This is a genomic window from Streptomyces sp. NPDC059037 (assembly GCF_042740015.1).
Lineage (GTDB): Bacteria > Actinomycetota > Actinomycetes > Streptomycetales > Streptomycetaceae > Streptomyces.
The window spans coordinates 1-57,663 of the sequence record NZ_JBHYIG010000018.1 but is presented as its reverse complement, the minus strand read 5'-3'; the positions used below and the strand labels follow the sequence as shown (position 1 = coordinate 57,663).

The 57,663-nt window shown below is 69.2% G+C and carries 49 protein-coding genes, 2 pseudogenes and 1 riboswitch; of the genes and pseudogenes, 22 read left to right on the top strand and 29 right to left on the bottom strand.

Annotated elements, in window-relative coordinates; all coding sequences use genetic code 11:
- Positions 1-153: 153 nt before the first annotated feature.
- The 4 genes from ACFWY6_RS06560 (at position 154) to ACFWY6_RS06545 (ending at position 3,855) form a co-directional block, all read left to right on the top strand.
- Positions 154-969, top strand: a complete 816-nt coding sequence (locus ACFWY6_RS06560) for an ABC transporter ATP-binding protein (protein ID WP_384687024.1) — start codon at positions 154-156, stop codon at positions 967-969.
- Complete coding sequence (locus ACFWY6_RS06555) at positions 951-2,120, top strand: hypothetical protein (protein WP_384687022.1); 1,170 nt, start codon at positions 951-953, stop codon at positions 2,118-2,120. Before ACFWY6_RS06560 ends, ACFWY6_RS06555 begins: the two co-directional genes overlap by 19 nt.
- A 129-nt stretch (positions 2,121-2,249) precedes the next feature.
- Positions 2,250-2,654 (top strand): VOC family protein, encoded by a 405-nt coding sequence (locus tag ACFWY6_RS06550; protein WP_384687020.1) that lies wholly within the window; start codon positions 2,250-2,252, stop codon positions 2,652-2,654.
- 37 nt (positions 2,655-2,691) lie between these two features.
- Positions 2,692-3,855: an LOG family protein gene (locus tag ACFWY6_RS06545; protein ID WP_384687018.1), complete on the top strand. Its 1,164-nt coding sequence runs from the start codon at positions 2,692-2,694 to the stop codon at positions 3,853-3,855.
- A gap of 230 nt (positions 3,856-4,085) precedes the next feature.
- Here ACFWY6_RS06545 and ACFWY6_RS06540 read toward each other — a convergent pair whose 3' ends face one another.
- The 10 genes from ACFWY6_RS06540 to ACFWY6_RS06495 form a co-directional block, all read right to left on the bottom strand.
- On the bottom strand, positions 4,086-4,877 hold the full coding sequence (locus tag ACFWY6_RS06540; protein WP_384687016.1) for a maleylpyruvate isomerase family mycothiol-dependent enzyme: 792 nt from the start codon (positions 4,875-4,877) through the stop codon (positions 4,086-4,088).
- A 66-nt stretch (positions 4,878-4,943) separates the two neighbouring features.
- Positions 4,944-5,996: an ABC transporter ATP-binding protein gene (locus ACFWY6_RS06535; RefSeq protein WP_384687014.1), complete on the bottom strand. Its 1,053-nt coding sequence runs from the start codon at positions 5,994-5,996 to the stop codon at positions 4,944-4,946.
- Positions 5,996-7,684, bottom strand: coding sequence for an ABC transporter permease (locus tag ACFWY6_RS06530; RefSeq protein ID WP_384687012.1), 1,689 nt, complete (start codon positions 7,682-7,684; stop codon positions 5,996-5,998). The genes ACFWY6_RS06535 and ACFWY6_RS06530 overlap by 1 nt, the downstream gene beginning before the upstream one ends.
- Positions 7,660-8,748 carry a thiamine ABC transporter substrate binding subunit gene (locus tag ACFWY6_RS06525; protein WP_384687010.1) on the bottom strand — a complete coding sequence of 363 codons (1,089 nt, stop codon included), beginning with the start codon at positions 8,746-8,748 and terminating at the stop codon, positions 7,660-7,662. The genes ACFWY6_RS06530 and ACFWY6_RS06525 overlap by 25 nt, the downstream gene beginning before the upstream one ends.
- Positions 8,749-8,831: 83 nt before the next feature.
- Positions 8,832-8,949: riboswitch (TPP riboswitch) on the bottom strand.
- Positions 8,950-8,988: 39 nt separating this feature from the next.
- Positions 8,989-10,095, bottom strand: coding sequence for a 23S rRNA (adenine(2503)-C(2))-methyltransferase RlmN (rlmN, locus tag ACFWY6_RS06520; protein ID WP_360773309.1), 1,107 nt, complete (start codon positions 10,093-10,095; stop codon positions 8,989-8,991).
- A gap of 1,389 nt (positions 10,096-11,484) precedes the next feature.
- Complete coding sequence (locus tag ACFWY6_RS06515; protein WP_384687008.1) at positions 11,485-12,606, bottom strand: hypothetical protein; 1,122 nt, start codon at positions 12,604-12,606, stop codon at positions 11,485-11,487.
- Positions 12,607-13,114: 508 nt separating this feature from the next.
- On the bottom strand, positions 13,115-13,447 hold the full coding sequence (locus ACFWY6_RS06510; RefSeq protein ID WP_384687006.1) for a YdcF family protein: 333 nt from the start codon (positions 13,445-13,447) through the stop codon (positions 13,115-13,117).
- A gap of 49 nt (positions 13,448-13,496) precedes the next feature.
- Positions 13,497-13,622: a hypothetical protein gene (locus tag ACFWY6_RS06505; protein ID WP_384687004.1), complete on the bottom strand. Its 126-nt coding sequence runs from the start codon at positions 13,620-13,622 to the stop codon at positions 13,497-13,499.
- Positions 13,623-13,884: 262 nt separating this feature from the next.
- Entirely contained in the window at positions 13,885-14,091 is a 207-nt protein-coding gene (locus ACFWY6_RS06500; protein ID WP_384687002.1) for a LexA family protein, read from the bottom strand.
- Between the two features lie 420 nt (positions 14,092-14,511).
- The gene (locus ACFWY6_RS06495) at positions 14,512-15,012 is read right to left on the bottom strand and encodes a hypothetical protein (protein ID WP_384687000.1); all 501 of its coding nucleotides are present in this window, start codon (positions 15,010-15,012) and stop codon (positions 14,512-14,514) included.
- 86 nt (positions 15,013-15,098) lie between these two features.
- On the opposite strand from ACFWY6_RS06495, the gene ACFWY6_RS06490 reads away from it, so the two are divergent.
- The 5 genes from ACFWY6_RS06490 to ACFWY6_RS06470 all read left to right on the top strand — a co-directional run bounded on the left by ACFWY6_RS06490 (position 15,099) and on the right by ACFWY6_RS06470 (position 16,935).
- Positions 15,099-15,725, top strand: coding sequence for a hypothetical protein (locus ACFWY6_RS06490; RefSeq protein WP_384686998.1), 627 nt, complete (start codon positions 15,099-15,101; stop codon positions 15,723-15,725).
- 167 nt (positions 15,726-15,892) lie between these two features.
- Positions 15,893-16,108 (top strand): helix-turn-helix domain-containing protein, encoded by a 216-nt coding sequence (locus ACFWY6_RS06485; protein WP_384687036.1) that lies wholly within the window; start codon positions 15,893-15,895, stop codon positions 16,106-16,108.
- Between the two features lie 81 nt (positions 16,109-16,189).
- Complete coding sequence (locus tag ACFWY6_RS06480) at positions 16,190-16,408, top strand: winged helix-turn-helix domain-containing protein (protein ID WP_384687034.1); 219 nt, start codon at positions 16,190-16,192, stop codon at positions 16,406-16,408.
- A gap of 48 nt (positions 16,409-16,456) precedes the next feature.
- Positions 16,457-16,654: a transposase gene (locus ACFWY6_RS06475; RefSeq protein ID WP_384686996.1), complete on the top strand. Its 198-nt coding sequence runs from the start codon at positions 16,457-16,459 to the stop codon at positions 16,652-16,654.
- Positions 16,655-16,692: 38 nt separating this feature from the next.
- Entirely contained in the window at positions 16,693-16,935 is a 243-nt protein-coding gene (locus ACFWY6_RS06470) for a transposase (RefSeq protein ID WP_384686994.1), read from the top strand.
- Between the two features lie 18 nt (positions 16,936-16,953).
- Here the strand turns inward: ACFWY6_RS06470 and ACFWY6_RS06465 are convergent, their stop codons facing one another.
- Positions 16,954-17,790: a hypothetical protein gene (locus tag ACFWY6_RS06465; protein ID WP_384686992.1), complete on the bottom strand. Its 837-nt coding sequence runs from the start codon at positions 17,788-17,790 to the stop codon at positions 16,954-16,956.
- Between the two features lie 136 nt (positions 17,791-17,926).
- On the opposite strand from ACFWY6_RS06465, the gene ACFWY6_RS06460 reads away from it, so the two are divergent.
- The gene (locus ACFWY6_RS06460; protein ID WP_249590271.1) at positions 17,927-18,130 is read left to right on the top strand and encodes a toxin-antitoxin system HicB family antitoxin; all 204 of its coding nucleotides are present in this window, start codon (positions 17,927-17,929) and stop codon (positions 18,128-18,130) included.
- The gene (locus ACFWY6_RS06455; RefSeq protein WP_384686989.1) at positions 18,127-18,432 is read left to right on the top strand and encodes a type II toxin-antitoxin system PemK/MazF family toxin; all 306 of its coding nucleotides are present in this window, start codon (positions 18,127-18,129) and stop codon (positions 18,430-18,432) included. Before ACFWY6_RS06460 ends, ACFWY6_RS06455 begins: the two co-directional genes overlap by 4 nt.
- A 45-nt stretch (positions 18,433-18,477) precedes the next feature.
- Here the strand turns inward: ACFWY6_RS06455 and ACFWY6_RS06450 are convergent, their stop codons facing one another.
- From ACFWY6_RS06450 to ACFWY6_RS06440, 3 genes are all read right to left on the bottom strand, one after another.
- Positions 18,478-18,927: an NUDIX domain-containing protein gene (locus ACFWY6_RS06450; RefSeq protein WP_384687032.1), complete on the bottom strand. Its 450-nt coding sequence runs from the start codon at positions 18,925-18,927 to the stop codon at positions 18,478-18,480.
- Positions 18,928-18,979: 52 nt separating this feature from the next.
- Positions 18,980-20,194: a helix-turn-helix domain-containing protein gene (locus ACFWY6_RS06445; protein ID WP_384686987.1), complete on the bottom strand. Its 1,215-nt coding sequence runs from the start codon at positions 20,192-20,194 to the stop codon at positions 18,980-18,982.
- A 241-nt stretch (positions 20,195-20,435) separates the two neighbouring features.
- A complete protein-coding gene (locus ACFWY6_RS06440) occupies positions 20,436-20,801 on the bottom strand; it encodes a GntR family transcriptional regulator (RefSeq protein WP_384686985.1) in 366 nt (121 codons plus the stop codon).
- Between the two features lie 1,237 nt (positions 20,802-22,038).
- On the opposite strand from ACFWY6_RS06440, the gene ACFWY6_RS06435 reads away from it, so the two are divergent.
- Together ACFWY6_RS06435 and ACFWY6_RS06430 are read left to right on the top strand one after the other, a co-directional pair.
- A complete protein-coding gene (locus ACFWY6_RS06435) occupies positions 22,039-22,812 on the top strand; it encodes a DUF4097 family beta strand repeat-containing protein (protein WP_384686984.1) in 774 nt (257 codons plus the stop codon).
- A 71-nt stretch (positions 22,813-22,883) separates the two neighbouring features.
- A pseudogene (locus ACFWY6_RS06430) lies at positions 22,884-24,224 on the top strand (heavy metal translocating P-type ATPase); the annotation flags it as partial.
- Between the two features lie 435 nt (positions 24,225-24,659).
- On the opposite strand, the gene ACFWY6_RS06425 reads toward ACFWY6_RS06430, so the two are convergent.
- From ACFWY6_RS06425 to ACFWY6_RS06405, 5 genes are all read right to left on the bottom strand, one after another.
- Entirely contained in the window at positions 24,660-26,006 is a 1,347-nt protein-coding gene (locus ACFWY6_RS06425) for a citrate synthase (protein WP_384686982.1), read from the bottom strand.
- A 124-nt stretch (positions 26,007-26,130) separates the two neighbouring features.
- Complete coding sequence (locus ACFWY6_RS06420) at positions 26,131-28,452, bottom strand: ATP-dependent RecD-like DNA helicase (RefSeq protein WP_384686980.1); 2,322 nt, start codon at positions 28,450-28,452, stop codon at positions 26,131-26,133.
- Positions 28,453-29,160: 708 nt separating this feature from the next.
- Positions 29,161-30,009 (bottom strand): sugar phosphate isomerase/epimerase family protein, encoded by an 849-nt coding sequence (locus ACFWY6_RS06415; RefSeq protein WP_384686978.1) that lies wholly within the window; start codon positions 30,007-30,009, stop codon positions 29,161-29,163.
- Positions 30,000-31,163: a dihydrodipicolinate synthase family protein gene (locus ACFWY6_RS06410; protein ID WP_384686976.1), complete on the bottom strand. Its 1,164-nt coding sequence runs from the start codon at positions 31,161-31,163 to the stop codon at positions 30,000-30,002. Before ACFWY6_RS06410 ends, ACFWY6_RS06415 begins: the two co-directional genes overlap by 10 nt.
- Positions 31,160-32,335: a Gfo/Idh/MocA family protein gene (locus tag ACFWY6_RS06405; protein ID WP_384686974.1), complete on the bottom strand. Its 1,176-nt coding sequence runs from the start codon at positions 32,333-32,335 to the stop codon at positions 31,160-31,162. Before ACFWY6_RS06405 ends, ACFWY6_RS06410 begins: the two co-directional genes overlap by 4 nt.
- 121 nt (positions 32,336-32,456) lie before the next feature.
- Here ACFWY6_RS06405 and ACFWY6_RS06400 point away from each other — a divergent pair, with 121 nt between their 5' ends.
- From ACFWY6_RS06400 to ACFWY6_RS06385, 4 genes and pseudogenes are all read left to right on the top strand, one after another.
- Entirely contained in the window at positions 32,457-33,515 is a 1,059-nt protein-coding gene (locus ACFWY6_RS06400; RefSeq protein WP_384686972.1) for a LacI family DNA-binding transcriptional regulator, read from the top strand.
- A gap of 205 nt (positions 33,516-33,720) precedes the next feature.
- A complete protein-coding gene (locus ACFWY6_RS06395; RefSeq protein WP_384686970.1) occupies positions 33,721-34,563 on the top strand; it encodes an SAM-dependent methyltransferase in 843 nt (280 codons plus the stop codon).
- A gap of 88 nt (positions 34,564-34,651) precedes the next feature.
- Positions 34,652-35,614 carry a GNAT family N-acetyltransferase gene (locus tag ACFWY6_RS06390; RefSeq protein WP_384686968.1) on the top strand — a complete coding sequence of 321 codons (963 nt, stop codon included), beginning with the start codon at positions 34,652-34,654 and terminating at the stop codon, positions 35,612-35,614.
- A pseudogene (locus ACFWY6_RS06385) lies at positions 35,611-36,327 on the top strand (sugar phosphate isomerase/epimerase family protein); the annotation flags it as partial. The gene ACFWY6_RS06390 and the pseudogene ACFWY6_RS06385, both read left to right, overlap by 4 nt.
- On the opposite strand, the gene ACFWY6_RS06380 reads toward ACFWY6_RS06385, so the two are convergent.
- The gene (locus ACFWY6_RS06380; protein WP_384686966.1) at positions 36,281-37,318 is read right to left on the bottom strand and encodes an EamA family transporter; all 1,038 of its coding nucleotides are present in this window, start codon (positions 37,316-37,318) and stop codon (positions 36,281-36,283) included. The pseudogene ACFWY6_RS06385 and the gene ACFWY6_RS06380 overlap by 47 nt on opposite strands.
- Positions 37,319-37,430: 112 nt before the next feature.
- Between ACFWY6_RS06380 and ACFWY6_RS06375 the strand changes: the two genes are divergently transcribed.
- From ACFWY6_RS06375 to ACFWY6_RS06365, 3 genes are all read left to right on the top strand, one after another.
- A complete protein-coding gene (locus ACFWY6_RS06375; RefSeq protein ID WP_384687030.1) occupies positions 37,431-38,384 on the top strand; it encodes a LysR family transcriptional regulator in 954 nt (317 codons plus the stop codon).
- 324 nt (positions 38,385-38,708) lie between these two features.
- Positions 38,709-40,547, top strand: a complete 1,839-nt coding sequence (locus tag ACFWY6_RS06370; protein ID WP_384686964.1) for a glycoside hydrolase family 3 protein — start codon at positions 38,709-38,711, stop codon at positions 40,545-40,547.
- 121 nt (positions 40,548-40,668) lie between these two features.
- Entirely contained in the window at positions 40,669-41,322 is a 654-nt protein-coding gene (locus ACFWY6_RS06365; protein WP_384687028.1) for a hypothetical protein, read from the top strand.
- A gap of 250 nt (positions 41,323-41,572) precedes the next feature.
- Here ACFWY6_RS06365 and ACFWY6_RS06360 read toward each other — a convergent pair whose 3' ends face one another.
- From ACFWY6_RS06360 to ACFWY6_RS06330, 7 genes are all read right to left on the bottom strand, one after another.
- The gene (locus tag ACFWY6_RS06360; protein WP_384686962.1) at positions 41,573-43,015 is read right to left on the bottom strand and encodes a S28 family serine protease; all 1,443 of its coding nucleotides are present in this window, start codon (positions 43,013-43,015) and stop codon (positions 41,573-41,575) included.
- A 140-nt stretch (positions 43,016-43,155) separates the two neighbouring features.
- Complete coding sequence (locus ACFWY6_RS06355; protein WP_384686960.1) at positions 43,156-43,551, bottom strand: hypothetical protein; 396 nt, start codon at positions 43,549-43,551, stop codon at positions 43,156-43,158.
- Positions 43,552-43,647: 96 nt separating this feature from the next.
- A complete protein-coding gene (locus tag ACFWY6_RS06350) occupies positions 43,648-47,385 on the bottom strand; it encodes an ABC transporter ATP-binding protein (protein ID WP_384686958.1) in 3,738 nt (1,245 codons plus the stop codon).
- A gap of 90 nt (positions 47,386-47,475) precedes the next feature.
- Positions 47,476-48,414 (bottom strand): serine hydrolase, encoded by a 939-nt coding sequence (locus ACFWY6_RS06345; protein ID WP_384686956.1) that lies wholly within the window; start codon positions 48,412-48,414, stop codon positions 47,476-47,478.
- 242 nt (positions 48,415-48,656) lie between these two features.
- Positions 48,657-50,342: a thiamine pyrophosphate-binding protein gene (locus tag ACFWY6_RS06340; protein ID WP_384686954.1), complete on the bottom strand. Its 1,686-nt coding sequence runs from the start codon at positions 50,340-50,342 to the stop codon at positions 48,657-48,659.
- A gap of 110 nt (positions 50,343-50,452) precedes the next feature.
- Positions 50,453-51,451 (bottom strand): agmatinase, encoded by a 999-nt coding sequence (speB, locus tag ACFWY6_RS06335; RefSeq protein ID WP_384686952.1) that lies wholly within the window; start codon positions 51,449-51,451, stop codon positions 50,453-50,455.
- A gap of 107 nt (positions 51,452-51,558) precedes the next feature.
- Positions 51,559-53,028, bottom strand: a complete 1,470-nt coding sequence (locus ACFWY6_RS06330) for a sodium:solute symporter (protein ID WP_384686950.1) — start codon at positions 53,026-53,028, stop codon at positions 51,559-51,561.
- A 212-nt stretch (positions 53,029-53,240) separates the two neighbouring features.
- Between ACFWY6_RS06330 and ACFWY6_RS06325 the strand changes: the two genes are divergently transcribed.
- Complete coding sequence (locus tag ACFWY6_RS06325) at positions 53,241-54,719, top strand: PucR family transcriptional regulator (protein ID WP_384686948.1); 1,479 nt, start codon at positions 53,241-53,243, stop codon at positions 54,717-54,719.
- A 197-nt stretch (positions 54,720-54,916) separates the two neighbouring features.
- Positions 54,917-55,705, top strand: coding sequence for a phosphatase (locus ACFWY6_RS06320; RefSeq protein ID WP_360765815.1), 789 nt, complete (start codon positions 54,917-54,919; stop codon positions 55,703-55,705).
- Between the two features lie 21 nt (positions 55,706-55,726).
- Here ACFWY6_RS06320 and ACFWY6_RS06315 read toward each other — a convergent pair whose 3' ends face one another.
- Together ACFWY6_RS06315 and ACFWY6_RS06310 are read right to left on the bottom strand one after the other, a co-directional pair.
- Complete coding sequence (locus ACFWY6_RS06315) at positions 55,727-56,695, bottom strand: cation diffusion facilitator family transporter (RefSeq protein WP_384686945.1); 969 nt, start codon at positions 56,693-56,695, stop codon at positions 55,727-55,729.
- Between the two features lie 60 nt (positions 56,696-56,755).
- Positions 56,756-57,586, bottom strand: coding sequence for an acyl-CoA thioesterase (locus tag ACFWY6_RS06310; RefSeq protein ID WP_384687026.1), 831 nt, complete (start codon positions 57,584-57,586; stop codon positions 56,756-56,758).
- Positions 57,587-57,663: the final 77 nt, after the last annotated feature.

Sequence of the window (57,663 nt, the reverse complement as noted above, 5' to 3'; positions counted from 1 at the left end):
TCGTGGGCTGGGAGTTGTGTATAAGAGACAGCCCCCGGGCCCGTCGTTTCCAGGCAGCGCGGCCTGGATCCCTAGCGTGCCCAGTGACCGATCGGCCCCGCCTTCGTTCCCCCGTACGGGGGAGGCAAACTGATCTGAACCGAGGTGTACGTGATGGTGGCCCCGCCGGACAACGACGTGCTGTGGGCACGCGCTCTACACGTCACACACAACGGCTCGCCCGCGCTCACCGGCGTATCGATCGGTGTCCGCGAGGGCGAGATCCTCGCCGTCAGCGGCCCGCGCGGCAGCGGCAAAACGACTCTCCTGCGCTGCCTCTCCGGCCAGCTCCTGCCCGAGCGGGGCGAGGTCTGGTTCAACAGCACGCCGGTGCACACGATGGGCCCCGTGGTCCGCGAGCGACTGCGCCGCGACCGCTTCGGCTGGATCGACCCGGAGCCGCACCTGGTGCCCGAGCTCACCGCCTGGGAGAACGTCGCGCTGCCGCTGATGCTGCGCGGCACGTCGAACCGCGGCTCCCGGACCGTCGCCCAGGAGTGGATGGAACGCCTCGACATCGGCGACTGCACCCGCAAGCGTCCGCACGCCCTGCTCCAGTCCCAGCGCCAGCGCGTCGTCATCGCCCGCGCCCTGGTCACCATGCCGTCGGTGATCTTCGCCGACGAGCCGACCGCGCCCCTGCACCGCGCCGACCGCGCACACGTCCTTCGTACGCTGACGACCGCGGCCCGCTCGCACGGCATCACGGTGGTCCTTGCCACGCACGACGCGGAGGTCGCGGCCCTCGCCGACCGCACGGTCCCGCTGCTGGACGGGCGGCGCGTGAACACGGTGCATCTGCCGGACGCGGCGGGTGATGCCGCCCCGGCCACCAGGGCGGACGCGGACGCCGGCGAGGGCTCGGGTGAGGGCTCCGTCGCGGGCGACGCCGACGCGGAAGGCCGGGCCGCGTGCTCGCTCTCCGTCTAGCCCGCGGCGCCCGTCCCCTGGTCCAGCTGCGCCGCCTGCTCGTCGCCGCCGCTTCGGCGGGCACCGGCTTCCTGCTGCTGTGCACGCTGGGGTACGCGATGGGCCACCCGGAAGCGTCCGGCGGGGCCGCCCTCCGGCTCGCCTGGTGCGTGGCGCCGATCGCCGCCACCGTGTACTTCGCCGTCACCGTCGCCCGCACCGATCCGGCGACGCGGCCGCGCTCCGGACTCTCCGCCGTGGGGCTCGGCCCGGCCCGGCTCACGGTGCTCGCCGCGATCTCCACGGCCGTGGCCTGCTCGCTCGGCTCGATGGTGGCGCTGCTGTTCTTCCTGCACCTGCGGGGCGATCTGACGGGGCTCCCGTTCGACGGCGCGGCGGCCGAACTGCTCGCCGCCGACACACCGTTGCCGCTCGCCGCCGCCCTGACCCTGCTCACCCTGGTGCCGCTGACCGCCTCGGTGGCCAGCGCCCTCGTGCTCCGGCCGCGCCCCGCGAAGCCCGGCGCCGAGCGGGAGCAGGACGACCCGGAACGGCCGGACGCCCCCGCTGCCGCGCCGAGCGGGCTGCCCTGGGGTGTCTCGCTGCTCGCCGCGGGTCTCGCCGTCGAGACGTACGCGAGCCGGGCGGGCGGGGACTCGGGCCTCGCCATGCCGGGCGGCCTCACCGGCGGCTCCGGGGGTGTGCTCGCCGGATGGGGGCTCACGGCGCTCGGCCTTGCGGTCGCGGGCCCCGGCCTCACCTACCTCTGCGGACGGATCCTGCAGTCGGTACGGCCCGGCGCGATGCGGCTGCTCGCGGGGCGCGCGCTCCAGGAGGAGGCCCGGCGGATCGGCCGGCCGCTCGGGGTGCTGTGCGCGGTGGCGTCGGGCGGGTACGCGGCGCTCATGCTGCACTCCGGCAACGGCCCCGGCATCGGTCCGCTGACCACGCTCGGCTCGCTGCTCGTCGTGGGCTGCGCGGTCCTCACCCTGGCCACGGCCGCGATCGAGGCGAAGAACGCGCGCTCGGACACGACGGCCGCGCTGCTGCAGCTGGGGGCGCCGGTGACGATGCTGCGCGGCTCGGCGGCGCTGCGCGCGGGCGCCCTCGCGGCCGTGTTCGGCCCGCTGACGTGGTTGGTGGCGGAGCTGGCGGCACTGCCTCTCGTCTGAGGCCGCCGCTCGTCCGGGCCCGGAGAAAAAAGTTCGCGCCCTCCGATGAGTTCCGCGTCGAACGGACGTCTACCCCTCCGTACGGCACACGACGCACCAACCACACAGAGCTCAACGGGAGAGACACTCATGTACCAGCAGATGATCTTCGTCAACCTCGCCGTGAACGACGTCGACAGCACGAAGAAGTTCTTCACGGAGCTCGGCTACACGATCAACCCGCAGTTCACCACGGACGACTGCGCCTGCGTCGTGATCAGCGACACCATCGTCGCGATGATGCTCGGCAAGAAGCGCTACCAGGACTTCACGGACAAGCAGATCGCGGACTCGAAGAGCACGAGCGAGGCGCTGCTCTGTCTGAGCGCCGAGAGCCGCGAGAAGGTCGACGAGCTGGTCGACAAGGCCGTGGCGGCCGGCGCCATCGAGGGCCGTACGCAGGACTACGGCATGATGTACGGCCGCAGCTTCGACGACCTGGACGGCCACACGTGGGAGATCATGTGGATGGACCCAACCGCCGTCGAGGGCTGAGCGCGACGGCCCGGCGGTGCCTGCTTAGCATGGGCGGATGCAGTCGACTCCCGAACCCGCATCCGCCCACGCGTCAGCGCCCGCCCAACTCCCGGGCGGTGACCGTGAGATCGAGACCCTCGCCGAGTTCGACGAGGTCGCCGCGCGGGGCTCGCTGGCGGGAGTCCGCGTCCAGGGCATAGATCTGACGGAGCGTACGCAGGCGCTGCGGTCCTGCGACGCCAAGGGCGCCGTCTTCCTCGGCTGCCCGATGGAAGAGGGCGCGGCCGACGCGGTGCGGGCCGCGGGGGCGCTGGTGTTCCCGCCGGTGCCGGGTCTGCCGTTCGACCCGTACCGAGGCCTTCTCTACACACCCGACGAGTTGTTCGCCGGGCTCGCCGAGGGCGGGTACGACGCGACGCCGGACGCCCGCGCGTACACCTGGTTCCAGGAGACCAAGGCGGACGGGGACATCTTCTCCTCGATGCTCCGCGCGATCCACGACGACGCGATCTCCGACGCCCTCGACGAACTGCTCGTCGGCGCACGGGTGGTGGGCGTCATGGGCGGCCACGCGATGGCTCGTGGCACGGACGCGTACGAGGGTGCGGCGCGGCTCGGCCGTTCGCTCGCCCGCGCGGGTTTCGTGGTCGCGACGGGCGGCGGCCCGGGTGCCATGGAGGCGGCGAACCTGGGTGCGTACGCGTCGGTGTTCCGCGACGAGATGCTGGACGAGGCGCTCGAACTCCTCTCCAAGGCACCGTCGTTCATGCCGTCGATCACCGAGTGGGCGCGGGCGGCCTTCGACGTCCGCGAGCGCTGGCCGGACGGCGGCGCCTCGGTGGGCATCCCCACCTGGTTCTACGGCCACGAGCCGCCGAACGCCTTCGCCACCCACCTGGCCAAGTACTTCGCCAACGCCACCCGGGAGGACGGCCTGCTCGCCCGTTCGAACGCGGGCGTCGTCTTCCTGCCCGGCGCGGCGGGCACGGTCCAGGAGATCTTCGACGCGGCGACCCCCAACTACTACGAGTCCCGGGGCGAGCCGGCCCCGATGGTCCTGGTCAACCGCACGCACTGGACACAGACACTCCCGGCCTGGCCCCTGCTGCAGGCGCTGGCACAGGGCCGCTCGATGGAGCCGACGATCGCCTTGGTGGACGGGGTGGATGAGGTCCCGGACGCGCTGTCATCCCTCCCGCCCGGCGAACCTTCCAGCTGATCCGGCGGGCCTTCCAGCTGATCCGGCGGGCCTTCCAGCTGATCCGGTGAACCTTCCGTCCGATCCGGCGGGCCTTCCAACCGATCCGGCGAACCTTCCAACCCGCCCGCCGAACCTTCCAGCCCGTCCGGCGTTTGAGGACGAACTCGCCGAAGGCGGTGATCTACGGCCACCTCGTGGCCGGCGCAGCCGGAAGTGATTCGGGTAGGGGCGGGGTTGGGGAAGGAGAATCACCCGAACGAGGCCCGCTCCAGCCAGAACTCCAGCAACTCCCGCTCCCCCAGCACCTCCACAGTGCCGCCATCCAGCGACCGCCGCCGATAGAAGGCCAACAACACCTCGGTAAGCGGCCCCCGCAGAGCAACGGTCGCCTTCTCATGCCCCCGCCGCCAGCTGAACCCGTCCTCACCGAACTCAATGACCCACTCGGCATTCAGCCCCGCCGGCGCATCAGTCGCGTGCAGATGGATGCTGCGCCCCGCACCCCGCAGCTCAGCAGCGCTGTCATCCGGCTGGGACCGCTGCACGTACTGCACGATCTCCAGCCACTCGTCGATCGCATCGGCAGCGACATCAGCCGCGACCTCATACGGAACCCCCGCGGCGATCGCCGCGTCCGCCCGGTGAATAGCAACTTCATGCGTCATCCGCCGCGCCCAGAACCCGGCGTTCCGCGGCTCGGCCCAGGTCCACACCGGGGTATCGGCGCTCACGGCGGGCAGCGTCTTCAAGGCCAGCTCGGCGGTCTCGGCCAACCAGGCATCGAGGGCGGCGGGGTCGTCGCCCTCAGGACCACGGATGCCCGGGACCTTCTCCTCCGGGATGTCGTCTGTGGCCCGGGTGGCGACCAGCTGTTCGGCCCAGCGCACGGCACCGCCGATGTGGCGGGCGAGGTACCCCAGGGACCACTCAGGGCAGGTCGGCACCGTGGCCGCAAGGTCGGCTCCGGCCAGGGTGGCCCGCAACTGGCCCAGCTGACCCGCGATTTCGGCGCAGTGGCGGTCGTAATCCAAAGACGTCATGAGGCGCACCCTAGATCGGCCGCGCCGCCCGGGCACCCGAGTTTCGCCCCATCCCCGCAGGCCACCTCAGCCCAGAACCACGACATCCCCCACGTCAAAGACGACCCCCACCGTCTCTCCCACCCCAGGCGCATCCCGCAGCGCACAGGCCGCCTCAAGCCTCGGCCCCGCCCCGGGCTCCAGGTGTACGGCGACATGCGTGCCCCGGAAGGTCCGCGCCGTCACCATGCAGGGCAGCCCCTCGTCGGCGGGCACGAGCCGCACCCCGGCGGGCCGCACCAGGAGCCGGCAGCGGCCGTCCCGTACACCCGGAGGCACCGGGATCTTGCCCCAGGCGGTGTCCGCCACGTCACCGGCCACCGTCGCGTCGACGACGTTGTCGAAGCCGAGGAACCGCGCGACGAACTCGTCCGCCGGGTTCCGCCACACCTCAAGTGGCGTACCGGACTGGGCGATCCGCCCCTCGCGCATCACGACGACCCGGTCCGCGAGCGCGAACGCCTCGCCCTGGTCGTGCGTGACCGCGAGCACCGTCGTACCCAACTCGTCGAAGAGTTCCCGCAGTTCGACCACGAGCCGTTCCCGCAGCGAACGGTCGAGCTGCCCGAGCGGCTCGTCCAGCATGAGCAGCCGGGGCCTCGGCGCAAGCGCACGCGCGAGGGCGACGCGCTGCTGCTCGCCGCCGGAGAGCGCGGCGACGGCCCGCCGCTGCGCACCCGGAAGCCCCACGAGGTCGAGCAACTCGGCCACCCGGTGGGCCTGTTCGCCCCGCGCCACGCCGTGCATCCGCAGCCCGAAGGCGACATTGCCCGCCACGTCGCGCTGCGGGAAGAGCTGATGGTCCTGGAACATCAGGCCGACGCCCCGCTTGTGCGCGGGCACCCCCCGCTGGTCCCGGCCGTCGAGCAGCACCTGCCCGCCGTCCAGCTCCTGCAGCCCCGCGACCGCCCGCAGCAGCGTCGACTTGCCGCTGCCGCTCGGCCCGAGGACGCACACGATCTCGTGCTCGGCGACCTCTAGGTCGACGCGGTCGAGCACGGCCCGCGCCCCGAACCGCACCGTCGCGTCCGCCAGCGTCAGCAGCCCCACGCCCGCACCCGCTCCCGTGGCCACACCCATCAGAACTCCCCAGTCGTGCGGTCGGTACGGAGCCGTTCGAGCAGCAGCAGCGACACCGCGCACACCACCATCAAGATCGTCGAAAGGGCCATCGCCTGCCCGTAGTTGAGCTCCCCGGCCCGCCCGAGGAGCCGGGCCACGGCGACCGGCAGCGTCGGATTGTCCGGCCGCGCGATGAACACGGTCGCGCCGAACTCGCCCAGGGACACCGCGAAGGCGAACCCGGCCGCGATCAGCAGCGCCCGCCGCACCATCGGCAGGTCGACCTCGCGCCACGCCCGCAGCGGCGACGCCCCGAGCACGGCCGCCGCCTCGCGCAGCCGTCCGTCGACCGCGCGCAGGACGGGAAGCATGGTGCGTACGACGAAGGGCACGCCGACCAGGGCCTGCGCCAGCGGCACCAGGATCCAGGTGGAGCGCAGGTCGAGCGGCGGCTCGTCCAGCGTGATCAGGAACCCGAAGCCGACCGTCACCGCGGACACCCCGAGCGGCAGCATGAGCAGCGCGTCGAAGCCGCGCACCAGGCGACCGGCCTTCCGGGTGAGCGCCGCCGCGGCGAGACCGCCGATCACCAGGGCGATGGCGGTGGCGGCGAGCGCGTACTGGAGGGAATTCCAGACCGCGTCGATCGGCGGGACCAGGAAGGCGCCGCCCTCCGCCGATGTCAGCTCCTGGTAGTAGGTGAAGCCATAGCCGTCGGGGCCGCTCAGCGACCGCTCGATCAGCACGCCGAGCGGCAGCAGGATCAGCACGGCGATCGTCAGCATGACCCCGCCGAGCAGCGCCCACTGCCCCACGCCGCGCGGCCGCCGGGCGACCGTCGAGGCGTCGACCAGCTTCAGGGCGGTCTCCCGCCTGCGCACGGTCCACGCGTGCACGGCGAGGATCAGACCGACCGCCACGAACTGCACGATCGTCAGGACGGCGGCCGTCGACAGGTCGAGGAGCTGGGCGGTCTGCCGGTAGATCTCGACTTCGAGCGTCGAGTACGCGGGTCCGCCGAGGATCTGTACGACGCCGAAGGAGGTGAAGGTGAACAGGAAGACCATCAGCGCGGCCGCCGCGACCGCGGGGCCGAGCGCGGGCAGCGTCACCGTCCGCCAGGCCCTCCAGCGCGAGGCGCCGAGCATCCGCGCGGCCTCCTCCTGGCGCGGATCGAGCTGCGACCAGAGCCCGCCGACGGTCCGTACGACGACGGCGTAATTGAAGAAGACGTGCGCGAGCAGAATCGCCCACACCGTCGTGTCGAGCCGCAGGCCCCACATCTCGTCGAACAGCCCCCCGCGCCCGACCAGGGCGAGGAACGCGGTCCCGACGACGACCGTCGGCAGCACGAACGGCACGGTGACGGCGGCCCGGAGCACCTGCTTGCCCCTGAACTCGAAGCGCGCGAAGACATACGCGCCGGGGAGCGCGATCAGCAGCGTGAGCGCGGTCGACGCGAGCGCCTGCCAGGTGGTGAACCACAGCACGTGCCGCACGTCGGACTGCCCGATGACCTCCGCGATCCGCCCGAACTGCCACTGCCCGTCCACCTTCAGGCCGCGCGCGACGATCGCGGCGACCGGATAGGCGAAGAAGACCGCGAAGAACGCGACGGGCACGGCCATGAGACCGAGCCGCGCCGCGCTCCCGCGCGTGAACCCCTTACGAGCGGGGGCCTTTACTTCAGTACGAGCGAGGTCCACGACTTGACCCACTGATCACGGTTGTCGGCGATCTTCTTCGGGGCCATGGTCTCCGGCTCGTCGACCTTCACGCCGTGCTTGACGAACAGCTCGGGCAGCTCGACGCCCTCCCGCACCGGGTTCACGAACATGTTCAGCGGCATGTCCTGCTGGAACTCGGTACTGATCAGGAAGTCGAGCAGCGCCTTGCCGCCCTTCTCGTTCTTGGCGTTGCCGAGCAGACCCGCGTACTCGACCTGCCGGAAGCAGGTGCCGGTCGCGACGCCGGTCGGCGCCTCCTTGGGCTGCGGCTTCGCGTAGAGCACCTCGACGGGCGGCGACGAGGCGTAGGAGACGACGAGCGGCCGGTCGCCCTTGGCCTTCTTGCCGCCCGTGGAGCCGGAGAACTCCTCGCTGTAGGCCTGCTCCCAGCCGTCGACGACCTTGACGCCGTTGGCCTTGAGCTTCTTCCAGTAGCCCTGCCAGCCGTCGTCGCCGTACTGGGCGGCGGTGCCGAGCAGGAAGCCGAGCCCGGGCGACGAGGTCGACGCGTTCTCGGTCACGAGGAGGTTCTTGTAGGCAGGCTTGACCAGATCGTCGAAGGACTTCGGCGGCGCCAGCTTCTTGTCGGCGAAGTACTTCTTGTCGTAGTTGACGCAGATGTCGCCGCTGTCGACGGGCGTCACCCGGTGCTTGTCCTGATCGACGCGGAACTGCGAGGCGATCCGGTCCGAGCCCTTGGCCTCGTACGACTGGAAGAGGCCGTTGTCGAGCGCCCGCGACAGCAGCGTGTTGTCGACGCCGAAGAAGACATCGCCCTGCGGGTTGTCCTTGGAGAGGATCGCCTTGTTCACGGCGGCGCCCGCGTCTCCGTCCTTGAGGACGTTGACCTTGTAGCCGGACCGCTTCTCGAACTCCTTCAGTACGTCCTTGGAGACGCTGAAGGAGTCATGGCTGACCAGCGTGACGCTCTTGGAGTCTGCGGCGTTGTCGCCGCTGCCGTCGGAGCTGCCGCAAGCGGAGAGCGCGACGAGCCCGAGGGTCACCGCGACCGCGGTGACCGTGACCTTCTTGGTGGTGCTCACTGAATTCAATCCTCCTGGGGGTGACCAGGAAGAGACGCGGCCCTGCCCACGGACCGGAAGGGTCCGCGGGCAGGGCGCAACAGCTTGAGTGATGTCCGAACTTCCTACCCGGAATGACCCGGGCAAGGTTCAGAGGGTCTGCGGCCAACCTGTCCTTGGCTGCCGCACTCTCAGCGCTGTGGCGCTCCCCTGTCGGAATATGAAGATGTGTTCCGGCTGTGAAGTTGTGTTTCGGCCAGCCTAACGCTCCGCCGCGGCGAGCTGACCGCACGCCCCGTCGATCTCCTGGCCACGGGTGTCACGAACCGTGACAGGCACCCCATGGGCGGCGATGGCGTCCACGAAGGCCTTCTCGTCCTCCGGCCGCGATGCCGTCCACTTCGAGCCCGGCGTCGGGTTCAGCGGGATCAGGTTCACGTGCACGGGCTTGTTCTTGAGCAGCCGCCCGAGCCGGTCACCGCGCCACGCGTGGTCGTTGATGTCCCTGATCAGCGCGTACTCGATGGAAAGCCGGCGCCCGGACTTGGCCGCGTACTCCCAGCCGGCATCCAGCACCTCCCGCACGTTCCACCGCGTATTGACGGGTACGAGGGTGTCGCGCAGCTCGTCGTCGGGCGCGTGCAGGGAGATCGCGAGGCGGCACTTGAAGCCCTCGTCGGCGAACCGGTGGATGGCGGGCACGAGCCCGACGGTCGACACGGTGATGCCGCGCTGCGAGAGCCCGACACCGTCCGGCTCGGGATCGGTCAGCCTGCGGATCGCCCCGATCACCCGGTTGTAGTTGGCGAGCGGCTCGCCCATCCCCATGAAGACGATGTTGCTCAGCCGCGCGGGCCCACCGGGGATCTCCCCATCCCTCAGCGCACGCATCCCGTCCACGATCTGGTGCACGATCTCGGCGGTCGACAGATTCCGGTCGAGACCGGCCTGCCCCGTCGCACAGAACGGGCAGTTCATCCCGCATCCGGCCTGCGACGAGATGCACATCGTCACCCGGTCCGGATAGCGCATGAGCACGGACTCGACGAGCGTCCCGTCGAAGAGCCGCCACAGCGTCTTACGGGTGGTGTCGTCGTCACAGCTGATGTGCCGCACCACGGACATCAACTCGGGAAGCAGCGCCTCCTGGAGCTTGCCGCGGGACCCGGCGGGAATGTCGGTCCACTGCTCCGGATCGTGCGCGTACCGCGCGAAGTAGTGCTGCGAGAGCTGCTTGGCGCGAAACGGTTTCTCGCCGGCGGCGGCGACGGCTTCCTTGCGCTCGGCGGGCGTGAGGTCGGCGAGATGCCGCGGCGGCTTCTTGGCTCCGCGGGGCGCGACGAAGGTGAGTTCTCCGGGTACAGGCATGGTGAATCCAGTGTCTCAGACGGTTGAAGCCTGGCCAGGTCACCGCCTACGGGTGGGGGCCGTCGTTGGTCGTCATTGGTCGCTGTAGGCCCCCCTTGGACGGCCCACAGACGGCCCGGCGGATCCCCGGCTGACCTGCGACAAGGGATCCAGCCGCTTCGGGCCGAGCCCCGCCGTTTGTCCTGCAGGCCAACCTCGGGCACGCGCCACCGACATTTTTGACCAGGACAGCGAGGCGCGTGGCCCCGGCTAAAGGGTGCAGACCACTCCCGGCTACTTAGGATCGTGCCTAGCGGCTCTGCCTGACGGGCCCCACGCACATAGGTCCTCTGGGTTGGACTGAAACGACCTTGTCTAGTCCGTTATCTACGAAAGTCGTGCGGCTACGTGCTGCCAGGCGGATACTGCATTTATGCCTCGACGCCATAGATTCTCGGGACTCGCTTATTTTCCGTGGCCCATCCCGGTGGGTGCATCCGCTTTGGGCCTGATCGAGCGGGTGAATATCGGAGGCCACATAGTGACGTTGAAATTTCCTTCTCTTGATGAGAACAGTTCACTGAACGTATCAGTAGATTACCGCGGGGCGCCCCTGCCTAAGCAGATCGCGGAGGCATCCAAAGGAAGGTGGGGATACCGAAGCTCGAATGAGCTCTTCTACGTGGCTCAGGCATCTGCGTCCGTCCTGCTACACCGACAGGAGCAGATGGCTACCTCTTCAGAGTTCAATGCATTGCGTGAGGGGTATTTGGGCTGGTTCAGAATCATGCAAGAGTGGGCATCGGCCTGGAGCCGGGAACCGTTGGGTAATTTCGACAACTCACATGAAGCAGCACTGCATATCCCTACTAAGGGTGGGTACCTGACTGGAAGCCCGGTTCAGATGCGAACGGTATTCGTCGGTGCACGCCCCCTAAGTCGATCCGAGTTGCTTCGAGTACTTCAGCATGCCTCACGTGGAGAGAAGTTTCCGATCGAACACCGAATGTTGCTGTCTGCCAATGATGCACAGTTCGGTGGCGATCTACGCAGAGCGGTCATTGATTCCGCCACAGCCGCAGAGGTAGCTCTCGGGTCCTTTATAGCCGACTATCTTAGGAGCAAGGGGTGCGCTGGAAAATTTGTTGATCAAGTGATCGTAGATGTCAACGGAATCGCGAACTTGCACAGGCTGTGTACCCATTTGGGCGGAGAACCGAAGGTTTCCCGGAGTAAGGTCATAAATGAGCTTGCTAACGTCAGGAACAGCGCTGCACATGGGGGAGTTTCCCCCACACCAGAACAAGCTACTAATGCGCGCAAGCATGCTCAAGCAATCGTTCACGCGCTTAGGCCATTGCCTCGTTAATGACAGTAGCCTGGCAAATGCCCTGACGGTAGCGCAGGGCGCTAGGATTTGGGCTGTGCTGGCAGAGCTTTACTGAGGGCACTTTCGACTGTGGACCGCGCGGAGGTCGAGCCTGGGATCAACGTCAATGCAGCCGTAGCGAAAAGGAAGACTCGGACCGAAGCGGCAGCATCACCGGCTCCGGGTAGAAGTGGTATCGCAATGGCGAAAACCACCATGACAGCAGCGGGACCGCAATACCGAATCGCGCGAGAAAGCCGAGAGGATCGCGTCGATTCTGGGGCATTTTCCACGAGACGATTCATGTCGCCCTCGTATGCAGCCATGAACCCGAAAATCACAGACTCGCAAATCCGCTCAAAATCCTCCTCGCTATGCACCTTGCCCAGCGCTCGCGCATGCTCCCTCAGGAGATCAGCGACGAGGCGGTGAGGTTGCATCACTTCTCTCCTCAGCTTCCTTTCACTCCATCGAGTATATTTTCTTGGAATGGAATTAAATTCTATGCCGGAGGCGATTTTCCGAACCTCAGACCGAACCATTCGTCGAATCTTAGTTAACGTATACTCTCCGGACTTGAGAGCTGTGCAAAGGAGGCCAGAGAGATAGAACAACCCCCGCACCATCTCATCGGACTCATTTCCACGCTCGCTGGCTTCACGATCAATCAGGTAACTCTCAATACCGTAGGCAGCGCGACTGGCCACATAGCCCAGAAGTAGGGCTGCCCCGGTCAGGGTCGCCCAACCCGCCGTCCATCCGGTGACGCTTCGGCTGATTGTGGATGCGAAGGCAAGCAGAGAATAGGTAATATTAATAAGTAGGAAGAAGTGGAATTTCGAGACATATGACACAGTGTTGTATATTTGATCGTCTCGACTTGGATCCATCACCTGCTTGATCGATCTGATTAACGGCATTCTGCGGTGAAATGCGAAGCCCAGATACGTAACCCCCAAGGCGAGAGTGAATCGAATTGATATCGGCTCCTCGAAACCTCTATCCGATAGCGTTGCACCAGCTTCTTTGCCCACTAAAATACCCGAACTTGTAAAATAAGTGGCAACTACGGCACCTGCGAGAACGGCACAGACCGCAAAGAAAACGTGCAGCCTCTCCCATCTTCGAGACTTAAGAAGATTCGGCAGCGAGCGCTCAACCACGGAGATTACAGCTTCCCGGATTTCATTGTGTCTGTGCAGAGGAATTCGCTCCCCTATCCACCAAAGGTAGTTCCAGACCTCCGCGCGAATTGCGTAGGATCGCTCGATTGATTGCCGGTTCGGATCGTCGAGGCCACGTCGAACGGTACTCAACCCCTCGTATCGTTTACAGACATGCTGACGTAGGGAAAATCCTATCGAATGGGGCAGATACGAATCATCCTCAAGGTTTCAGGCCCTGGTAGCGTCTGGCAGCAGGCGGCTTGCAAAACCCTCGACGCGCAGACACTCATAGGCCGTCTCCACGCTTTGCGGAACTTGCTGCTTGATCAGAACCCCCTGCCCGGGGTAGACCATGAGCCGCTGTTGCGCCCCCACAAGCATGTCGACAACGCGTCGCGCATCCTGAATCGAGTCGACGTACTCCGCGAACGTCATAGCTGCTGACGCGCTCACCCACGTCACGCCCTGCCAGACCTTGCACGCCGTGGCGTACGACCGACGCTCTTCATACGGCTTGCGGACCAGTAGCGCAGATCCAACGGGCACCCCGCGCTCTTCTAGCAAGGCCCGCGACAGCGCGGTGTTCTCGCCTTGTGTTCCGCGCCCGCGGCTCAACGAGGATCGCGTCCGCCGGCACTCCAAGCTCCAACGCCCTCTCGCGGTAGTGCTCGGCCTCGCCCTTAGGCATGACCTCCCGTGTCGTACGGCTGGCGGCTCCGGTGAAGACAATCAGCGGGGCCAGGCCACGGTGGTACAGGTCAGCCGTGACGTCAGCTACGCCGAGATCGTGACTGCCGAGCCCGATCGCCACCGAGCATCGCCGGGGTTCGTAGCCCATCAGCTGGAAGTCCCAAGTTCCTGCGCATCGGCCCACGCCTGTACGGAGATCATGCCTTGTCGCCTTCTTCCTGCGCCGAGTCGAGCACCTTGAAGTCGTAGGACCACGCGAAGCGCGTGGCCGCATGAACGCCGAGGGCGAACTCCACCACCGTTTCACCTGCGGTGCAGGTCATGCCATGCGGCTCGACGATCCATTCCGTGGCCGGGAGTTGAACCGCGACACCTTCGTCCCGAGTAGCGTGCGGAGAGGTGACTGACCAGGGCCTTTGCATATCTGCGCTGGTCAGAGCTTTGGTGTGCGTTGGTCAGCGTTGCCGCCGCGCGGCACGGTTTCCTTGATCCACTCCCCACCCACTCCCCGGGCAGTAGGCCCTTGGCGCACGGCTCGCTAACGCTGCCCCATCCGCAGGGATGGTGAGGGGCCAAAGGCGGGTCTCAGGCGAGCCGGTACATCCGGGCGCTGGCGTCGGCACGGGCGATGACCCCGAGCGATTCGAGGCGCTTCAGCTGGTAGTGCACGGCTGACTTGCTCGCAAGCCCCACCTTGGCGCCGATCTCTTCGAGGGTGGGGCACTCCCCAGTCTCGGCTATCGCATCCCTGATGCAGTGAAGGATTTGCGCCTGGCGCTCGGTGAGACTCACCGTCCAGTCCCATCCGAGCGGGCACGCTGTCGTAGCTCGGCGCGCTCAGCAGGGCTGAGCGGATACCGCGCCAGAGCCATGGAAAGCGCGAGCAATCGGCGGCGCAGTGCAGTGCGGCCCGGCTGTTGAGCAAGCTGCGCGTAGGTCGCGCTCCATTCCCGCTGCGTACGGACTAGGTCATCGGGAAGTGAGGGGTTCATCATGCGACTAGATCACATGTTCGATTTTTTGGACAAGGTAGAGCACCATGAGGTCGGCGCCTGGGTGTCCTGTGACACCGAAGGTTGAGCGATGGGAACTGCCCGTGCTTGGCGGTGGCCATGAGCCAGGCGCTCGGCTTGTCCGGGACACCTAGACCTGGTCCCGCCCCACGTCTCGCCGGAGCCAGGAGGCTACTGGAGCCCTTCCTGACTGAGCCGTTTACGGCGGCGGCTCAGGGCCCTCTTTGAGGCCTGGGAAGCGCCACATCCTTCGGCCACGGACTGTCTGGCCGTTGGTGAGCGTCGCATAGAAGCGCGCGTATAGAGGGCCTCTGCCCATGCACAGGAGCGACTTGGAGGTCAGGACTACGGGGTAGATCACGCCGGAGAGCCCATCTACGGTCACGGGTTTCAGCGTGCGAGTGCCCTTCACCAATCTCAGACGCTTGAAGGGCCAACGGCTGTCACGGGTGTACAGCTCAACCCTTTCAACGCCAAGGGGAGTTGTTCCATCGTTGATCAACCGCAGTCGGAACCAGTAGGCGCTCCGGGGGTTCCCCTCGATGTTGATCTGCGGCACCGGATGCTTGCTGCGTCGCTCCGTCTTCACCTTCAGCTTGGGACGGACCCTGAGGTAGGTCTTGGCGGACACGATCATGTTGAGTCCGGCAAACCCGGCGGCCCCCATCGCGATCCCACGCGCCCACCAGTCAGCAGCCATGAGTCAGGTCCTCTCCCCCGGTATGTGGACCTCAGAATCTACTCAAGTCGGCATCATCCGGGGCCCGGTGTGGGCATCCTGCGGGCATGTCGTCAGGAGCCGTTGCCATCCTCATCGCGTCCCTCAGTGCGGTCTTCACGGGGTTCAACATGATCGCTTCGTGGGCAACGTACCGGCGCACGCGGCCTCGCGTCGAGATCCTCCTTCGTATGGATCACCACAAGTCCGCTGCGGAAAATCGGGTGAACTTTTCGATGCTGATCCGCAATCACGGACAATACCCCGTGACCTTGGACAGCTTCGGTTCCCTCTGCGTGCAGCCCCTCGAAGAAGTCTCGCACTCGAAGTGGTATCGCTACAAACATTGGCGATCTCAATACCGCCTCTGGCGCAATCCGGTTGACGTCAGAGAGTTCCCAATGAGCCGTGGGGCCAGGGGGGCAGTTTTCCAACACGAGACCGAGCAGCCTGTAGAAGTAATTCCCTTCAATGGCACCGAGTGGCTTGTGAGATTAGACACCAAATACACTACAGCGTTACAGCACGGTAGAGGCCCATGGCAAGCTCGCGTACTCCTCTACATGTCTTTGGGCAAGCCGGTCTTCTCTCCTTGGGCCTACTGCAATCTCGATCTTCCAATGAATGGCGAGCAAGAAGTAGAAGGCAGTAAAGTGAATCAACTCTCCTTTGACGACCTCGAAGAAGGCCAGTAAGCGGGGTTCGCTGACCTCTAACGCCAAAAGCCCCGCTCCATTCTGGAACGGGGCTCTACGGCTCAGCTAGAGATCATTAATGGTGGGGGTTCTGGGCTGGGTGACGGCTGACGGTGGGTCCGCTATGCCGGAGGTATGAGGTATTCCGATGGCGGCCGGGCTGACGGCTGAGGAACGGGCCCCGGCGTGAACAGGTCCGGTTCGCTGCGGCTGAGCTGATCGAGGCCGGGATCAGTGACCAGGAGGTGGCCCGGCGGTTTCGGGTGACGCGGATGTCGGTCAATCGTTGGCGCCGGGCCCTGGCCGCGGGCGGGCGGCAGGCCCTGGTCTCGAAGGGGGCCGGCGGTGCCCGCTGCAAGCTCAGTCCCGCGCAACTGGGGTAGCTGGAGGCCGAGTTGGATGCCGGTCCGGCCGCGCATGGCTGGGATGAGGACCAGGGCTGGACGCTGGGCAGGATTGCCGAGGTGATCCACCGCCGGTTCGGGGTCCGGTACACGTTGCCCGGCGTGGATCTGCTGCTGCACCGGATCGGCTGGAGTGTGCAGGTGCCCGCACGCTGGGCAACGGAACGCGACGAAGCGAGGATCGCCGAGTGGAAGGGCGAGCGGTGGCCCGTCATAAAAGGACGGCGGCAGACCTGGGTGCCTGGGTCTGCTTCGAGGACGAGGTCGGCCAGGGTCTGAGGCCGCCCAAGGGCCGCAGTTGGGGCCCTTGGGCGGCAAGACGCCCACGTGAAGGTCACCGCCGCGGGCACCAAACGCGTCTCCATGGCCGCGCTGATCTGCACCAAACCGGGCCACCGGTCCCGGCTGATCTACCGCGTCCACGTTGACCGCGGTCCTGGCGCCGGCAGACGCAAGGGCTTCAACGAGAGCGACTATGCCCGCCTGCTGGATGCGGCCCACCAGCAGCTCGGTGGCCGTTGGTGATCGTCTGGGACAATCTCAACACCCACGTCAGCGCCAGGATGAAGCAACTCATTGCGGCCCGCGCCTGGCTGACCGTCTTCCAACTCCCGCCCCATGCCCCCGAACTCAACCCGGTCGAGGGCGTGTGGTCCCGCCTGAAGAGATCCCTGGCGAACCTGGCCAAGCGGGGTATCGACCAGCTGACCGCTCTGATCAAGACCCGGATCAAGAGGATGCAATACCGACCCGGCCTCATCGACGGCTACGCCGCAAAGACCAGACTCGACCTCACACCCTCGTAACCCCCGCCATTAATGATCTCAGGAAGCACTGACCGTCTGGAAATCCTCATGGGCCCCGTTATAGTCCTCCCAGATGTATTTCACCCGCCAGGTCTCCGCGATGCCCATACCAAACACGACGTCCACGGTAAATGGTTCGCCGTTCGGCTGAATGCGCTCCGCGTGGTTGGAGGTCAGCAGCTCAGGCGCACTCCCCGTGCCGACCGGCTCGACGTCAACGCGCACGTTATCGGCGGCAGCGTCTCCAACATTCCTGACCAGCAGCCTCTGATGCCCAGCCTTGACCCTCTGCTTGGAAACGGCGAGCGCGGCGCCAGAGGTGCCAAAGTTCACGCTGACCTTGGAGCTGAGCCCTGTAACATCCCTGGTCAGAGCTGAGACTACTCTCTGCTCTAGCTCCGGAAGGGTGTCGTACTGCCCGAAGAACCACTCGTTCTCAATTTCCGATCGAAACGCTGAGAGAGCTGCGATCTGGTTGCCATCAGCGTTCGCCGGATGAGGCAGGTTGGAAAAGTAGACATGGACGGGGATGTTCCTCCTTTTCCCCTCCTCGATTTCCTCGACCGTCCCGGAAATCCAATCCCTGGTAGGTTTCCCGAGCCTGCTGTGGAACAATGCAATGATGATGTCAGCCGGGCCTCCAAGCTGCTCGTTGATGGAATCCTGAGGACTCAGGCCGGCGCGAACCACCGGAATGGCATCGGCCTCCCAGCGCATCGGCAGGAGAACAACCCCATGCGCGCGTGCGTGATCGCTGTTCCAGCTGCGGATCGCGCCTTCGACAGCCTTCCGATCGGCATGCGCGTCCGAAGGAGAGGCGATCAGGACTGATAGCACGCGGGCATCGAACGGCATCGGATGTCCTCTCGTGGAAGCCGCCGAGTCAGTCCCATGATCTCGCCGGTCGTCGCGCCAGACCGTCTCGCCGCGCCGCCGGGGGGACTGTTCAGAACGTCTTCCCGGTGCGGAGGGTCACTACTACAGTGGTGGCATGAGTGTATTCACCGTGCGCATACCGGATGACCTGGACGCCGAGGTTCGGAAGGCGGCGGCCGACGCCGGGCTGTCGCTGAACGCCTACATGGTCCGAACGCTGCGAGATCAGACCCTGCGCGAAGCGCTGGCGGCTGTGGACAGCGAGGGCGTTCTCCTTGTCGACACCGGCGACGACGACCCGGCGGGGGACATCCGTTGAAGCGCGGCACGGTCTGGGAAATCCCGGTTGGCGACACCACGCGCACCGCAGTCGTGCTCTCCATCGACGAGGTGAACACGAAGTTCCAGGCCGCCGTCTGCCTGCTCTTGCACCCGGCCGGCGCCTACCCCGACACCCTCGTATCTGTACCGATCGCCGACCCTGTGCGAGCGGTCGCAGTCCCGGTGAACGTTACCCAGTACGCGGCTCGGCGTTTCGAGCACGCCAAGCTGCTGGGCGAGGTGAGCCAAGAGACCATGGCTCGCATCGAGCAGGCCGTGCGTTCCGTTCTGGGGCTGTAAGGGCTCAGTGGGAGCCGGTGGCCAGCAACTTATGACGGCGAAGGCTCACTGCTCGGGCTGAAGCCCGTGCTCGAGGTACGCCACGGTGCCTTCATCGCGTGCAACCGCAGCTGCTCGGATGCGGCGTGCGAGACGGGGAATGGTGAGGCCGTCTACCGCCGCGACCGGGTGGAACTCGTACGCCCTGATCTCTGACGCCTGCAACGTGATCTGTGCCTGGACCTGGTCAGAGAGAGTGCCGCCGTCGAAGAGGTACAGCACCTTGTCACCCTCGGATGGGGTGGGTGCCCAGTCGACGACAAGTAGGCGCCCGATCTCTGGTGCAATGCCGAGTTCCTCTTGCACCTCGCGGACGCACGCCTGTCGCGGCGACTCGCCCGCATCGATGTACCCCCCTGGGATGTCGCGGTAGTCCTTGTACGTCGGCTCAAGGAGCATCACGCGGCCCTCGGCATCAAAGAACAGCGCGCCCGAGGCCATCCGCGGGCGCGCCATCTTCGCTTCGTGTTCGTTCTTGGTCTCGCTCACGTGACCGAGCCTAACCAGCTCACACCACTCGAAGCCTCTCGGCCAGGTCAGCCACGGGGCGCGTCGGCCGGCCACGGGTTCCACGGACCCAACCGAGCACGATCTCTCGGCTCATGTAGTGGTGCCGGACCTGTTCCGGGGCCATTTCCTCGGCGTCGAGAACCACGCTGAGTGCGTCATCCGTGCGATTCCAGGCCGTGAGCGCTCGTGCCACTTCGAGGTTGTGCCGCACCCTGCGCTCGACAGGAAGCCCGCTCGTATCGACCTGCGGCCCCAACTCCGCTGCGACCTGGAAGTCTCCCAGCTCACCGGCGGTGGCAACCTTGTGGATCGCAACGTTGGTGGGCCCGAAGGCCGTCCACATGTGGTTTCCGTCAGCCCCGAGCCGCGACGCCATCGCCTCCGCCTCACGTAGGAAGGCCTGCGTCGTCGCACGGTCCTCCGCGCGAGCCGCGGCCATTGAGCCTGTCAGGAAGAGCGTTCCGTAGACGGACAGGTACGCGGGGGTTGCGTCTCCCAATCCAGATTCAAGGAATCCGGCTGCGTCACTCACGAGCTGCACCGCGGTCTCAAAGCGTCCGGTGGACAGGAGGCAGTGCGTGACTGACCGGAAGAGCGATCCGATGATGACGTTGTTTCCGCTCTGCTGTGCAGCGGCAAGCCCGCGATCCGCCGCCATCCAAGCAAGCTCGCTCTCCCCCAGCTTGCCGAGCACCATCGCTGCCCCCTGGTATGTCAAAGCGAGCAGCGCGTTCGCCTCCTCCCGCTCCTCCCCGACATACGTACGCACGGCGAGCAGTGCATCCGAGAGGATCAGGGGTAGCTGTCGGGTCGCGAACCCGTATTGAGACCCCTGGTAGGCATCCCACACCTCACTGACATCGGACCGCAAAGCCGTCAGCGTCGGAGGCTCGCCATCCGCCGGCGCCCCAAGGAGTGGGGTCAACTGCCGGTAGTCCATGAGCGCTTCGCGCAGCGCGGGGACCGTGCGTCGCCCGCTGTCTGCCGACCACTCCAACAGGGTCGGCTCGCCGATGAGGTCACCGATGGACACATCCAGCGCGTGAGCCAGGGCACGGATTACAGAGAGTCGGTCCAGCTCGATGCGGTTGTTCTCCGCTTTGCCGAGCCAATCCGCTGTGCGGCCGACTAGTCCGGCCAACACTTCTTGGGACATGCCGCGACGGTGGCGGTACCACGCAACCCGCTCGCCGATCGTCAGTTGCTGCGTCATTCCTCGCATGACTTCAGCCTCGTCTCGGTTCGCAGATAGACCCCGGAAGGATTTTCCGGGGTCGCGTCATGAGCAAGTCATAGCGTCGTGGTTGTCGGGAGCCAGGCACCCGATATGACGACGAAGGGTACGGCTATGTCTCTGACAGCAGATGAGCGGCACCAGTTGATGATGGCCCTCGAAGAGCTCTCCACGGAAGTGGGCCAACTGGCACGGAGGGCACGGCGCTTGACGCAGCCGCTCAACCTGACTGCCCCCGTTCCTCCAGTCCACGGAGCCGCTCGTCAAGGCGGTTCACGCTCTCTCGCATCGATTCGATCTCCCGCATGATCGCCACAAACTCTGGGCTCGGCTCCTCCTGTGCACTCGCCGCAGGCTGAGCACTCACGCGGTATCCGCGAGTCGAGTCAGGTCTGACCTGTCCCCACTTCGTGAGGAGCTGCACGGCCTTCGTTGCCGTACCCACGGCAACGCCGAAACGGCCGGCGATTGCCCGGACTGAAGGCAGCTTGTCCCCTGCCTTCAACTTGCCGCTCTCGATGTCCCTCCGAAGAGCCTCCGCGATCTGCTCGTTCACCCGTCGCGCGTCGTCCGCAGTAGCCGCCATGGGATCGATGCTAACCGCTACCGCACTAGTTCAACCGGCACGAGCAACACAGTCTCTTGTACTGCTTGTACCAGTCGTGCTAGAACAGAGCCACGCCGGAGCGCGACCCCGAAAGGGCTTCACGAGCGGCGGTTGCAAGTGCTTGACCTGCATGAACGCCCGGAGAGCTTCGGCTCGAAGGAAGCGAATGCGTTCTCTTGAGAACTGAAAAGTGATCGTGCGGGGCTGACGCGGGAGCGGCGGTCACGGCAGGTGCCTAGGGCGAGGGTCCGGGGGCAAACCGTCGTGATGAACGTCGTTCCTCCCTCTACGCGCTTGGCAGGCGCCATCCGGTTTCGGGTGTGGGGAAGTACAGCGGGGTCCCAACGCACGTGGCGGCAAGAGTGAGACCGCCCCCGCGGCGACCGGGTGATGTCGTCGGCGGCACGCCAAGCCCACCGCTGCGGAGAACGCCCCTGAACTTGGGGCGCGCGCCGTCCGGTGTGGGCCGCCCTGCTGGCGTCAAGCAGTGACGATGACGCACCCGATTTTCCCGGCTCGGGACCGGTAGTCCGCAGCAACGGGCTGCCCGGTGAAGCCGTACCCGTCCACCTTTTGAGGGGGGCAGTGTGAACCGACGACATACCTGGGCGCCGCCGTGGTCGACCGGCTCGGCGACGCCGTTTCATCCCAGCCCGTGAGCAGAGCAGTACGCAGCGGGCACCCGGTCGGCCTCCACCGAATCGCGGCGGCTAGCGCCGCGCCGGTTGCCTCCCCTGCCCGTCCGGGCCGCTCTTTGGAACGAAGTCCGTACGGGCGGGGTGAGGGGAGCCGGAGGAGCCGGTTCTGAGCGGTCCCCCGGGGTGCCACCCGAGGGACCGCGTACAGGCACCTGCAGAGGAGGCACCTGTGATCACGAGTCTGACAGATGAGGAGCGGGCCGAGCTGGCCCGTAAGAACGCCGAGGCGAACAAGGCCAGCCAGGACAACGCCCGTGCGAGGGGTGGCCGTTGATGGCCGACGCCGAGCATGAGCGGACCAAGCAGCCGCTGCCGGTACGTCCGCCCCGTCCTCATCCGCACGCGGCCGTGACCGGCCGCTGATCCAGCCGCCCCGATGGTCGAAGGCCGGGTTCGACTCCTGGCCGGGGCACTCGCCTCCGCCGTGCTCACGGCGTTGAGGCCTTCTCCGGGGCGGTCGCCTCTCGCCACCACGGACCGCGACCGCCCCGCCCTTCGAGCGAAATGGGAGATCCGCCATGCCCAAGCGCACCTTCGTTTCCCCCTCCGCCGGCCCGATCGTGCTGGGCCTGTCCCTGCCGGTCGGCCGGGTGTACGTGGACGTCAGTGAGGGCCACCCGCATGCTCGGGTGGTGCTGCACACCGAGGACAACACGGGGCCCGCGGCCGATGCGGTCAGCCGGGCCCGCAGCGAGCAGAGCGGGCAGGTGCTGGGCATCGAGGTGCCGGAGATGCCCGGCAACGTGATGGTCCAGAGCGTGTCCGGCAGCAGGGTCACGCAGACCGTGGGCACCGTGCACGGCTCGGTGACCGGGGTGACCATCGTCAACGGCCGTGTCGTCACCGGCTCTTCGAGCGGCATGCAGACCGTGAGCCCGATCCAGGCCACGGTGTACTTGCCGGCCGGGTCGTCTCTGGGTCTGTCCACCACGTCGGCGGACACCGTGGTGTGGGGCGACATCGACCGGATGGAGCTTCGCTCCGTCTCCGGTGATCTGGATGCCTGCGACGTCCGCGATCTCACGGTGAACAGCACCTCCGGTGATATCCGGGTCAACCGGGTCACCGAGCAGATCACCGTCCGCTCGGTCTCTGGTGACATCGAGGTGGGCCGGTACGACGGGCGTCAGGCGCAGCTCAGCGCCACCTCGGGCGACATCCGCGTGCAGGCCACCGCCGCCGCGTTCGGGCACCTGAGCGCGCACAGCGTCTCCGGTGACGTCCAGATTGCTGGCGCCCGTCACCTGAGCGTGTCCGCCGACAGCGTCTCCGGCCGCGTCCGCAACGGCTGACCAGCCCTCGTTCATCCCTTTCTCAGGCCTGGGGCCCCCGGGTGGGGGGGCCGGGGGGGGGGGTGGGGGCGGTGGGCGCCGGGGTGCCCGGGGCCCCCCCCCACGTGTCGGGGCGGCTGGTCGTCGCGGCCCCCCGTGCCGCCCCCCACACCCAACTGGCCAGGATGGCGCGGCTCGTCGAGGAAGCGCAGACCGGCAAGGCCCGGGTGCAGCGGCTCGCCGACCGGATCGCCGGGGTCTTCGTGCCGGTGGTGCTCCTGATCGCCGTCGCCACGCTCGGCGCCTGGCTAGGCCTCACCGGCGACGCGACCGCGGCCTTCACCGCGGCCGTCGCCGTGCTGATCATCGCCTGCCCGTGCGCGCTCGGCCTCGCGACGCCGACGGCCCTGATGGTCGGCACGGGACGCGGCGCGCAGCTCGGCATCCTCATCAAGGGCCCGGAGGTCCTGGAGTCCACGCGGCGCGTCGACACGGTCGTCCTGGACAAGACCGGGACGGTGACGACGGGACGTATGACACTGCGCGAGGTGTACGTCGCCGAGGGCACCGACGAGAAGCAACTGCTGCGGCTCGCGGGCGCCCTGGAGCACGCTTCCGAGCACCCCGTGGCACGGGCGGTGGCCGCGGGCGCGGCCGAGCGCCTGGGGATCGGCACCGATGAACTGCCGCCCGCCGACACGTTCGAGAGCGTCGCCGGGCTCGGGGTGCGCGGCACGGTGGACGGATGCAAGGTGCTCGTCGGCCGGGACGGCATCGTCGACGAGGTCGCGGTCCCCGACGGACTCGCCCGCGCGCGGGCCGCCGCCGAGGCCGCGGGGCACACCGCCGTCCTGGTCGCCTGGGGCGGCAGGGTGCGCGGTGTCCTCGGCGTCGCCGACACCGTCAAGGACACCAGCGCCGAAGCGGTGCGCGAACTGCGCGCGCTCGGCCTGACGCCGGTGCTCCTGACGGGCGACAACAGGGCCGTCGCCGCAGCGGTCGCGCGGGCCGTCGGCATCGCCCCGGACGCCGTGTACGCCGAGGTCCTGCCCGAGGACAAGGTCGATGTCGTACGACGGCTGCGGGGCGAGGGCAAGGTCGTGGCGATGGTCGGGGACGGGGTCAACGACGCGGCCGCGCTCGCCACCGCCGATCTGGGCCTTGCGATGGGCACCGGCACGGACGCGGCGATCGAGGCGAGCGATCTGACGCTGGTGCGCGGGGACTTGCGCGGCGCGGCCGACGCCATCAGGCTCTCCCGCAGGACCCTCGCCACGATCAAGGGCAACCTCTTCTGGGCCTTCGGCTACAACGTGGCCGCGCTGCCGCTCGCCGCGGCCGGTCTGCTCAACCCGATGATCGCGGGCGCCGCGATGGCGTTCTCGTCGGTCTTCGTGGTGAGCAACAGCCTGCGCCTGAGGACCTTTACATAGCCTTGGGGCCACTTACATAGCCTCTTCACATACTGGTCGCAGTATTCTCACCCTTGAGCCTCGATCGGCATATCGGGGCCCTTGCGCCCGTTCAGGACATATGCAAGAGACGCAGATCACAGAGATCCCAACGTAACCATTGAGGGGGCTCGCGAGTCTAAGAGTGCGATGCCAGGGACGTCTTGGGGGACGTCTCTAGACATCGGGGACATCTTGGGGGATGTTCCTGGAGTGCGTTGGCCGGGGCACGTGCACCGGGGAGCTTGAGCGGCCCTCCCGGTTGGTACGCGTCCCGGCAGATCGCAGCACGGCGTGCCACCGCAGACGCCCGGCCGGATCCCGTGGGGGGAATCCGAACCGGGAAAAAGGAAAGCGCCCCGACCGTCGACCCGTGGGGGGATCGGCGGCGGGGCGCTTTTCGCTACAACCGAGGGTTCAGCGGCCCTCGACCGGGACGAAGTCCCGAAGAACCTCACCCGTGTAGATCTGGCGCGGGCGACCGATGCGCGAACCCGGCTCCTTGATCATCTCGTGCCACTGGGCGATCCAGCCCGGCAGACGGCCCAGCGCGAACAGCACGGTGAACATCTCGGTCGGGAAGCCCATGGCCCGGTAGATGAGACCGGTGTAGAAGTCCACGTTCGGGTAGAGCTTGCGCTCGACGAAGTAGTCGTCGGCCAGCGCGTGCTCCTCGAGCTTCAGCGCGATGTCGAGCAGCTCGTCATCCTTGCCGAGGGCCGAGAGGACGTCGTGCGCCGCCGCCTTGATGATCTTCGCCCGGGGGTCGAAGTTCTTGTAGACGCGGTGCCCGAAGCCCATGAGCTTCACGCCGTCTTCCTTGTTCTTCACCTTGCGGATGAAGGTGTCGACGTCGCCGCCGTCCGCCTTGATGCCCTCGAGCATCTCCAGGACGGACTGGTTGGCGCCACCGTGCAGCGGACCCCAGAGGGCCGAGATGCCGGCGGAGATCGAGGCGAACATGTTCGCCTGCGAAGAGCCCACCAGACGCACGGTGGAGGTCGAACAGTTCTGCTCGTGGTCCGCGTGCAGGATCAGGAGCTTGTCGAGCGCGGAGACGACGACCGGGTCGAGTTCGTAGTCCGCGGCCGGCACGGAGAACGTCATGCGCAGGAAGTTCTCGACGTAGCCGAGGTTGTTGCTCGGGTAGACGACCGGGTGGCCCACGGACTTCTTGTAGGCGTACGCCGCGATCGTCGGAAGCTTCGCGAGAAGGCGGATCGTCGAGAGGTGACGCTGCTTCTCGTCGAACGGGTTGTGGCTGTCCTGGTAGAACGTCGACAGCGCGCTGACCACGGACGACAGCATCGCCATCGGGTGGGCGTCGCGCGGGAAGCCGTCGTAGAACCGCTTGACGTCCTCGTGCAGCAGCGTGTGCTGCGTGACCTCGTTGCGGAAGGCGGAGAGCTCATCCACCTTCGGCAGCTCGCCGTTGATCAGCAGGTACGCCACCTCGAGGAAGGTGGAGCGCTCGGCCAGCTGCTCGATCGGATAGCCGCGGTACCGGAGGATGCCCTGTTCGCCGTCGAGGTAGGTGATGGCGGATTTATAGGCGGCGGTGTTGCCATAGCCGCTGTCCAGGGTCACCAGACCGGTCTGGGCGCGGAGCTTCCCGATGTCGAAGCCCTTGTCGCCGACGGTCGAATCGATCACCGGGTAGGTGTACTCGCCATCGCCGTACCGCAGTACTACAGAGTTGTCGCTCACGTCATCCCTCACCGACGTTGTGCCTCTTCTTCGAGGTGCCCTGACTGTCTCTACCATCCCCCATTTGGCCCTGGAGAGTGCACTCGGGGTCGACCATTGGGCCTAATGGCGGCACTCAGTGCCGCCAACCTGCTCATCCTGCCCCGTTCGCCCGGGTTCTGGAAGTGCTCTGTGACCTTTCCTACTCGAATGATCGATCAAAATTTCCGGAGGGCGATCCGGCGGGGGATCCGGAGGGGCTTCCAGAGGTATGTGCCCGGCCGCCCGCGAGCCGAAAATCCAGCGCTGTACAGCGCCTGCCCGCCGAGACCGTGCGTACCGCCTGCCCCAGAGCCTTGCGCGATCCGACCAGAACGACCAGCTTCTTGGCGCGCGTCACCGCCGTATAGAGCAAGTTCCGTTGCAGCATCATCCATGCCCCCGTGGTCACGGGGATCACCACCGCCGGATACTCGCTGCCCTGGGAACGGTGGATGGTGACCGCGTAGGCGTGCGCGAGCTCGTCCAGCTCGTCGAACTCGTACGGGATCTGCTCGTCCTCGTCCGTCAGGACCGTGAGCCGCTGCTCGTCCGTGTCGAGGGCCGTGACCACGCCGACCGTGCCGTTGAAGACGCCGTTCTGCCCCTTCTCGTAGTTGTTGCGGATCTGGGTGACCTTGTCGCCGACGCGGAACACCCGGCCGCCGAACCGCTTCTCCGGTACGTCCGGTCTGCTGGGCGTGATGGCCTGCTGGAGCAGCCCGTTCAGGTTGCCGGCGCCCGCCGGGCCGCGGTGCATGGGCGCGAGCACCTGGACGTCGCGGCGCGGGTCGAGGCCGAACTTCGCCGGGATGCGGCGGGCGGCCACATCCACCGTGAGGCGCCCGGCGTCCTCGGTCTCGTCCTCCACGAAGAGAAAGAAGTCGCTGAGGCCCTGAGTGACGGGTGGAAGGCCGGAGTTGATCCGGTGCGCGTTGGTGACGACCCCGGACTGCTGGGCCTGCCGGAAGATACGGGTCAGCCGGACGGCAGGGACGGGGCTCCCGTCGGCGAGCATGTCCCGAAGCACCTCGCCGGCGCCGACGCTGGGCAGCTGGTCCACATCGCCCACGAAGAGCAGATGGGCACCCGGCGGAACGGCCTTCACCAGCTTGTTGGCGAGCAGCAGGTCCAGCATGGACGCCTCGTCGACCACGACCAGGTCGGCGTCGAGCGGCCGCTCCTTGTCGTACGCGGCGTCTCCCCCCGGCTTCAGTTCGAGGAGCCGGTGCACGGTGGAGGCATCCGCGCCCGTCAGTTCGGCGAGGCGCTTGGCGGCGCGGCCCGTGGGGGCGGCGAGGACGACCTTCGCCTTCTTGGCGCGGGCCAGCTCCACGATCGACCGGACGGTGAAGGACTTTCCGCAGCCGGGGCCGCCGGTCAGGACGGCCACCTTGCGCGTCAGGGCGAGCCTGACAGCCTCCTGCTGCTCCGGGGCGAGCTCGGCGCCGGTGCGGCCGGCCAGCCAGGACAGGGCCTTGTCCCAGGCCACGTCCTGGAAGCCGGGCATACGGTCTTCCGTCGTCCTGAGGAGGCGCAGGAGCTGGGCGGAGAGGGAGAGTTCGGCACGGTGGAAGGGCACGAGATAGACGGCGGTGACATCTGGCTCCCCATCCGGGCCGGGCACCGTATCCCGTACGACCCCTTCCTCCTCGCCCGCGAGTTCCGCGAGGCAGTCGATGACGAGCCCCGTGTCGACCTGGAGCAGCTTCACCGCGTCGGCGATGAGCCGCTCCTCCGGGAGGTAGCAGTTCCCCTGGTCGGTGGATTGCGACAGCGCGTACTGCAGTCCCGCCTTGACGCGTTCCGGGCTGTCGTGCGGGATGCCGACGGACTGGGCGATGCGGTCGGCGGTGAGGAAACCGATCCCCCAGACGTCGGCTGCCAGCCGGTAGGGCTCGTTCTTGACGACGGAGATGGAGGAGTCGCCGTACTTCTTGTAGATCCGAACAGCGATGGAGGTGGAGACGCCAACCCCCTGGAGAAAGACCATGACCTCCTTGATGGCCTTCTGCTCCTCCCAGGCGGCGGCGATCATCTTCGTCCGCTTGGGGCCGAGGCCGGGCACTTCCACGAGCCGCTTGGGCTCGGTCTCGATGATGTCGAGGGTGTCGGCGCCGAAGTGGGTGGTGATGCGGTCGGCCATGACGGGGCCGATGCCCTTGATGAGGCCGGAGCCGAGGTATCGGCGGATGCCCTGGACGGTGGCGGGCAGCACCGTCGTGTAGTTCTCCACGGTGAACTGCTTGCCGTACTGGGGATGGGAGCCCCAGCGCCCCTCCATCCGCAGCGATTCCCCCACCTGCGCACCGAGCAGCGAACCGACGACGGTGAGCAGGTCGCCGCCGCCGCGGCCGGTGTCCACGCGGGCGACCGTGTACCCGTTCTCCTCGTTGGCGTACGTGATCCGCTCCAGGACACCCTCGACGACCGCGGCACGGGCCGCGGGCACCGATCCCGTCGTCACTCCTGCTGGACTCGACATGATCCGACGCTACCGCCGCGCACTGACAGCGCGGGCGCCCTGTGGACAACTCCGGCCGTACAGACCCGTGGGGGCCCGGTCTTCTCCCGACCGGGCCCCCACGGGTCTCCCCTCCCCTGCCGGTCCTCCGCGAATCCCCCCGGATCCCCCCCTGCGGAAGCCCTGACGCAAAGTACGACCCGCGTTGGGCGGTAAGGGTTGTACGGCTGGACCCAAGAGTTTCCCCGCCCGCTGCGCCGCCGCCGGGCGTGTCCCGTTCCGCCGGTTTCGCGATTCCTGCGCCGCCGCTTCGCGGCGGATCTTTCCCACCCGCCCACCCGATTACCCCGGGGTGATCGAGTGGGCGGGCACGGCCTGGTCGCGGGACGGGAGCTGCAGGGCAATCGGGCGGGCGGGCGAGCAAGAGCCGACCGCCGGGGTCAGACGCTCCCCCCCCGGGGGGAGGAGGAGGGATGCGGGGCAATCGGGCGGGCGGGCGGGAAAGGCCTGTTCGGCGGGGCAAGGACGCGGGGTGATCGGGCGGGCGGGTGGGAAAGGCCTGTTCGGCGGGGCAAGGACGCGGGGTGATCGGGCGGGTGGGTGGGTGTGGGCCGATCGAAGCCACGGGGCGCACCCAGCGGACAGGCCAGCCGAAGCCGCAGGTGCACCCCCGGACAGGCCGGCCGAAGCCGCGGGGCGCGCCCCGTGGTGCAAGGCCCCGGGGCCAGGTCAGGCGTAGGCCACGTACCGCGTAACCGTTTCCGAGAGGAGTTCTCTGCCCTCCCTGGACCACAGGGTCTCGTTGAACAACTCCACCTCCACCGGGCCCGCGTACCCCGCCCGCTCCACGTACCCCCGCCACTCCCGCATGTCGATCACACCGTCCCCCAACTGCCCACGGCCGTTCAGGACGCCCTCGGGCAACGGCGTCACCCAGTCCGCCAGTTGGAAGGCGTACAGGCGGCCCCCCGCGCCCGCGCGGGCGATTCCTGCGGGGGCCTCGTCGTCCCACCAGACGTGGTACGTGTCCACGCACACCCCCACCTGCGACGCGGGAAACCGCTCCGCCAGGTCCAGCGCCTGGGCCAGCGTGGACACCACGCAGCGGTCGGACGCGAACATCGGGTGGAGTGGCTCGATCGCCAGGCGGACGCCCCGCACCGCCGCGTACGGGGCGAGTTCCGCCAGCGCGTCGGCGATGCGTTCGCGTGCCCCTCGCAGGTCCTTCGAGTCGGGCGGCAGGCCGCCGGAGACCAGGACCAGCGTCCGCGTCCCCAGCGTCGCCGCCTCGTCGATCGCCGCCTTGTTGTCCTCGATGGCCGCCACGCGCGCGTGCGGGTCGATCGCCGTGAGGAAGCCGCCCCGGCAGAGCGTCGTCACGGACAGGCCCGCGTCACGCATCAGCCTGGCGGTCCGCTCCAGGCCGTAGGCCGCAACCGGTTCGCGCCAGAGGCCGACCCCGGGAATTCCCAACTCCCCGCACGCGGTCACCAGTTCCGGCAACGACAGCTGCTTGACCGTCATCTGGTTGATGGAGAAGCGCGCGAGCGACCCACTCACCGCAGGCGTTACTGGCATGGGGCGACTCCGTACACCGTCAGCAGAGATTTCATCCGGGACTCGGCGACCGCCGGGTCCGGGAACAGGCCCAGGCCGTCCGCCAGTTCGTAGGCGCGGGCCAGATGCGGCAGCGAGCGCGCCGACTGCAGGCCGCCCACCATCGTGAAGTGGTCCTGGTGGCCCGCCAGCCATGCCAGGAACACCACTCCCGTCTTGTAGAAGCGGGTGGGCGCCGCGAAGAGGTGGCGGGAGAGTTCGACCGTGGGGTCCAGGTGGGCGCGGAACGCCTTGGCGTCGCCCGTGTCCAGCGCGCGCACCGCCCGCGCCGCCAGCGGTGCCAGCGGGTCGAAGATGCCGAGCAGGGCGTGGCTGAACCCGTGGTCGTCGCCCGCGATCAGTTCGGGGTAGTTGAAGTCGTCGCCCGTATAGCAGCGGACGCCGTTCGGGAGTCGGCGGCGCAGAGCGATCTCGCGCTGCGGGTCCAGGAGGGAGATCTTGATGCCGTCGACCTTGTCGGGGTGCGCGGCGATGACCTCCAGGAAGGTGTCGGTCGCCGCGTCCAGGTCCTCGCTGCCCCAGTAACCCGTCAGCGCCGGGTCGAACATCGGGCCGAGCCAGTGCAGGATCACCGGCTCGCTCGCCTGGCGCAGGAGGTGGCCGTATGTCTCGAGATAGTCGTCGGGCGACTTCGCGGCCGCCGCCAGTGCCCGCGAGGCCATCAGGATCACCTGTGCGCCGGTCGACTCGACCAGGGCCAGCTGCTCCTCGTACGCGGAACGGACCGTCAACAGGTCTGCGGGATCAGTCAGTTGATCCGTCCCCGCGCCGCAGGCGATGGCGCCGCCCACCGACTTCGCCTCCGCCGCCGAGCGTCTGATCAGTTCCGCCGCGCCCGTCCAGTCCAGGCCCATGCCACGCTGCGCGGTGTCCATCGCCTCGGCGACACCGAGGCCCTGCGCCCACAAGTGGCGGCGGAAGGCCAGGGTGGCGTCCCAGTCGACGGCCGCCGGGGAGTCCGGGGAGACGTCGGCGTACGGGTCCGCCACCACATGGGCCGCCGAGAAGACCGTGCGGGAGGTGAGGGGCGGGCCGCCGGGCGCCTGGGACAGGGGGGCGCCAAAGGGCTCGTACGGGTACGCGGTGCCGTCCGCGCGCGGCAGCAGGAGCGTCACTGGGCGATCTCCGGTACGTCGATGCGGCGGCCCTCGGCGGAGGACTTCAGGCCCAGTTCGGCGAGCTGCACGCCGCGTGCGCCCGCGTGCAGGTCCCAGTGGTAGGGCGCGTCGGCGTACACGTGCTTCAGGAACAGCTCCCACTGCGCCTTGAATCCGTTGTCGTATCCGTCGGGCCCTTGGTTGTCGGGGACCTCCTGCCACTCGTCGCGGAAGGAGTGCGTGACGGGCAGGTCCGGGTTCCAGACCGGCTTGGGGGTCGTGGCGCGGTGCTGTACGCGGCAGTTGCGCAGGCCCGCGACGGCCGAGCCCTCCGTGCCGTCGACCTGGAACTCGACGAGTTCGTCGCGGTTGACGCGGACCGTCCAGGAGGAGTTGATCTGCGCGATCGCGCCGCCTTCGAGTTCGAAGATGCCGTACGCCGAGTCGTCCGCCGTGGCGTCGTAGGGCTTGTTCTGCTCGTCCCAGCGCTGCGGGACGTGGGTCGCGGTCAGCGCCTGGACGCTGCGTACCCGGCCGAACAGCTCGTGCAGGACGTACTCCCAGTGCGGGAACATGTCGACGACGATGCCGCCGCCGTCCTCGGTGCGGTAGTTCCAGGACGGGCGCTGGGCGCTCTGCCAGTCGCCCTCGAAGACCCAGTAGCCGAACTCGCCCCGGACGGACAGGATCCGGCCGAAGAAGCCGCCGTCGATCAGCCGTTTCAGCTTCAGCAGGCCCGGCAGAAAGAGCTTGTCCTGTACGACGCCGTGCTTGATGCCGGCGGCCTTGGCGAGGGCGGCGAGTTCGAGGGCGCCGGACAGGCCCGTGGCGCTCGGCTTCTCCGTGTAGACGTGCTTGCCTGCGGCGATCGCCCGCTTGATGGCGGTCTCGCGCGCCGAGGTGACCTGCGCGTCGAAGTAGATGTCGATGGTGGGGTCGGCGAGGACCGCGTCCAGGTCCGTCGAGACGTTCGCCCCGGCGTCAAGTCCGTGCCGCTCGGCGATCTCCCACAGTGCGTGCTCCCTGCGGCCCACGAGGACGGGCTCGGGCCACAGCACAGTGCCCTCGGCGTCACCCAGGGCGAGCCCGCCCTGCTCACGCAGGGCCAGGAGCGAGCGGACCAGGTGCTGGCGGTAGCCCATGCGTCCCGTCACACCGTTCATGGCGATGCGCACCGTCTTACGAGTCACAGCAGTCCCTCCGTACGCACGTAGGCGCATAGCAAGCGCTTTCTACCCAAGGAGAAGCTAGCCTGCCGCACAAGGTTCGGACAAGTGCTTCGGACCAGAGCCGCGACCGGAGGACGACGAGATGACCGTGACCCTGGCGGACGTGGCGGCCCGCGCCCAGGTCTCCCCCGCTACCGTCTCCCGCGTGCTGAACGGCAACTACCCGGTGGCCGCGGCCACCCGGGAGCGTGTCCTGCGCGCCGTGGACGACCTCGACTACGTCCTCAACGGACCGGCGAGCTCGCTCGCCGCGGCCACGTCCGACCTGGTCGGCATCCTGGTGAACGACATCGCCGACCCCTTCTTCGGGATCATGGCGGGCGCGGTCCAGTCCGAGATCGGCGGTCCCGGCGGGCGCGCGGGCGGCGAGCGGATGGCCGTGGTCTGCAACACGGGCGGCTCCCCCGAGCGCGAGCTGACCTACCTCACCCTCCTCCAGCGGCAGCGCGCGGCCGCTGTCGTGCTGACCGGCGGCGCCCTCGAAGACCCCGACCACGCGGCCGCGGTCTCCGCGAAGCTGACACGCCTGGCGGACGCGGGCACCCGGATCGTGCTGTGCGGACGGCCGCCGCTCGCGGACACCGACGCGGTGACCGCCACCCTCACCTTCGACAACCGCAACGGCGGCCGACGGCTCACCGAGCACCTGCTGACCCTGGGGCACCGCAGGATCGGATACGTGGCGGGCCCGATGGAGCGGACGACGACCCGGCACCGCCTGGAGGGCCACCGGGAGGCGCTCGCGGCGTCCGCCGCGGACCACGGCGACCAGGGCGAGCTGACCGTCCACGGCCCCTACACCCGCCGGTCCGGCTACGAGGCCACCCTCGAACTCCTGCGCCGCGCCCCGGACTTGACGGCGATCGTGGCCGCCAACGACACGGTCGCCCTGGGCGCGTCCGCCGCCCTCCGCGACCGCGGACTGCGCATCCCGCAGGACATCTCGGTGGCGGGCTTCGACGACCTGCCCTTCTCGATCGACGCGGTCCCCGCCCTGACGACCGTACGACTGCCGCTGCACGAGGCGGGCGCACGCGCGGGCCGCCTGGCCACGGGCGCGGAGGAGCCGCCGCCGGGGGGCGTGGCGACGATCGGGGCGGAGCTGATGGTGCGGGGGTCCACGGCGCCGCCGTGTCGGTGAGGCTTCGATCTCTACGTGATCATCGAAAGCGAGGACAGCGTCTGCACCGTCCACCGCCGCCCGACCAGCATCGGGAGCTACGGCGTGGTCCGCATCCGTATGCGGTGATGCGGCGCCCGGCCCATGGCTCATTCAGCCTCTGTGCAGGCAGGTGGCACGGTCGTGAGACTGATTCCCCCTGTCGGCGATCAACGGAGGCAGATCCATGCCGTACCACGGCGGTTCGCGAGGCGAGGACATGGCCCGCGACTACTACGAGACCAGCGACGTCGACGCGTTCTACGCCTATGTCTGGGGCGGCGAAGACATCCACACCGGCATCTACACGCAGGCGGGCGAGGCGGTCGCGGACGCCTCTCGCCGCACGGTGGAGCGGGTGGCCGACCAGGTGGCCGACCTCCTCACGCCCGAGGCCGCCGTGCTGGACATGGGCTCCGGTTACGGCGGTCCCGCCCGCCACCTGGCCACCACCTTCGGCTGCCAGATCACCGCCCTGAACATCAGCGAGACACAGAACCGACGCCACCGCGCCGTCAACACCGAGCGTGGTCTTGACGGCCTCATCGAGGTGGTCACGGAATCGTTCCAGGACATCCCCTACGAGGACGGCCGCTTCGATGTCGTCTGGTCCCAGGAAGCCTTCTGTCACAGCCCGGACCGCACACGCACCCTGGCTGAGGCCGTGCGTGTCCTCAAGCCGGGAGGAGCCCTGGTCTTCACCGACCTGATGGCCGACGAGGGCACCTCGGCCCGGACGCTGCGCCCCGTCGTGTCCCGACTGAGGGTTGATGAGTTGGCCACGCCGGACTTCTACCGGCGTTCGCTGTGCGGGCTCGGCATGTCGCAGGTCGACTTCGACGATCTCAGCGAGCAGATGGGCAACCACTATGAGCGCCTCATCGAGGAGACCCACAAACGCGAACAGGAATTGCGCACCGTCATCAGCCCCGACTACGTCGACACACTGCTGAACAGCCTGTCCTTGTGGGCGGACGCGGCGCACCGAGGGCAGCTGCGCTGGGGCATCTTCCACTGCCGCCGCCTCTGAGCAGCACAGGCATGGCGGTCATGGACGACGCGGCGTACCGTTGACTCAGTCAAAGGTGACCCGTCCCGATGACCCGGAGTGAACCGCGATGGCCCACGCCTCCGATACGCCCATCCATGAGATCCGCGCCTTCAACCGCTTCTACACGAATCTGATCGGCGCTCTCGACTACAGCCGTCAGCTCTACGTCCCGTACACCCTCACCGAGGCCCGCGTCCTCTACGAGCTCGCCCATGCCTCCCATCTCGACGCGGCCGACCTGCGCTCCGAACTCTCTCTCGATGCCGGGTACTTGAGCCGTCTGCTCGGCAAGCTGGAGAAGGACGGGATCGTGGAGCGCGCGCCCTCCGCGCGTGATCCCCGGCGGCAGCGCATCACGCTCACCGCGCGGGGGCGCGAGACCGCAGGGCTCCTCGACGAGCGGTCCACGGAAGCCATCGGCTCGCTGCTCTCGGGCGTCCCGGCCGCCGAGCGGCCCCGCCTCGCCACCGCGATGCGCACCGTGCGGGAGATCCTGAGCAAGGGCGAGGGCGAGGGCGAGGGCAGGGTCGCGGTCTCGCGCCCGGTGCTCCGTGAGCCCGGTCCCGGTGACCTCGGGTGGATCGTGCAGCGCAATGCCGCTCTGTACGCCGCCGAGTTCGGCTGGAACACCGACTACGAAGGCCTGGTCGCGCGGATCGTCGCCGACTTCGCGGAGGATCATGATCCGCACCTGGAGCGGGTATGGATCGCCGAGCTCGACGGGCGGCCCGTGGGCAGTGTGATGTGCGTACGCGACGAGGCGCCGGGGACCGCGCGGCTGCGGCTGCTGCTCGTCGAGCCGGACGCGCGGGGGCGCGGCATCGGTGATCAACTGGTCGATGCCTGCGTCGAGTTCGCCCGCGGGGTCGGCTATCGCGAGATGACCCTGTGGACCAATGACGTGCTGCGCGCCGCCCGCGCCATCTATCAGCGGCACGGCTTCGTCCTGGCCGAGGAGAAGCCCCACCGCTCGTTCGGCGCCGATCTCATGGGGCAGGACTGGCACCTGCATCTAGGGTCGGCGTCATGAAACTCGCCTTCTCCACCCTCGGCGTGCCCGGACTCCCCCTCGCCGACGTGCTGCGTCTCGCCACCACCCACGGCTTCCACGGCGTCGAGCTGCGCGCGCATCCCGAAGAGCCGATCCATCCGGGGATCGGGCTCACCGAACGCGCCGACGCGGCCGCCCGGTTCAAGGACGCGGGCGTGGAGATCGTCACCATCGCCGGGTACGCGCGCGTGGCCGCGCCCGGCGAGGACGGTCCCGTGCTCGACGAGATACGTACGCTGCTCACCCTCGCCCGCGACCTGGGCGCCCCCTTCATCCGCGTCTTCCCCGGCGGCGGCACCGAGCAGAGCGCCGAGGAGGCCGACGCGACGGCCGCCCGGCGGCTCGGCACCGCGGCCGAGTACGCCGCGGACTTCGGCGTACGCATCCTCCTGGAGACCCACGACTCGCACCGCACGGGCGCCGCGGCGACCCGCGTCCTCGGTGCCGTCGGGCATCGCAACGCGGGCGCCCTGTGGGACCTGATGCACACCTGGCTCGGCGGCGAGTCCCCCGCCGAGAGCTACGCGGCGCTCTCCCCGTACCTCGGCTACGTACAGGTGAAGGACATCGCGTCCGCACAGGACACGACGCCGCTCGCGCTCGGCGACGGGGTGCTGCCGCTCGCCGAGTGCGTGGACGTGCTGCTCAGCGGGGAGCACCGGGACGGGTGGCTGTGCTGGGAGTACGAGAAGCGGTGGTACGAGGCGGCGGCTCCGCTGCCCGAACTGCTCGGTCCTGGGCGGGAGTTCCTGTCCCGGCTCCTGAACCGCGCGGCCTGACTTCCGCTTCTGGACCGCGCGGCCTGACTTCCGCTCCTGAACCGCGCGGCCTGACCCCGGCGAAGGACGTCAGGCCGACCCCGCACACGAGCAGTGCCGCCGCGCACCACCCGAGTCCGCTCACCGACTCGCCGAGTACCAGCGCGGCCGCCGACATGCCGAACACCGGGACCAGGAGGGAGAAGGGCGCCACGGTGGAGGCCGGGTGGCGGCGCAGCAGGTAGCCCCAGGCGCCGAAGCCGAAGACCGTGGTGATCCAGGCGACGTAGACGATGATCCCGGCGCCCTGCCAGTCGAGGGAGCCGAGGGCTTCGAGGTCCCGCGACGGGCCCTCGAAGAGGAGGGAGAGGCCGAGCAGCGGCAGTACCGGGACCGTGCTCACCCACACCATGAAGTTGAGGGCGTCGGGCGGGGACGCCTTGCGGGTCAGGACGTTGGATGCGCCCCAGCAGGCCGCCGCCGCGATGAGCAGCGCGAAGGCCGTGAGCGTGCCGGAACCGCCCTCGTCCACGGCTGCCACACCGATGCCCGTCAGGGCGACGATCATCCCCAACAGGCGTACGCCGCCCGGCCGTTCGCCGAGCACCGCGAAGGCGAAGACGGCCGTGAACACCGCCTGGATCTGCAGCACGAGGGACGACATGCCGGCCGGCATCCCCGCGTCCATACCGATGAAGAGCAGACCGAACTTGGCGACCCCGAGGACGAGTCCGACGGCCAGAATCCACTTCCAGGCGACCTTGGGCGGGCCCACGAAGAAGACGGCGGGCAGCGCCGCCACCAGGAAGCGCAGGGCGGAGAAGAGCAGCGGCGGGAAGTGGTCGAGCCCCACCTCGATGACGACGAAATTGACGCCCCATACGGCGGCGACGAGAACGGCCAGGCAGACATGTACGGGTCGCATGCGTCGAGGATCACCCGGCATGACCATGTAGGACCAGCGCGGATATCTGCATGATGGGATGAAGCAACGCTAACGAATCATGTCCCGCGTGGATGGATGGAGTGGGTCCCTCGTGCTCGATCTCGCCCGGCTGCGCGCCCTGCACGCCGTCTCGGTGCACGGCACCGTCGGCGCCGCGGCCACCGCGCTCGGCTACACCCCGTCCGCCGTATCCCAGCAGATCGCCAAGCTGGAGCGGGAGACCCGCACCACCCTCCTCGAACGGCGGGGCAGGGGCGTCGCGCTCACCGAGGAGGCACGTCATCTCGCCGCCACCGCACAGGAGTTGATGGCGATCGTGGAGCGCGCGGAGACCGAGCTGGAGGAGCGGCGCGGGCTGCCCGCGGGGCGGCTCACCATCGCCGCGTTCGCATCGGCGGCGCGCGGCCTGCTGCCCGGGGTGCTCGCGGATCTCGCCCTGCGGCATCCCGCGCTCGACGCCCGGATGTCGGAGGTCGACCCGCATCTCTCCATCGATCTGGTGGCCAAGGGCGCGGTGGATCTGGCCATCGTGCACGACTGGGACATCGCGCCGCTGCCGACGCCCCCCGGCGTCGAACAGGCCGTCATCGGCGACGACCTCTGCGACCTGGTCGTGCCCGCCGGGCACCGGCTCGCGGGGCGCGCGTCCGTGCGCCGCGAGGAGCTGAAGGACGAGCGGTGGATCACCCAGCCGCCGGGTCTCGTCTGCCACGAGTGGCTCATCCGTACGCTGCGCGAGGCGGGCTGCGAGCCGGACATCGCGCACATGGCGGAGGAGAACCCCACCCTGGTCGCGCTGGTCGCCGCGGGGCTCGGCGTCGCGCTGATCCCCCGCCTTGGCCGCGGCCCGGTCCCCGAAGGGGCGGTCACCGTGCGGCTCGATCCGGTGCCGGTGCGGCGGCTCTACGCCCTGTGGCGGGCCGGAGCGTCCCGGCGCCCCGCGATAGCCGAGACGGTCAGGACGCTGCAGGGGCACTGGCCCGAAGCGGCACCCGAAGCAGCACCCGAAACGGCCCCGGAAGCCGTCCCCGAGGCGGCTCACTGAGCCTCAGCTCTCACGGACGTACCACTTTCCGGAAATACTCCCCCGGCCGGGAACCCATGCGAAGGGGGCGGCGTCCAACGGGCGTGCTGCCGGGTGAGTCTCCGCGAGGCGGTGTCGGCATCGCTGCTGGCTGCGAACGCTGACCACCCTCTCCGCCGCCTGCGGCCGGCAGCATGCCGTCACCGGTGCGCCCCCCTCCAACAGCACCGGTGACGGCCCCTCACTCCTCCACCCTGGCCGCCGGATCCCTTGACCGGCAGAAATCTTCGGGATATCCGTAACTCGGGAAAGTTTCCTTCAGCCGGATTCCCCGAAGGAGCGCACATGTCGTCCCACCGCACCACCTCCAGACGCACCCTGCTCGCCGCCACCGCCGTCGCCGCGACGGCCCTGGCCGCCCCGTCCGTGCACGCGGCGGGCAGCGGCGACCGTGACCGCGACCGCAGGCTCCGGGAGCGCATCTCCCGCATGAGCCTGGAGGAGAAGGTCGGCCAGCTCTTCGTGATGCATGTGTACGGCCACTCCGCCACCGAGCCCGACCAGGCGGACATCGACGCCAACCTCAAGGAACTGGGCGTACGCACCGCCGCCGAGGCCGTCGCCAAGTACCACCTCGGCGGCATCATCTACTTCGGCTGGGCCCACAACACCCGTGCCCCGCACCAGATCGCCGACCTCTCGAACGGCATCCAGCGCGCCGCCCTCACCCCGGAGACCCCCGGACAGTCCCCCACCTCCGGCATCCCCCTGCTCATCTCCACCGACCAGGAGCACGGCGCCGTGGCCCGCGTCGGCATCCCCGCCACGCTGCTGCCCGGCGCGATGGCGCTCGGCGCCGCGGGCTCGAACTCCACCGCCCGCAAGGCGGCCCGCATCGCCGGCGCCGAACTGCGCGCGCTCGGCATCCGGCAGAACTACGCCCCGGTCGCGGACGTGAACGTCAACCCGGCCAACCCCGTCATCGGCGTACGCTCCTTCGGCTCGGACCCCGAAGCGGTCGCCGGCCTGGTCGCCGCGCAGGTCAAGGGCTATCAGGGCACGGACATCGCGTCGACGTCCAAGCACTTCCCCGGCCACGGCGACACCAAGGACGACAGCCACTCCAAGCTGCCGTACATCCACCACACCCGTGAGCAGTGGGAGACCCTGGACGCACCGCCGTTCCGGGCCGCGGTGGCCGCGGGCATCGACTCGATCATGACCGCGCACATCGTGGTCCCCGCCCTCGACCCCGCCGAGGACCCGGCCACCCTCTCCCGCCCCATCCTCACCGGCATCCTGCGCGAGGAACTCGGCTACGACGGGGTCGTGGTGACGGACTCGCTCGGCATGCAGGGCGTGCGCACGAAGTACGGCGACGACCGCGTCCCGGTGCTCGCCCTGAAGGCGGGCGTGGACCAGCTCCTGAACCCGCCGAAGCCGGAGATCGCGTGGAACGCGGTGCTCCAGGCGGTCAGGGACGGCGAGTTGACGGAAGCGCGCCTTGACGAGTCGCTGCTGAGGATCCTGCGCCTGAAGGCGAAACTGGACCTGTTCTCCGACCCGTACGTCACCTCGCGCGGCGTCGACAAGGCGGTCGGCACCCGTGCGCATCTCGCGGCCGCCGACCGGATCGCGGAGGAGACGACGACGCTGCTCCTGAACGAGGGCGGGCTGCTCCCCCTTTCACGCCGTACGCACCAGGAGATCCTGGTGGTGGGCGCCGACCCGGCGTCACCATCGGGCACCACGGGCCCGCCGACGGCCGTCATCGGGCGGGAGTTGACGGAGCTGGGCTTCACCGCGACGGTGCTTCCGACGGGCATGGCACCCTCAACTGCCAAGATCGCAGAGGCAGTTGCGGCGGCCGCGGGCAAGGACGCGGTGGTCGTCGGCACGTACAACGTGGGGGCGGGGAGCGCCCAGATCGCCCTGGTGGAGGCCCTGGTCGCGACCGGCGTCCCGGTCGTCGCCGTGGCGATCCGCAACCCGTACGACGTGGCGCGTCTCGGCTCCGTGGGCGCCTCGCTGGCCGCCTACTGCTGGACGGACGTCGAACTGCGCGCCGCCGTAAGGGTGATCGCGGGTCGCGCGCGGCCGCGGGGGCGGCTGCCAGTGCCGGTGCAGCGGGCGGACGATCCGACGCAGGTGCTGTACCCGGTGGGCCACGGCCTGACGTACTGACCGTACGCCGCACAACCGGCGCACCACCGCCAACTGACCCAAAGCACCCCGCGCACCTGGCGTGCGCCCGCCCCGGCGGGTCACGCTGGGTGCACATATCGGGGGGTTTGCCATGCTGGCCATGCCTGGCTGGAACACGGCACGGCGCGTGGGGGCGAGGTGGGTGCCGGTCCTTGCGGTGCTCGCGGTGCTCGTCGGCGCGGCCGGCTGCCAGAAGTCCGCGGAACCGGGGGCGGGTTCGTCGGGCCGGCTCGACGACGACCGGCCGTCCGCTTCGGTGTCATCCGGATACGGTGCGGTCTTCCTCGCCGTGGACGAGTGCAGTTCGCGGGGGCGCGAGACGTTCACGGAGGTGTCGTGCACGAGTGAACGCGCGGCGGCGCGGGTGACCGCACGCTACGACGGAAAGGTGGCGGAGGGCCCGTCGTGCCCCGCCCGCACCGACTTCGTCCTGCACATCAGCGAGGACCGGCCCGCGGTGGACGAGGACGGGAACGGGGCGGTGCCGCGGGGGTACGCGTGCATGCGGAACCTGGAGGCGCCGCATCCCGGTGACCCCGGGGGCGGGGGCGGTCCCCGCACGGTCGTCGGGGACTGCGTGTACAGCGCGGGACAGGGCGAGGTCCGCGAGACGGCCTGCGACGGTTCTGGCACGAAGCCCCCCGAGTACCGGGTGACTTCGGCGGTCGCCGAACGGACGGCGTGCCCTGCGGCTACCGAGCTTTATGTGTCGCTGGGCGGCGGGAGGCCGGTTGGGTGTGCGGTGCGGGTGTAAGCGTTTTCCCTTTCCCCAGCCCCGCCCCTTCCCGAACTTTCCGGCTTCGCCGGCCGTGTGCGCACCGTCATCACCGGCTCCGCCGAGTTCGTCCTCAAACTCCCCCAAGCTCTTAAAGAGCAGGGGGGACCCCCTCGACGGGCTGAAGGGTGGGCGGGCCGCTGCGGGGTGATCGGGTGGGTGGGCGGGAAAGATCCGCCACGAAGCGGCGGGTCAGTCCGCCCACCCCGGATCAGGCAAGGAACTGCCCCTACGGGCGCAGCGTCCGCTCCCGCTGAACGTCACGGCGGTCCAGCTTCGCGTCATACGGAGCCAGCGGCTTCGCCGTGGCCGAGGACGTCGAGACGCCGGCCCACGCCTGGATCCGCTCCGTCGCCTTCGCCTTCTCGTCCGCGACAAGGCCCGCCACGTTCGCACCGTGGTTCCCGCCGGGCGCCGTGAAGACGTACGAGTCGTGCTTGCCACCCGTCGCGGGGTGGAACGGCTCCGCACCCCACGGGTCGTTCTCCCCGTAGACGTACATCATCCGCTGCGAGTTGCGCTTCACCCAGCTGTCCACATCCCGCATCACACCCGGCTGAAACTTCATCGGGATGGAGCGCGGGACGAAGTTCCGCGGCGGCTGGTAGCCGTAGCGGCTCAGGTCGCCGAGCCAGGGCTGGGCGATGTCGGGCGAGCCCAGCTGCGTACCGGCCTGGTAGTAGTACGGCGTGTACGGGGTCAGACCCTGGTCCGTGTAGGAGGACCAGCCGCCCACCTTGTCGACGTAGTCGAAGATCGCCTGGTCGGAGGCGGACGACGCGTCAGGGACGTCCGCGCACGCGGACTCCGGCTGGTACTGCCAGAAGCCCCACACCAGGTCGAGGACGACCGCCTCGTACGCCTTGTCGAGGTTGCCGACGGTCTTGAAGGTGTAGCCGCCCGCCTCGGCGAACGCGGCGTACTTCTTCTCCAGCGGCTCACGCCGCACGAGCGCCTCGCGCTGCACGGCCTCGAGCGCGGCCCGGCACTCCTTCGTCCCGACCGTCTCGAAGAACTCGTCGTAGGCCGAGTCCTCCTTGTTCACGACGTCGTTCGGGGCGACGTACGCGACGACGCCGTCCATGTCCTTGGGGTAGAAGCGCTCGTAGTACGTCGCCGTCATGCCGCCCTTCGAACCGCCGGTCGCCACCCACTTCTTGTCGTAGATGGGCTTCAGCGCCTTGAAGATGCGGTGCTGGTCGCTCGCGGCCTGCCAGATGTCGAGCTTGGACCAGTCGGCGGGCTCGGGGCGGGACGGCGTGAAGAAGCGGTACTCCATGGAGACCTGGTTGCCGTCGATGATCCGCGTCGGCTCGCTGCGGCTCGGGTTGGTCGAGACTCCGTAGCCGCTGGTGAAGAAGGCGGTGGGGCGGGCGGTGTCCTTGTGCAGCACCGTCAGGCGCTGCTTGAAGGTGCCCTTGGAGGGGTGCCGGTGGTCAATCGGCTGGGTGTAGTTGAGGACGAAGTAGCGGTAGCCGGTGTACGGCTTCTCCTCTATCAGGCTCATGCCCGGTATCGCGAGGAGCCGGTCCTTTATGTCCGTGGCCGAAGCATCGGCCGTCGTGTCGTTGGCCCGCGGCTCGGCGGCGGTGGCCGCCCCTGCCGCGCCCACTGTGCCGACGGTGCCTATGAGCACCACTAGCGACAGCAGCCATCTGAGCGCCTTGCGCATGCACTCTCCCCTAAGTTCGCGATTGCGTCCGCCGGAACTTATCGGAGCAACTCGCTCACTTCTAGGGGCTCTTGCGTCACACCAGGACGCAGTACGTCACAAAGAGGGCACTCCACCCGGAACTGCTCTCGGAACCGCTCTCAGCACAGGATCCAGCCGGAGCTGGTGCTCCCCGAGCCCACCGTCCCCTTCACCCACACGCACCTGCGCCCCGCGTGCACCGTCACCGGGCCCGCGTGATGGGTGTACTGACCCGCGTCCTTGGCGGGGCGGTTGCCGCGGGCCTGGACGCTGACGGACATGGTCTTGCGGGCGCCGGGGCGCTTGGCGACGGTGACGGCGCAGACGTATCCGCGCTTCTTGTAGATCTCGACCTTGCCGGTGCTGAAGGCGAGAGTGCGCACCTTGTGGCCGGCACAGCGGGCCACCGAGACCTGCGCCTGCGCCGTGCCGGCGCCTATGAGCCCGACCAGGACGGAAGCAGCAAGGACGGCGGCACCGAGCGCGAGACGCCGCCGTATTCGACCGTTGCCCACCGGTTCCCCTCCCGCCACTTCCGCATCAGCGTACTGATGTACGGACGCGTCCCGTAGGGGGCGCGGTTGCGAAGCGGTCCCGATTCTTCGCGGCGATCACGCAGCCGAGGGCTCCGCCTCCCCCACGAACGTCCGCCACAGCCGCGCGTAACGCCCGTCGAGCGCGAGCAGCTCGTCGTGGGTGCCGTCCTCGGCGACCTGGCCGTGGTCCATCACGATCACGCGGTCCGCGCGGGCTGCGGTGGTGAGGCGGTGGGCGACGACCAGGGTGGTGCGCCTGCCCGCGATGCGGTCGGTGGCCTGGTTGACCTGCGCCTCGGTGGCGAGGTCGAGGGCGGCGGTCGCCTCGTCGAGGAGCAGGATGTCCGGGTCGACGAGCTCGGCGCGGGCCAGGGCGATCAGCTGGCGCTGTCCCGCGGAGAGGTTGCGGCCGCGCTCGGAGACCTCGTGGAGGTAGCCGCCGTCCAGGGTGGCGATCATGTCGTGGGCGCCGACCGCGCGGGCCGCGGCCTCGACATCGGCGTCCGTGGCGTCAGGGCGGCCGTAGGCGATCGCGTCGCGCACCGTGCCCGCGAAGAGGTAGGCCTCCTGCGGGACGACACCGAGGCGGTGGCGGTACGAGGTCAGGTCGAGGGAGCGCAGATCCGTGCCGTCCACCGTCACGCGGCCGCCGGTCGGGTCGTAGAACCGGGCGACCAGTTTGACCAGGGTCGACTTGCCCGCGCCGGTCTCGCCGACGAAGGCGACGGTCTGCCCCGCGGGTATCCGCAGGCGGACGTCGCTCAGGGCCTCCTCCGGTTCGTCGGCGGAGCCGTACGCGAAGTCCACGTCCTCGAAGGCGATCTCGCCGCGCAGGGACAGGACGTCGAGCGGCTCGTCCGCGGCCTTGGTCGAGGTCGGCTCCTGGAGGAGTTCCTGGATGCGGCCGAGCGAGACGGTGGCCTGCTGGTAGCCGTCGAAGACCTGGGAGAGCTGCTGGACGGGTGCGAAGAACAGGTCGATGTAGAGGAGATAGGCGACGAGGGCGCCCGTCGTCAGGGTGCCCGCCTCCACGCGGCCCGCACCGACCATCAGGACCGCCGCCGCCGCGACCGCCGAGAGCAGCTGCACGAACGGGAAGTAGACGGAGATCAGCCACTGCCCGCGGATACGCGCGCTGCGGTAGTCGGCGCTGGCGTCGGCGAACTTCCTTCCGCCGGAGCGCTCGCGCCGGAAGGCCTGCACGATGCGCAGGCCCGCGACGGACTCCTGGAGGTCGGCGTTGACCACGGACACCCGCTCACGGGCGAGTTCGTACGCCTTGACGCTGGAGCGGCGGAAGAAGAACGTACCGATGATCAGCGGCGGCAGCGTCGCGAAGACGACGAGCGCGAGCTCCACGTCGATGACGACGAGCGCGACCATGATGCCGAAGAAGGTGACGACGGAGACGAAGGCGGTGACCAGACCCGTCTGCAGGAAGGTGGAGAGGGCGTCCACGTCCGTCGTCATCCGGGTCATGATGCGCCCGGTCAACTCCCGCTCGTAGTAGTCGAGTCCGAGCCGCTGGAGCTGGGCGAAGATCTTCAGACGGAGGGAGTAGAGCACCCGCTCGCCCGTCCGTCCCGTCATCCGCGTCTCGCCGATCTGCGCCGTCCACTGGACGAGCACGGTGAGCAGGGCGAGCCCGGAGGCCGCCCACACCGCGCCGAGCGCGAGCTGCGAGACACCCTCGTCGATGCCGTGCCGGATCAGCACGGGGAGGAGCAGGCCCATGCCCGCGTCGATGGCGACGAGGAGGAGGGCGAGCAGCAACGGCTTACCGAACCCGGCGAGGAGGCGGCGCAGCCCGTAGGAATCCTCGGGAGTGACGGCCCGCGCCTCGTCGATGCCGGGGGTGTCGGTCGCCGGGGGCAACGCGTCGACCTGGGCGAGGAGTTCGGGCGTCGCGGGCATCCCGGACAGCGCGGTGTCCTTGGGCTCGCGGTCGCCGACCCAGAGCTGCGGGGTGATGCCGCGCTCGGCGTCGAACTCGGCGTCGAGCTCCTCGCGCAGGGAGGTGTCCTCGGGGATCTCGACCGGGACCGCGTGGCCGGGCGATACGCCGCCGAGCTCGTCGGGGTCGGTAAGGAGGCGCCGGTAGAGCGGGGAGTTGCCGGTCAGCTCCTCGTGCGTGCCGATGGCGGCGAGGTGTCCGTCTTCGAGTACGGCGATGCGGTCGGCGAGATTGAGGGTGGACCGGCGGTGGGCGATGAGGAGAGTGGTACGCCCAGCCATGACGCCGCGCAAAGCTTCGTGGATCTCGTGCTCGACCTGCGCGTCCACCGCCGACGTGGCGTCGTCGAGGACGAGCAGCCGGGGGTCGGTGAGGATGGCGCGGGCGAGCGCGATGCGCTGGCGCTGACCGCCGGAGAGGGTGAGCCCGTGCTCGCCGACGGTGGTGTCGTATCCGTCGGGCAGCTCGGATATGAAGCGGTCCGCCTGCGCGGCGCGGGCCGCGGTCGCTATCTCCCCCTGGGTGGCGTCCGGCTTTCCGTACGCGATGTTGGCGCGCACGGTGTCGGAGAAGAGGAAGGAGTCCTCGGGCACGAGCCCGATGGCGGCGCGCAGCGAGTCGGCCGTGAGCTCGCGCACGTCGTGCCCGCCGATGAGGACGGCGCCGTGCGTCACGTCGTAGAAGCGGGGAAGCAGCAGCGAGACGGTGGACTTCCCGCTGCCGGACGAGCCGACGACGGCGAGGGTCTCGCCGGGCCTGATCTCGAAGGAGAGCCCGTCGAGGACGGGGCGGCTGTCCTCGTACGCGAAGGACACGTCGTCGAACTCGACGGTCGCCGGAGCGTCGGCGGGCAGCTCCTTCTTGCCGTCCTCCATCGTCGGCTCGGTGTCGATGAGTTCGAGCACGCGCTCGGCGCCGGCCCGTGCCTGCTGCCCGACAGTGAGGACCATGGCGAGCATCCGCACCGGGCCGACGAGCTGGGCGAGATAGCTGGAGAAGGCGACGAACGTACCGAGCGTGATCTGCCCGCGCACCGCGAGCCAGCCGCCGAGGGCCAGCATCGCGACCTGCCCGAGCGCGGGCACGGCCTGCAGGGCGGGCGTGTACTTGGAGTTCAGCCGGATGGTGCGAAGGCGTCCCGCGAAGAGCTTGCGCCCGACCTCCCTGAGCTTCCCGGTCTCCTGCTCCTCCTGACCGAAGCCCTTCACGACGCGTACGCCGGACACGGAGCCGTCGACGACTCCGGCGACGGCGGCGGCCTGGGCCTGCGCGTACCAGGTCGAGGGGTGCAGTCGGTTGCGGCTGCGCTTGGCGATGAACCACAGGGCGGGGGCGACGGCGAGCGCGACGAGGGTGAGGGGCAGCGAGAGCCACGCCATGATCACGAGGGAGATCACGAAGAGCAGGATGTTGCCGATGGTCATCGGCAGCATGAAGAGCAGGCCCTGGATCAGCTGAAGGTCGCTCGTGGCCCGCCCGACGACCTGCCCGGTGGACAGCTCGTCCTGCCGCCGCCCGTCGAGCCGGGTGATCGTGTCGTACATCTCGGTACGGAGATCGTGCTGGACGTCGAGGGCGAGGCGGCCGCCGTAGTAGCGGCGGATGTACGTCAGCACGTACACGATGACGGCGGCGCCGATGAGGGCTCCCGCCCAGGGGAGCATGGACCGGGTCCGGTCCTCGACGACGTCATCGATGATCACCTTGGTGATCAGCGGGACGAGCGCCATGACGGCCATGCCGCCGAGCGAGGCCCCGAGCGCGAGCACGACGTCCTTCGGGTACCGCCAGGCGTACCCGGTCAGCCGTCTCGCCCAGCCGGATACCTCCGGCCCGACCCCGCCCCGTTGCTCCGCCACCAGATGCCTCCCGTCGACCTGACCTGCCGAGAGGCACAACCTGATGGGGCGCTGATTTCATCCCGCTGCAACAAAGAGGGGTCGGAGGTCCTAGGACCCCGGGACCGCCACGAACGCCTCCTGCGGCGTGTCCGTCGGGGTGTAGCGCCTGGCAGCGGGGGTCGTGGGCGTCAGGTCCTTGTGGACGGCCTTGGCCACGCCCTGGATGGTGGTGACGCCGTAGTCCATGGTGCTGTTGCCGTGGGTGAGCACGGAGATCGTGTAGTCGTGGCCGCCGCCCTTGAACGCGCCGATGCTGTGCACCCGCCAGCCGTGGGTCGAGCGCTGCAGCCAGCCGTTCTTGACGTGGATCTGCACGCCGGACGGCGCGCCCGCCGGGGTGCCCCAGCGCTGTGCGGAGACGACCTTGCCCATCAGCTTGAGGATGTAGGCGCGCGCGTTGTCGCTCAGGACGGAGTTCTTGGCGGTGATCAGAGCGAGGAGCTTCTGCTCGTCGGCCGCGTTGATCCGGGTCAGGCCCCAGTAGCCGCCGGATCCCGGCACCGTCTTCGTCATCTTGGCGGCCCTGAGGAACGCGTTGATCTTTCCCGTGCCCAGCTGACGCCAGAGCTTGCTGGTCGCCGCGTTGTCCGACTTGGTGATCATGGCGTACGCGAGGTCCGACTCACGGGCCGACAGCTTCCGCCCGGTCTTCTTCGCATCCCACAGCAGCGTCGCGAGGACGGTCGTCTTGACGACGCTCGCCGAGTCGAACGAGGTGGTCGGGCGCAGGGTGCAGGTGGTCTTGGTGGTGCGGTCGTGGAGACCGACCGCGACCGTGCCCCTGCGGTTCTTCAGCGCCGCCGTGATGTCCTTCGTCAGCTTGGCGGCCAGGCCGGCCTGCGCGGAGGTGCAGATGACCTTCGGTGCCGTCGCGGCGACGGCGGGCGTGGCCGTCGCGGCGGTGCCGAGCGGCACGAGCACTCCGGCGGCGAGGCCCGCCGAGAGCACGCGGGCACGCCTGGACATCCCGGATATCGGGTGAGTCATCGGAGTCTTCCCATCCCCTTGGGTCCGTACAAGACCCTCGGGGTCCGTACAAGCGCGCCCCCCGGCGCACTCACCCCGCATGACTCACCGGTACCGGTCGAGGTTGTACGACTTTGGAACGGATGACCGATCCGTGACGAGCCCGTGTCCCAATGGTCACCACGTGCCCAGGTGCAGCAGAGTCCCGACGTCACCCGCTCTTCGCGGTGTGGCGCCGGGACTCTGCTGCGATCGGCGTCGGCTCAGATATGCGTCGGCTCGAACATCCGCAGGACCGCCGGAAGCACCACCACCGAGGGGCCGGGCTCCGCGAGCGCCTTCGCAAGGTCGTCGCGGAGGGCCTCCGGCGTCGTCCGGACCCCCGGCACCCCGAAGGACTCCGCGAGCGCGACGAAGTCGGGCCGCGACAGTTCCGTCGCCGTGGGTTCGCCGAAGGCTTCCGCCATGTACTCGCGCAGGATGCCGTAGCCCCCGTCGTCCACGATCAGCCAGGTGACCGGCAGGTCGTGCTGCTTGGCCGAGGCCAGTTCCGCGATGGAGTACATCGCGCCGCCGTCGCCCGAGACGGCGAGGACCGGCTTCGAGGGGTCAGCGGCCGCCGCTCCCAGCGCCGCGGGGAAGCCGTAGCCGAGGCCGCCCGCGCCCTGGGCGGAGTGCATCGTGTTCGGGTGGCGGGCGTCGAAGGCCGACCACGCCCAGTACGCCAGGATCGTCATGTCCCAGAAGGACGGGGACATGTCCGGCAGGGCCGCGCGCACCGACGCGAGGACCTGCTGCTCCAGGGCGAGGTCCTGGGCGGCGATCCGCTCCCGGACCTTGGCGAGGACCGCCGCGACCCGCTCAGCGGCCGAGGGGTCCTCGCGGGGGGCGTCGATCGTCTCCAGGAGCGCGGAGAGCGCGAGGCGCGCGTCCGCGTGGATGCCGAGCGCCGGGTGGTTGGACTCCAGCTTCCCGGCGTCCGCCTCGATCTGGATGACCCGGCCGCGCGGCTTGAACGTGTGGTAGTTCGAGGAGAGCTCGCCCAGACCGGAGCCGACCACCAGGAGGACGTCCGCGTCCTCCAGGAAGTCCGTCGTGTACCGGTCCTCCAGCCACGACTGGAGCGAGAGCGGGTGCTCCCAGGGGAACGCGCCCTTGCCGCCGAAGGTCGTGACGACCGGGGCGTTCACCAGCTCGGCGAGCGCGAGCAGCTTGCCGCTCGCGTCCGAACGGACGACTCCGCCGCCTGCGATGATCGCCGGGCGCTCGGCCCGGGACAGCAGGTCGGCCGCCACGGCGGTCAGCTCGGGGCGCGGCACGACCTCGTCCGGGGTCGCGTCCATGGCCGTGACGACGGGCAGCGTCGTCTCCGCGAGCAGCACGTCCTGCGGGATCTCCACCCACACCGGGCCGTGCGGTGCGGTCAGCGCCGACTCCCAGGCCGCCGCGATCGCGGAGGGGATCTGCGAGGCCGTGCGGACCGTGTGGACGGACTTGACCACGTCCCTGAACGAGGCCTGCTGGTCGCGCAGCTCGTGCAGATAGCCGTGCCGGCCGCCGCCGAGGCCCGCCACCGGGACCTGGCTGCCGATCGCAAGGACGGGTGACGACCCGGCCGCCGCCTCCTGGAGCGCGGCGAGCGAGGTCAGCGCGCCGGGGCCGGTGGACAGGAGCAGCGGGGCGACCTCTCCGGTGATCCGGCCGTACGCGTCCGCCGCGAAGCCCGTGTTGTTCTCGACGCGCAGTCCGACGTACGAGAGGGACGAGCGGCGCAGGGCGTCGAACATGCCGAGCGCGTGCTGTCCGGGGAGGCCGAAGACGGTCGTCGCGCCGAGGCCCTGCAGGCTCTCGACGACGAGGTCGCCGCCGTTGCGCCCGGCGGGCGGGTTGAGGGCGGCCTCAGTCTGACGCGGCGTGGGGCGCAGCACCAGGTCGTGGTCGTGGGTCATGCGACGTCTTCTCCTTCTCGCCCGGGCTGCGGCCCCGGCGGGCGCTGCGGCCGCCGGGCCGCGCGCGGCGGCCCGGCGTGTCCTGGTGTCCTACAGCCTTGCGGCCGTGGTCACTTCGCGTTCTGGTCCGCACCGGCGGCGCGGTCTGCGGCGATCTGCCTGCTCATGATCGTCGTCAGCTCGTACGCGGTGTGCGAGGCGGCGACGGCCGTGATCTCCGCGTGGTCGTAGGCGGGGGCGACCTCGACGACGTCCGCCGATACGAGGTTGCAGGAGGAGAGCCCCCGCAGGATCTCCAGGAGCTCGCGCGACGTCATGCCGCCCGCCTCCGGAGTGCCGGTGCCGGGCGCGTGGGCCGGGTCCAGGCAGTCGATGTCGATGGAGATGTACAGCGGGCGGTCGCCGATGCGCTGGCGCAGCTGGTCGGCGACCTCGTCGGCGCCGCGGCGGTAGATGTCCGCCGACGTGACGATGCCGAAGCCCATCTTCTCGTCGTCCGTGAGGTCCTGCTTGCCGTACAGCGGGCCGCGCGTGCCGACGTGGGAGAGCGCCTCGGTGTCGAGGATGCCTTCCTCGACGGCCCGGCGGAACGGCGTGCCGTGCGTGTACTCGGCGCCGAAGTAGGTGTCCCAGGTGTCCAGGTGGGCGTCGAAGTGCAGCAGGGCGACCGGGCCGTGCTTCTTGGCGACGGAACGCAGCAGCGGCAGGGCGATGGTGTGGTCGCCGCCCAGCGTCATCATGCGGGCGCCCGAGCCGAGCAGGTCGTCCGCGGCGGCCTCGATCGTCTCGACGGCCTCGTTGATGTTGAACGGGTTGGCGGCGATGTCGCCCGCGTCCGCGACCTGCGCGAGCGCGAAGGGCGATGCGTCCTGCGCCGGGTTGTACGGACGCAGGAGGCGCGAGGCCTCGCGGATCGCGTTGCCGCCGAAGCGGGCGCCGGGGCGGTACGAGACACCGCTGTCGAAGGGCACGCCGACCACGGCGATGTCCGTCTTGCCGCCGACCTCGTCGAGACGGGGCAGCCGTGCGTACGTCGCCGGGCCCGCGTACCGGGGAATGCGGGAGGAGTCGACGGGGCCGCGGGGGGGCGGGGTCTCGGCGCTGGTCATGGTCGGTTTCCTCCTGCTGATGCGAGTGCTGCGTTTTGCGAGTGCTGCGTTTTCAAGTGTCGCGCGGCCCACTGACAGTGAGCACCATCGGAGGGCGGCGCGCTGAGCTAGACGGTGGTCGTTACTGGTTCTGCCGTCTCCTGCGTTCCCCGCCCGGCGAGCCGCTCGCGCCACGCGGCGAGCACCGCCGCGTCGGTCGGCTTTGTGGCGAGGGAGACGACGACGTACACGGCAAGGGACGTCAGGAGGCCGTAGTAGATGGGCTCGTTGGCGAGGATTCCGTAGCCCCACATGAGCCCGATGACCGAGAGGCCACCCGCGGCGACGGCCGCGAGCGCGCCGTCCGCGGTGCCGCGCCGCCACAGCAGGCCGCCGAGGATCGGCACGAGAAGGCCGGCGACGAGCAGGTTGTAGGCGACGGTCAGCGCCTGGACGACGTCGTTGAGCGCGATGGCGATACAGACGACGGCGATGCCCATGATCAGGATGAAGAGGCGGTTGCCCTTCACCTCGTCGTGCGGCTCGTCGTTCGTTCCGTCGGCCTTGACGACGCCCCGCAGCCGCGACCAGATGTCGTTGTTGGCGACGGTGGCGCAGGCGATCAGCGCTCCGGAGGACGTGGACATCACGGCGGCGAGGGCCGCGGCGAGGACCAACCCCCGTACGCCCATGGGCAGTTCGTCCCTGACGATCGTGGCGAAGGCCGCGTCCGCGCTCGGCAGCTTCGGGTACATGACCTTGGCCGCCGTGCCGATGACGGCGCCCGCGATCGCGTAGACCAGACAATACGTACCGGCGACGGTGCCTCCGTAGCGGGCGACCTTGTCGCTGCGCGCGGTGAAGACGCGCTGCCAGATGTCCTGCCCGATGAGCATGCCGAACGTATAGATCAGTACGTACGTGAAGATCGTCTCGCCGCCGATGCCCAGCGGGTCGAAGTACTCGGTGGGCAGCTTGGCCTTCATCTCGCTGAAGCCACCGGCCTTGACGACCGCGATGGGCAGCAGCAGGAGCAGCACGCCGATGGTCTTGACCACGAACTGCACCATGTCGGTGAGCGTGATCGACCACATGCCGCCGAGCGTCGAGTACGCGACGACGATGGAGCCGCCGAGGATGATCGCGAGCGTGCGGTTCATGTCGAAGATGACGTCGAAGATCGTGGCGTACGCGATGGTCGAGGTGACCGCGAGCATCAGTGTGTACGCCCACATGACGACTCCGGAGATGACGCCCGCGCGGCCGCCGTACCGGAGGTCGAGCATCTCGGAGACGGTGTAGACCTTCAGGCGGGCGATGCGCGCCGAGAAGAAGACGCTCAGCGCGAGCAGGCCGAGGCCGATGGTGACGACCATCCAGGCGCCGGAGAGCCCGTACTGGTAGCCGAGGCCGACGCCGCCGATGGTGGACGCGCCGCCGAGGACGATGGCTGCCATGGTCCCGGAGTACATCCACGGCCCGAGGCGGCGTCCCGCGACCAGGAACTCGCTCTTGGACTTGGCGCGGCGCATGCCCCACCAGCCCATGGCGAGCATGCCGGCGAGATAGACGACGATCACTGTGTAGTCGACGGCCATAAAGGGGGCCTCCTTCGCGCACCTCGGTGGCGTGTCGTGCAGATGGGGTCCGCAGCCTTCTCGAAGGTCTACAGATGGGGGTGATGACCGGCCGTGGGGACATCCGCCCGTACCCGCGGCCTGTGGTCGGCACGACCTTAGGTGGCCGGAAAGCAACGCTGAAGTGTACGTTTCATCCACTCTCCACGACCGAGATGGATGGAACATCCACCATGACCGACCCCACGGCCCCGCCGACCCCACCCGTCCCGCTCGCCGCGCTGCTCGCCCGCGAGGACCTGGGGCTGCGGCAGATCGCCGGGCCGGACGCGCGGGCGGCGGGGACGGCCGTGCAGTGGGTGCACACCTCGGAGATGGCGGACCCGTATCCGTATCTCCTGGGCGGCGAGCTGCTGTTGACGGCTGGCGTGCACATCACGGACCCGGCGGGCGCCGGGGTCTACCTCGACGACTACGTGGCGCGGATCGTCGAGGCGGGCGGCGCGGCGCTCGGCTTCGGCGTCGCGCCGGTGCACGACACGGTGCCGCGCGCCCTGGTCGAGGCCTGCGACCGCCACGGGCTGCCGCTGGTCGAGGTCCCGCAGCGGACCACCTTCAGCGGGGTCGCCCGCGCGGTGTGGCGGCTGATGGCCGAGGCCAGGCACGCGGAGCTGCGTCGAGTGACGGAGGCGCAGCAGGGCCTCGCCACGGCGGCGGCCAGGCCCGATCCGATCCCGGCGGTGCTGCGTCAGCTGGCGGCACGGCTCGGCGGGATCGCGGTGCTCTACGGCCCTGAGGGCACGGAGCTGCAGGCCGCGGGGCAGGCGCAGGAGGCCGCGGGGCAGGCGCAGGAGGCCGCCCGCGACGCGCTGCGGGAGCTGACCTCGGTCGTGCGGCGCGGTACGCCCGGCGCCCCCGCGTCCGCCGCCGACACGGCGGGGACCACACACCTGGCCGCCTATGCGCTCGGCGGCGGCCGCGGCTTCGCGCTCGGGATCGCCACGGACCGCCGCGAACCGGGCGACCACACCATCGCGGGAGCGGCGGTCGTGCTGCTCTCGCTGCTCACGGGAGAGCACCAGGGCGCCACCGAGGCGGCGCGCTCCTCCGCCCTCGTACGGCTCCTGGTGGGGGCCTCGCCGCAGGACGTCGGGCTTCTCCTGGGGAGCGATCTCTGGACCGTGGTGCACGCGCGCGGGGAGCGCACCGCGCTGGCCGCGTCCGCGCTCGCCGCCGCGCTCGGCAGCGCCCTGGTCGACCCGCGTGACGACGTCGTACGCCTCCTCGTCCCCGCCGACCGCGAGATCAGCCCCACGGACGGCTGGACCCTGGGCGTCTCCGGCTCCGTGCCGCCCGCCGACCTCGCGGCCGCCGACGCCGAGGCGGCCCGCGCCCTGCGCCGCGCGGAGGCCACCCGCCTGCCTCTCGTGCGGCATCACGCGAACGGCATCGCCGCCCTGATCGCCCCCGAGGAGGCCGACGCCCACGCGCGCGTACTGCTCGCCCCGCTGGCCGCCGGCGAACCACTGACCCTGACCCTGCGCACCTGGCTCTCCCTGCACGGCAGTTGGGACCGCACGGCAACGGCACTGGGGGTGCACCGCAACACCGTGCGCCAACGGATCGCGCGGTGCGCGACGCTCCTGGAGGCGGACTTGGACGACCCAGACGTCCGCATGGAACTCTGGTTCGCCCTGAACCGGGCCCCATAGGGGGCCGGGTCAGGGCGACCCGGGCCCCGTAAGGGGCGCGAGGAACTGCGCGCCCAGCCACAGCAGACCCGCAGACGAACGAAGCCCCACCCCCGCTCAAGCCAAGCGCAGCGCAGGGCAGCGCTTGGCGCAGATCACACGGCCCATGCTTCAAGACGCCCCGGCCCCGCGGCCCGAGCAACGGCACAATAGGAGCCATGCCGATACCCAGCCGTGCCGCGCTCGTCGACCACCTCGTACGCTCCCGCATCGCGGGCGACGTCGCCACCCCCCGCGAGAACAACCTCAGCCACTACAGGAAGCTCGCGAACGGCGACCGTCACTACTGGCTCGGCCTGGAGCTCGGCGACCGCTGGAGCGACGAGCAGGACGTCCTCGCGGTGATGGCCGAGCGGTGCGGTGTCATCGACGACGCGGAGTACCGGCAGGGGCAGGACACCATCGACCCGGAGCTGACGGTGGACGCCCTGGAGCGGATGGCCGCCCGTCTCCGGAAGGCGGCCGCCGGCAAGGAGCGGGTCCTTTTCGCGACCGGCCACCCCGGGGGCCTGCTCGACGTGCACCGTGCGACGGCGGCCGCCCTGCGCACGGCGGGCTGCGAGATCGTCGTCATCCCGGAGGGCCTCACCGCCGACGAGGGCATGGTCTTCCAGTTCGCGGACGTGGCGATGCTGGAGCGCGGCGCGACGCTGTGGCACACGCACTCCCCGGAGCCGATGAACGCGATCCTGGACGGCCTGGAGCGCGAGGGCCGCCCGCAGCCGAACCTGGTCGTCGCCGACCACGGCTGGGCGGGACGGGCCGGCCAGCGCGGCATCGACTCCGTCGGGTACGCGGACTGCAACGACCCGGCGCTGTTCATCGGCGAGGCCGAGGGCACCCTCCAGGTGACGGTCCCGCTGGACGACCACGTCACGAGCCCGCGCTTCTACGACCCGATGACGGCGTACCTCCTGGACGCGGCGGGACTCACTCCGGAGGCCTGATTCACGGCCCCGGGGCCCCGCTCACGGCCACGGGTTGAGGCCCTCCTCGCGCCGCTGCGCGAACCCGGGCGTCGGGTCCAGGTAGACGCGGCGTACGGCGGGGAACCGCTCGCGCAGCCGCCGCTCGGCCTGCTCACAGGCCCATTCGACCTGGGCCGCCGTGGAGGTGTCGCGGAAGTCGACCTTGGCGGCGACGAGCGCCTCGCGCGGCCCCTGCAGCAGCGTGGTCAGTTCGAGGACGGCCTCGACGTGCTCGGAGGCGAGGAGTTCCTCGCGGATGCGCTGCCGCGTCTCCTTGGGCAGCGGACGCCCGATGAGCAGCTCGGAGTTGGCGTGCCCGAGGACCCAGGCGACGTACACGAGCAGCACGCCGATGCACAGCGACGCGACGCCGTCCCACACGCCGGACCCGGTGAGCTGCGCGCCGAGCAGTCCGGCCGCGGCGAGCGCGAGGCCGGCGAGCGCCGCGGAGTCCTCGAGGACCACGGCCTTCACCGCGGTGTCGGGGGTGTGCCGCAGGTAGCGCCTGAGCTTCACCCCGAAGCGGTCCGCCTCGCCGCGCGCCTGCTTGAGGCCGGTGCGCAGCGAGTAGCTCTCCAGGACGAAGGCGACGCCGAGCACGATGTACGAGATGAGCGGGTCGCCCGGGTCCTCGCCGTGCGTGAGGGTGTGGATGCCGTCGTAGACGGCGAAGACTCCGCCGCCGACGAAGGTGGCGACCGAGGCGAGGAGCGCCCAGACGTAACGGGCGCCTCCGTAGCCGAGCGGGTGATCCTCGTCGGGGGGCCGCTCGCTGCTCTTGAGGGAGACGAGCAGCATCAGTTCGGTGACCGTGTCGGCCACCGAGTGGGCCGCCTCGGAGAGCATCGCGCTGGATCCGCTGATGATGCCGGCGACGGCCTTGGCGAGCGCGATGCCGAGGTTGGCGACGGCGGCGACGATGACGGTGAAGACGCTCTCGCCGCCAGACCCGGACGATGGCTCACTCATGTATCGGACGGTATGTCCGATCGGCGGCGGCCGCGAAACCGGGCCACCCGAAGGGACCCCTCAGCGGGGGACGCGGACCACGCCCTCCTGGATCACCGTCACCGCGAGCTGTCCGTCCTGCGTCCAGATGCGTGCCTGGCCGAGGCCGCGCCCGCCGGAAGCCGACGGCGACTCCTGGTCGTACAGGAGCCATTCGTCCGCCCTGAAGGGGCGGTGGAACCACATCGCGTGGTCGAGCGAAGCTCCGACGACGTCGCCGACCGCCCAGCCGCCCCGGCCGTGCGCGAGCAGCACCGAGTCGAGCAGCGTCATGTCCGAGACGTACGTGGCGAGGCAGACGTGCAGCAAGGGGTGGTCGGCCAGCTTGCCGTTGGTGCGGAACCACACCTGGGAGCGCGGCTCCCGCGGCTGCCCGACCGTGCCCCAGGGCGGCACGTCCGCATAGCGCAGATCGACGGCCGCGCGGGCCTCGACAAGGCGCTCGGCGACATCGGCCGGCAGATGGCGCGGCAGCATCTCGGCGGCGGTCGGCAGCGTCTCCGGGTCCGGCGCCGACGGCATCCCGGTCTGGTGCTCCAGTCCCTCTTCGTACGTCTGGAAGGACGCGGAGAGGTGGAAGATCGGCTGCCCGTGCTGGACGGCGACGACCCGGCGGGTGGTGAAGGAGCGGCCGTCACGGATCCGGTCGACGGTGTAGACGATCGGCGCTCCCGGGTCCCCGGCACGCAGGAAGTACGCGTGGAGGGAGTGAGCGGGCCGGTCGGCGGGGACGGTGCGTCCGGCCGCTACGAGCGCCTGGGCGGCCACCTGGCCGCCGAAGACGCGCGGGACGAGAGCCGAACGGCTCATGCCCCGGAAGATGTCCTCCTCGATCTGCTCCAGGTCGAGCAGATAGAGGGCGGTGTCTTATAAACAAAAACCAGCCCACCAGACCACGAAGGATCGCGGTTTGCGGGGTGGGGGTGGAT

Coding starts and splice junctions, on each gene's coding strand:
- ACFWY6_RS06425 (WP_384686982.1), bottom strand. CDS start 26,006: ATGGTAGAGACAGTCAGGGCACCTCGAAGAAGAGGCACAACGTCGGTG.
- ACFWY6_RS06330 (WP_384686950.1), bottom strand. CDS start 53,028: ATGGCCGTCGACTACACAGTGATCGTCGTCTATCTCGCCGGCATGCTC.
- ACFWY6_RS06370 (WP_384686964.1), top strand. CDS start 38,709: ATGTCGTCCCACCGCACCACCTCCAGACGCACCCTGCTCGCCGCCACC.
- ACFWY6_RS06460 (WP_249590271.1), top strand. CDS start 17,927: ATGAGTGTATTCACCGTGCGCATACCGGATGACCTGGACGCCGAGGTT.
- ACFWY6_RS06535 (WP_384687014.1), bottom strand. CDS start 5,996: ATGGGTGTGGCCACGGGAGCGGGTGCGGGCGTGGGGCTGCTGACGCTG.
- ACFWY6_RS06420 (WP_384686980.1), bottom strand. CDS start 28,452: ATGTCGAGTCCAGCAGGAGTGACGACGGGATCGGTGCCCGCGGCCCGT.
- ACFWY6_RS06390 (WP_384686968.1), top strand. CDS start 34,652: ATGGCCCACGCCTCCGATACGCCCATCCATGAGATCCGCGCCTTCAAC.
- ACFWY6_RS06560 (WP_384687024.1), top strand. CDS start 154: ATGGTGGCCCCGCCGGACAACGACGTGCTGTGGGCACGCGCTCTACAC.
- ACFWY6_RS06345 (WP_384686956.1), bottom strand. CDS start 48,414: ATGACTCACCCGATATCCGGGATGTCCAGGCGTGCCCGCGTGCTCTCG.
- ACFWY6_RS06360 (WP_384686962.1), bottom strand. CDS start 43,015: ATGCGCAAGGCGCTCAGATGGCTGCTGTCGCTAGTGGTGCTCATAGGC.
- ACFWY6_RS06490 (WP_384686998.1), top strand. CDS start 15,099: ATGTCGTCAGGAGCCGTTGCCATCCTCATCGCGTCCCTCAGTGCGGTC.
- ACFWY6_RS06540 (WP_384687016.1), bottom strand. CDS start 4,877: ATGACGTCTTTGGATTACGACCGCCACTGCGCCGAAATCGCGGGTCAG.
- ACFWY6_RS06435 (WP_384686984.1), top strand. CDS start 22,039: ATGCCCAAGCGCACCTTCGTTTCCCCCTCCGCCGGCCCGATCGTGCTG.
- ACFWY6_RS06400 (WP_384686972.1), top strand. CDS start 32,457: ATGACCGTGACCCTGGCGGACGTGGCGGCCCGCGCCCAGGTCTCCCCC.
- ACFWY6_RS06495 (WP_384687000.1), bottom strand. CDS start 15,012: ATGGCTGCTGACTGGTGGGCGCGTGGGATCGCGATGGGGGCCGCCGGG.
- ACFWY6_RS06325 (WP_384686948.1), top strand. CDS start 53,241: ATGACCGACCCCACGGCCCCGCCGACCCCACCCGTCCCGCTCGCCGCG.
- ACFWY6_RS06320 (WP_360765815.1), top strand. CDS start 54,917: ATGCCGATACCCAGCCGTGCCGCGCTCGTCGACCACCTCGTACGCTCC.
- ACFWY6_RS06510 (WP_384687006.1), bottom strand. CDS start 13,447: ATGGGCTACGAACCCCGGCGATGCTCGGTGGCGATCGGGCTCGGCAGT.
- ACFWY6_RS06315 (WP_384686945.1), bottom strand. CDS start 56,695: ATGAGTGAGCCATCGTCCGGGTCTGGCGGCGAGAGCGTCTTCACCGTC.
- ACFWY6_RS06415 (WP_384686978.1), bottom strand. CDS start 30,009: ATGCCAGTAACGCCTGCGGTGAGTGGGTCGCTCGCGCGCTTCTCCATC.
- rlmN (WP_360773309.1), bottom strand. CDS start 10,095: ATGCCTGTACCCGGAGAACTCACCTTCGTCGCGCCCCGCGGAGCCAAG.
- ACFWY6_RS06380 (WP_384686966.1), bottom strand. CDS start 37,318: ATGCGACCCGTACATGTCTGCCTGGCCGTTCTCGTCGCCGCCGTATGG.
- ACFWY6_RS06365 (WP_384687028.1), top strand. CDS start 40,669: ATGCCTGGCTGGAACACGGCACGGCGCGTGGGGGCGAGGTGGGTGCCG.
- ACFWY6_RS06440 (WP_384686985.1), bottom strand. CDS start 20,801: ATGGCGGCTACTGCGGACGACGCGCGACGGGTGAACGAGCAGATCGCG.
- ACFWY6_RS06465 (WP_384686992.1), bottom strand. CDS start 17,790: ATGCCGTTCGATGCCCGCGTGCTATCAGTCCTGATCGCCTCTCCTTCG.
- ACFWY6_RS06340 (WP_384686954.1), bottom strand. CDS start 50,342: ATGACCCACGACCACGACCTGGTGCTGCGCCCCACGCCGCGTCAGACT.
- ACFWY6_RS06545 (WP_384687018.1), top strand. CDS start 2,692: ATGCAGTCGACTCCCGAACCCGCATCCGCCCACGCGTCAGCGCCCGCC.
- ACFWY6_RS06505 (WP_384687004.1), bottom strand. CDS start 13,622: ATGACCTGCACCGCAGGTGAAACGGTGGTGGAGTTCGCCCTCGGCGTT.
- ACFWY6_RS06470 (WP_384686994.1), top strand. CDS start 16,693: ATGAAGCAACTCATTGCGGCCCGCGCCTGGCTGACCGTCTTCCAACTC.
- ACFWY6_RS06445 (WP_384686987.1), bottom strand. CDS start 20,194: ATGACGCAGCAACTGACGATCGGCGAGCGGGTTGCGTGGTACCGCCAC.
- ACFWY6_RS06450 (WP_384687032.1), bottom strand. CDS start 18,927: ATGGCGCGCCCGCGGATGGCCTCGGGCGCGCTGTTCTTTGATGCCGAG.
- ACFWY6_RS06395 (WP_384686970.1), top strand. CDS start 33,721: ATGCCGTACCACGGCGGTTCGCGAGGCGAGGACATGGCCCGCGACTAC.
- speB (WP_384686952.1), bottom strand. CDS start 51,451: ATGACCAGCGCCGAGACCCCGCCCCCCCGCGGCCCCGTCGACTCCTCC.
- ACFWY6_RS06550 (WP_384687020.1), top strand. CDS start 2,250: ATGTACCAGCAGATGATCTTCGTCAACCTCGCCGTGAACGACGTCGAC.